Consider the following 57671-nt stretch of genomic DNA (forward strand, 5'->3'; position numbering starts at 1 on the left):
TTTTCTGCTCTGCAAGGTTGTTTTGTTAGGGATTACCTATTAAAAGAGTTTAAAGTTGCAAATAGAAAAAATATTTCAGACCATTTATTTATCTCTATTGTTCACAACCTCAACAATATCAATATTTTTATATTTTGGCACCAGTTCTAGATAATCTATAGCTAGTCTCGCTTTTTGTCTTTCAAGCTTACCTTGCACAAAAGAACGCTGTAAAATATCTTCTATTAAAAAATCAATCGCTTCACTTTCAGGATGGTATTCACTTTTAAGTGATAATTTAAACAACCCCGCCGTGGTATTGTACCAAAAAGCTTTCCAACCACTACGGTATTCTTTTATCAATTCAAAAGTGGTCAATCCAGTCTGCCGGTGTATCAATTTTATTAATATTCTACCCTCGGTTCGGGTCATTTTTTTTAATTTATCCGTAAACTCATCTTCCATAAACTTTTGCATCTTTTTAATATGCTTTTTACGTTTTCTGGTCGATTTTATTTTCTCTAATTGTGCATTGAGCTGTAATAATCTTTCCGCTGCCAATTTCGCAAACGGGTAGGCATTGTGCACCTTTTTCCAATACCAGTAATAATAACGCTGTTCTTTGGTAGAGTTGAACTTTAATTTGCTCAGTACCATCACATCGTCCAATGTAAACATGATGGAGTCTCCCTCTATCAATATTTTATCGTCAATAATGGTATCCTTTTTTACGATTTGTGCTATTGTAAAAAACGATGAACATAAAAATAATATAATCAAAATTTTCTTCATATAAATACCTGTACTAAAATCGTTCCAAAATTACTAGATTCTATTCATAGCGTTTAAAATATAAACGTTAATTTTGAGATAAATTATTAAACTTAACTTAAGATTATGTCGAAAAACAGTATCCTCACAAAAAAATCAATTACATTTTTAGAAAAATATTTAAACAATGCATCACCCACAGGTTATGAATGGGACGGGCAAAAAATATGGATGGAATACCTAAAACCTTATGTGGACGAATTTATTACGGACACTTACGGAACCGCAGTTGGCGTTATCAATCCAAAAGCAAAATATAAAGTAGTTATTGAGGGTCATGCCGATGAAATTTCGTGGTACGTAAATTATATATCTGATAATGGGTTGATTTATGTAGTTAGAAATGGCGGTTCAGACCATCAAATTGCTCCAAGTAAAATCGTAAATATACACACCAAAAAAGGTATAGTTAAGGGTGTTTTTGGTTGGCCGGCAATACACACACGCAATAAATCGAAAGAAGAAGCACCTAAACCTGATAATATTTTTATTGACTGTGGCTGCAAAACCAAAGATGAAGTTGAAAAATTAGGTGTTCATGTGGGCTGTGTAATTACCTATCCAGATGAATTTCACATCCTAAATAAAGACAATTTTGTATGTAGGGCTTTAGACAACCGAATGGGCGGATTTATGATTGCCGAAGTTGCCAGATTGTTAAAAGAGAACAAAAAGAAATTACCTTTTGGATTGTACATAGTAAATTCCGTTCAGGAAGAAATTGGATTACGCGGTGCACAGATGATAGCAGAACGAATTCAGCCCAACGCAGCTATTGTTACCGATGTAACCCATGACACTACTACGCCAATGATCGAGAAAAAGAAACAGGGGCATTGTGAAACTGGTAAGGGACCAGTTGTGGCTTATGCACCTGCGGTTCAGCAAAAATTACGAGATTTGATTACCGAAACCGCCGAAAAACAAAAAATTCCTTTTCAACGAGCCGCGTTATCTCGTGCCACGGGAACAGATACAGATGCCTTTGCTTATAGCAACAGTGGTGTAGCAAGTGCATTGATTTCCTTACCGTTACGTTACATGCACACCACTGTTGAAATGGTACATAAAGACGATGTTGAAAACGTAATCAGATTGATTTACGAATCGTTATTGCAAATTAAAGACGGTGAGACTTTTAGTTATTTCGATTAAAAGAAGGGCCAATCCTAAATTTTAAACAACTGAATGAAGAATTCCATTGCCGAAAGGGTCAAAGATTTTATCAAAAAGTTTCCGCCGTTTGATTTGTTAAATGATGAAAAATTAAAAACAATTTCGGAAGAGGTTAAGATAATATATCTAGAAAAAGGAAAAACTGTTTTTAGCGAAAACGAAAAATATCACGAGGACTTTTACATCGTCAGAAATGGTGCTGTTGGATTGTATAGAAAAAAATCGGGGCAAAAAGAAATGGTCGATATTTGCGATGGCGGAGATATATTCGGTTTGCGAGCTTTGTTGGCAGAGGAAAATTACACCCTAGAGGCCACCGCCAATGAAGAGTCCATTATTTATGCTATCCCTATAGCTATTTTTCAACGTGTTTCGGATAACGATAAAAAAATAAATAAATATCTAATTACTACATTTGCATCTAACGCCTTTGACCCCTACACGCAAGAACAAAGTGTTGAAATATTTCAAGACTATATACCTTCGAACAATGAAGACATTTCAAATTTACAGTCTGTAAAATACACCAAGAAACCAATTAAGTGCAAACGAGATACAACTGTAAAGGAAGCTGCAATAAAAATGAGCCAACATAATATTGGTTGTATTGTCGTGGTCAATTCTAAAAGCAATCCCGTTGGTATTGTTACCAATAGTGATTTAAAGCACAACGTTGCCACCGGTAAGTTCCCTATCGATACCGAGGTAAAAAATATTATGTCCAGCCCCGTAAAAACATGTAAAAAGAACATTACCATTGCCGAAGCTCAACTGCAAATGATAAAGTACAATATAGATCATTTGTGCGTAACCAAAGACGGAACAAGCCATTCCGCTTTAATCGGTATTCTAACCCAACATGATATTTTAATATCCTTAGGTAATAGCCCTTCGGCACTTTTAAAAGAAATAAAAAGGGCTCAAAGCACCAAACGATTGAGAAGTGTTAGAAGCAAAACACACTATTTGTTGCAGTCGTATTTAGATCAAAATATTCCGATAAGACATATTACTAAAATAATTTCGGGAATTAACGATGCTATCACCTATCGTGTTATAGAAAACGCTTTAAGAAAAATGGACACTTCTCCTCCAGTCCAATTTATTTGGCTCGCATTGGGCAGCCAAGGCAGAAGTGAACAATTGTTATATACAGATCAAGACAGTGCTTTGGTTTTTGAAAACGTTCCTAAAAATAAATATGAAGAAACACAAGCGTATTTTTTAAAACTTTCGGGGCATATCACAAAGTCATTGCACAAAATAGGATATGAATATTGTCCAGCGGAAATGATGGCAAGCAATCCGCAATGGTGCATGTCCTTAACAGCTTGGAAAAATCAATTTGAAAGTTGGATTTTAAGGCCCAACGAAAAAGCTATTCTTTTATCCTCCATATTTTTTGATTACAATATTATTTATGGTAATAAATTGATGATCGAAAGTTTAACGGATAGTATTTTTAAAGCTTTAGATCAATCTTCAAATCTATTAACACAGCTGGCAAAAGATATTTTAATAAGTCCGCCCCCGCTAGGTTTTTTTAGACAATTGGTACTGGAAAAAAATGGTGAGTATGAAGATTTTTTCAATATAAAAGTTAGAGCTTTAATGCCTTTGATAGATGCCGCTCGTTTGTTGATTTTATCGCATAGAATAAAAAACATAAACAATACAGCCCTCCGATACGAAACATTAGCGGAATTAGAACCCGAGAACAAGGAATTATATGATTCTTGCTCTTATGCTTTTAAAGCATTGTTAAAATTCAAGACCAAACAAGGTCTGGCAAATAACGATTCCGGAAAATTTATAAATTTAGAAACTTTAAGCAAGGAAGAAAAATTAAAACTAAAACGCTGTTTTAAACCCATTAGAGAAATTCAGGAATTATTAAAATTTCGTTTTAGAATAACAAACTAATTTAGTACAATTTATAATGTTTGGCATTGGTAGCTTATTTAAAAAAAAGAACTATCCCGATTCGTACAAAACGTATTTAGAGGGTTTTAAAAAAGATGAAAAAAAATTATTGTCAGAAACTCGCTTTGTAGTTTTTGATACCGAAACTACAGGTCTCAATGTTGTAAAAGACAGAGTTTTATCTATTGGGGCTATTTCCGTTTTAGACAATACCATTAATGTTAACGACACTTTTGAGGTGTATGTTCAACAAGAGGTTTTTAAATCTGAATCGGTCGAAATTCATGAAATCCTAAAAAACAATCCCAATCAGAGTAAAGTAACGGAAATTGAAGCCATCAAACAATTTTTAAGTTATGTGAAAAATGATATTTTAGTAGGGCACCATGTGGGTTTTGACATTGAAATGATGAACCGTATGCTACTGAGAAATAATTTAGGAAAGCTTAGAAATCAATATCTGGATACAGGTGTGCTTTTCAAAAAATCGAAACACTTGGTATATCAAGAAAATCTAAAAAATTACAGCTTGGACGATCTTTGCGAAGAATTGAAAATTGAAAAAACTGACCGCCATACCGCTACTGGAGACGCACTGATAACCGCCATTGCATTTCAAAAGATTTTGGCTAGATTGGACAAAAACGGTAATTTAAAATTAAAAGATTTATTTTAGTAGCAAGAATTAAAATAATCTGAAACGCCTAACAATTTTAAAATGAGCAACGAGTATAAAGTTAAAGTGAATCAAACTTTTGAATTTGATATTTCGGATGATGAAATCTCTTCACTAGACGCCGTTTCAATTTCAGAAAACAAATTTCACTTGCTCCAAAAAAACAAATCTTATACCGCTGAAATTACAAGCTCTAATTTTAACCAAAAACAATATGTCATAAAAGTTAACAATACTATTTATGAAGTATCTATTTCAAGTCCTTTAGACAATTTGATTAATGAAATGGGCTTTGCCTTGGCATCAACAAAAAATGTTAATACTATCAAAGCTCCAATGCCCGGTTTGATTTTAGATATCAATGTAAAAGTAGGACAAGAAGTAAAAGAAGATGAGACATTATTAATACTTGAGGCCATGAAAATGGAAAATGTAATTACCTCTCCACGCGATGGAGTTATAAAATCTATAACTGCCATTAAAGGAAACACAGTAGAGAAAGGAACATTATTGATTGAGTTTGAATCGTAAGATATGAAGATAAATAAAATACTAATAGCCAACAGAGGGGAAATTGCTATCAGAGTAATGAAAACGGCAAAAAAAATGGGTATCAAAACTGTTGCCGTTTATTCATCGGCGGATAGAAATACACCACATGTTAAATTTGCAGATGAAGCTGTTTGTATTGGAGAACCACCATCTAGCGAATCCTATTTACGTGGTGATAAAATTATTGAAGTTGCCAAAAAATTGAATGTGGATGCAATCCATCCGGGATATGGTTTTTTAAGCGAAAATGCCGAATTTGCCGAATTTTGCGAAAAAAACAATATTATTTTTATCGGTCCAAAATCAAAGGCCATTAAAATGATGGGGGATAAATTAGAAGCAAAAGAGGCTGTTAAAAATTATGATATTCCTATGGTTCCCGGTATTGATAGAGCCGTAACCGACACGAAAGAAGCAATTCAAATTGCCAAAGAAATTGGCTTTCCAATTTTGATCAAAGCAGCTGCCGGTGGTGGTGGTAAAGGTATGCGAGTGGTAGAAAAAGAAAAAGATGTTGAAGAACAAATGAATCGTGCCATTAGTGAAGCTACTTCCGCATTTGGTAATGGTGCTGTGTTCATAGAAAAATATGTGGCTTCTCCAAGGCATATTGAAATTCAAATTATGGCAGACAACCATGGTAATATTGTGCATTTATTTGAGAGGGAATGCAGTATACAACGTCGCCATCAAAAAGTGGTGGAAGAAGCCCCGTCTTCGGTTTTAACACCTGAACTAAGAGAAAAAATGGGGGAAGCGGCCATTAACGTTGCAAGAGCGTGTGATTATTTAGGGGCGGGAACGGTGGAATTTCTTTTGGACGCCGACCATAACTTCTATTTTTTGGAAATGAATACCAGATTACAAGTTGAACATCCTGTTACAGAATTGATTACTGGTGTGGATTTGGTTGAACTTCAAATTCGTGTAGCCCGTGGGGAGGAATTACCAATCAATCAGAATGACTTAAAAATTAATGGTCACGCTTTAGAATTAAGAGTTTACGCCGAAGATCCGTTGAATAATTTTTTGCCAAGTGTAGGTAAATTAGAAATCTATAAAATACCTATCGGAGAAAATATCCGAGTTGACAATGGCTTTGAAGAAGGTATGGATGTCCCCATATACTACGACCCAATGTTGGCAAAGTTAATTACCTATGGCAACACACGTGAAGAGGCTATTGAATTAATGATTAAAGCCATAACAGACTATCAAATAAAAGGTATTGAGACCACGTTATTCTTTGGAAAATTTGTTTGCGAACATGAAGCTTTTCGTACAGGGAATTTTGATACGCATTTTGTTAAAAATTACTACTCGCCAGAAGCAATTAAGAAAGACACAGAACAAGAAGCTAAAATTGCTTCACTTATCGCAATAAAAAAATATCTGGAAGACAAAAAAACACTACAATTGCCAAACTAATTAACTATGGATCCCAAAGAAAAGAAATTAGAAGAAAAAATTGCAGAAGCTAAATTAGGTGGTGGTCAAAAACGAATTGATAAACAACACCATAAGAAAAAACTAACCGCCAGAGAGCGAATCGATTATTTGCTCGATGAAGGATCTTTTGAAGAAATGGGAATGCTTGTTACACACAGAACAACCGATTTCGGTATGGAGAAACAGCAATTTTTAGGTGATGGTGTTGTTACTGGCTACGGTACAATAATTGGTCGTTTGATTTATATTTTTGCTCAAGATTTTACCGTTTTTGGTGGGGCTTTATCTGAGACCCATGCCGAAAAAATTTGTAAAATTATGGATGCCGCTTTAAAAGTAGGTGCTCCACTAATCGGATTAAACGATTCTGGTGGTGCTAGAATTCAAGAAGGTGTAAAATCGTTAGGAGGATATGCCGATATTTTTTATAGAAATGTACAATCTTCAGGTGTAATTCCACAAATTTCAGCCATTATGGGACCTTGTGCCGGTGGGGCAGTTTATTCTCCTGCCATGACAGATTTTACAATTATGGTAGAAAACACCAGTTATATGTTTGTTACTGGCCCCAATGTGGTAAAAACCGTAACCAACGAGGAAGTGACCAGTGAAGAACTGGGCGGTGCAACGGCACATTCCATAAAATCTGGTGTGGCACATATTACCTCCGCAAATGATGTAGCTTGTCTAGAGGATATTAAAAAATTATTGAGTTATTTACCGCAGAATAATAAACAAACCGCTAAAAATTTACCCTTTAACTTAAAAGATGAAGTAAGGGAAATACTGGGAAGCATTGTGCCTGATAATGCCAATAAACCTTACGATATGCACGAGGTTATTAAAGGTATTATTGATGAAGATTCTTTTTTTGAAATCCATAAAGATTATGCAGAGAATATAATTGTAGGATTTGCTAGATTGGGTGGAAGGAGTATCGGCATTATTGCTAACCAACCTATGTTTTTGGCGGGAGTCTTGGATGTAAACAGCTCGAAGAAAGCTGCACGTTTTACCCGTTTTTGCGATTGTTTTAATATTCCTTTATTGGTATTGGTTGATGTTCCAGGGTTTTTACCGGGTACAGATCAAGAATGGAACGGTATTATTGTTAACGGTGCAAAATTGTTATATGCTTTAAGCGAGGCTACCGTACCCAGGGTTACCGTAATTACCAGAAAAGCTTACGGTGGTGCTTATGACGTGATGAACTCAAAACATATTGGAGCAGACATGAATTTTGCATGGCCAAGTGCCGAAATTGCTGTTATGGGAGCCAAAGGTGCAAGTGAAATTATTTTCAAAAGGGAAATTCAAGCATCTGATGACCCAGCAGCAAAACTGGCAGAAAAAGAAGCGGAATATGCCGAAAAATTTGCCAATCCTTACCGAGCAGCTAAACGTGGATTTATAGATGAAGTTATTCTTCCAAAAAGTACCCGTAGAAAATTACTAAAGGCGTTTAGTATGCTAGAAAATAAAGAAGTTGTAAAACCAAACAGGAAACATGGAAATATTCCGTTGTAAAAAGTAAATTTAATTCTTTCTTTTTAGCAGGATTATATCTTTAGATTCCAAAATATAATAGAGGCCTATCATTACTAGAGCGATCCATTCCGCCCAAAACAGGTTGAAAAAATTCTCACTTCCAAATACACACAATCCCAGTCCAAATAGTGATATTATTGCCAAAATTCTACTGATAAGCATGTGCTTGGGGTTCTGAAAAAGAAACATAACCACAGCACTTCCCGCAAAGAAAACAATAGTAAAAAAATAATGCAACAAGGATAGTTTCCCATTGTATGGAAATAAAGTAACTCCCATTAGAGCTACGCCTAAAATAATATTATACCACTTGCCCCTATTCTTTTTATAATTCATATTGGGTTTTGGGGTGGTTTTAAAATACAAGGCTCCGTTAAAAATAAATAACATGGCGGCTATTCCTAATAAAAGCCCATAAATATAGCTATTGTCCATATCTACATAAGCACTTATGCTACCTCTAACCGTATTATTATCAGCCAGATATAAAAACAGAGGAATGAATATACAAATAATAGCAATGAGTTGTTCTACCACTAAAAAAGTAGTATCATCCGTAGTATATTTATTTTTTATTTGAAGTTTCATCAGATATAAATGTACAAAATTTATGTACTTAACCACAAAGGACACAAATGCAGTTCACTAGGGTCACAAAGAAATTGTGATTTTATTTTTATTTCTTAGTGAAATCTTTTTTCTTAAGATATTGTAATTTATGGAAAATTTATAACCATCAAGTACCAAACTCCCTTTCCTTTGGAAAGGGCGGGGGATAGGCTACTACCCTTCCAACACCTCATGTAAATTTTCCCATTCTTGCATTAAGGTATTAATTTTATCTTTTTTAGCTTGGTAATTTTTAAAGAAATCAGGTTTAGCGGTTACTTTTTCGTATTGGCTTTCGTCCGATAGCTTTTTGTCTATTTGAGCAACCTCTTTCTCTAAATCAGCTATTTGCGTTTCTATATTAGAAAGTTTATTCTGTGCTTTTTTGACTTCCTTCTCTTTTTCATAATCGTTTTTAGCGTCATTTTTTGGAGTTGAAGCCACTTTCGTCACTTTGGTTCGCTTTTCTACTTCACGCAAATTTTCCAAATTATGTTCTTCCAAGTAATAATCGATATCACCCAAATATTCTTTGATGCGGCTATCTTTAAATTCGTACACCGTTTTGGTCAACCCCTGTAAAAAATCCCTATCGTGAGAAACTAAAATCAAAGTACCTTCAAAATTATGAAGTGCTTGTTTCAATACATTTTTTGAGGCAATATCCAAGTGGTTCGTTGGCTCATCCATCACCAACACATTAAAAGGGGAAAGTAACATTTTACATAACGCCAATCGGTTCCGCTCACCACCAGAAAGTACTTTTACTTTCTTTTCCACATCGTCACCACCAAATAAAAAACCACCCAACATGTCGCGAACTTTAACGCGATTTCCGTCATTGGAAGCATCTTCCATGGTTTGTAATACGGTCTTCTCTCCATCAAGATATTCTGCCTGGTTTTGAGCAAAATATCCTATTTGCACATTATGTCCAAGTTTTAAATTGCCGTCGTAAGGAATTTCGCCAACAATCATTTTCGCTAATGTGGATTTCCCTTGTCCGTTTTGACCTACGAAAGCTATTTTGCTATTCCGCTCAATCAATAAATTTACATTCTTCAGTACTTGGTTGTCTCCATAATTTTTAGCCAAATTTTTTGCTTCAACAACTACCTTTCCAGGTTGTACGGACATAGGAAAACGTACTTTCATTACCGAATTATCTTCCGCATCAACTTCAATTCGCTCAACTTTGTTCAGTTTTTTAATCAGCGATTGTGCCATCGTTGCTTTACTGGCTTTCGCCCTGAACTTTTCAATAAGTTGTTCTGTACGTTGTATTTCTTTTTCCTGATTTTTTTGAGTCTGCAGTTGTTTTTCCTTCAATTCTTTTCGTTGCACTAAATATTTGGAATATGGATATTTATAATCGTAAATTTTACCAAGGGAAATTTCTATGGTACGGTTGGTTACATTATCCAAAAACATCTTATCATGCGAAACCAGCATAATTGCCCCTGGATAGCTTTTCAAAAACTCTTCCAACCAAATAATGGATTCAATATCCAAGTGATTGGTAGGTTCATCCAGCAGTAAAATGTCATTATTCTGAAGAAGGAGCTTCGCGAGTTCTATACGCATACGCCATCCACCAGAAAAAGTATCGGTCAATTTATCAAAATCTTCGCGTTTAAAACCCAGACCCTGTAAAATTTTCTCGGTATCGCCTTGATAATTGTAACCACCAATCAATTCAAAACGATGGGTCAGATCACTTAAATCTACCATTAATTGATGATAGCCTTCACTTTCATAATCGGTACGCTCAACTAAAGCAACATTTACTTCTTCCAACTTCTTTTCTACCTCTTTTATCTCTGTAAAGGCTTGATAGGCTTCTTCCAATACCGTTCTACCAAATACGAAGTCAATATCTTGTTTTAAAAACCCAATTCTGAGGTTTTTTTCTAACGCCAATGTACCTTTGTCGTATTCTTGTTCTTTGGCAATAATCTTCAACAAGGTTGATTTTCCAGCTCCGTTTTTACCAACTAACCCTACTCTATCTCCACCTACCAATTTAAAGGTGATTCCAGAAAACAAATCTTCTCCAGCAAATGAAACCGTTATGTTATGTGCGTTAAGCATCTTTTGTTACAATTATGAATTAAATAAAAAATTTCTATAAATCGAAAAATCCCGACACTAAATAATAGACGTATTCTAACCAATTTCTTTTTATTATGGTCAATAAAAATGAAATTTTATATTTTACCTCACCCTAAACTGCTAAAAAAAGCAGTTTCGACCTCTCCAAAGCCCGCCTGCCGGACGGGCAGGGAGAGGTAAATCGGAAACCTAGAGACAATGCTCTAGGAATTCTTTTGATTAAATTTTACCTTTGCAAAAGTATCATTTATTTTAACACTAACTATGTTTAAAAAAGGCAGTAAAATTTATAGTATTATTTTTAATAAATGCCCGAAATGCCATGAAGGCTCCTTTTTTGAGGATAACAACCCGTTACATTTAAAAAAAGTGCTAAAGATGAAACCAAATTGCCCAAACTGCAATTTTAAATATGAAATTGAGCCTTCTTTTTTCTATGGAGCTATGTATGTATCTTATGGATTGACCGTAGGGATGTCAATAATTACTTTTATTGTTTTATATCTATTTGGGGTGGACCTACTCACTATTTTTATTAGCATTTTTGTGTTATTAGTAGTTTTTACACCTCTCACTTTACGTTTAGCAAGGTTGATTTATGCTAATATGTTTGTTCATTATAATGATAAGTTGAAAAATTGATGTTTTTTTTAAGAGTCATGTCTAGAATTTTCATTAACCGCAAAACCCCTCCGCCCTTAAAAATTCTCTAAAATATTAAATGTCCCTTGGGCACCTCCCCTTGAAAAAAGGGGAGGACTTTCGTTATCTCTTTTTTAATCAATATAAACAGTTGCATCTTAAACGATTGTAACCGCAGGATCAATAAAATACTATCTATACCCATCTAATAAATTTTAATCTCATTCAACTGTTTTTTGTATGCTTCTAAATTTTCCAGAGCTTCTAACATTTCCAAAGGTTCGTTATTCTCAACCCAATGCCTTAATTTATCAGTTCCATTAATAATATCAATTGGTTTTCGTGTATAATCATATTCGTAAGGAGGTTTTTTCCATTCAAAATCATCCCCTAAATGATGGTACAGTTCTCGCATTAAAAACTGACCAACTCGCCAAGGTTGAAAAGTTTTTTTATCGGTAATGTGAATTTGAAAACCGCCACAAACCTGATTTGCTTGTTTTTGAAATGTGGGTAAAAATGTTATTGGTCTAATTGCTACACCTTTTAACTTAGATTTTTTTAGGCTATCCTGAAGGTGGTTTTTATAAAAGGAATAGGGCTCAATTTTCGGATGCCCTACTATTTCCAAAGATTGGGTTGTGCCTCTGCCCTCACTTAAAGTTGTGCCTTCAAAAATAACCGTTGACGGAAAAGTACAAGCACTTTCAGAACGTGCCAAATTTGGTGAAGGTAACAACCATGGTAATTTAGTATCGTCATAAAACATTTCGCGTTTCCAATGTTGCATTTTTATCACTTCCAAATTAATCTTTTTCTCCGCCCAAAACTTTTGGTGCATCAGAGCCACTTCACCAATTGTCATTGCATGCCTTACTGGAATAGGATGCCTCCCGATAAACGACTCAAATTCCATATCCAATGTATTTCCTTCCACATCAATTCCATTAATTGGGTTTGGCCTATCCAACACAACAATTTGAATATCTTTATCGGCACATTTTTCCAGAATATAGGTAAGTGTATAAATGTAAGTGTACATTCTACAGCCCACATCTTGAAGGTCAATAAATAAATGATCTATACCCTCAAGCATTTCATCCGTCGGAATACGTGTTTCCGAATACAATGAATACACGGGAATCTTAAAATAAGGGTGGATAAAGTGATCGGTTTCTACCATATTATCCTGAACATCAGTTGAAAATCCATGTTGTGGTCCAAAGAGTTTTATAAATTTAGAGCCAAATATTTCTTGAAACCTAATTGCAGCATGGCTAAATTCTGAATCTATTGAGGCATTATGACATAACAATGCCACATTACCGTTAAACTTTCGTTGAAGGGATTTATCGTTGACTAAGACATCTAGGCCGGTTCGTACTTTCATTGTAATTTTTTGATTAGGGAATAAATTAATATAATTATAAAGCGTATTTAAAGATAATAACTTATACTTTAAATACGCTCATAACTAACTCAAATAATACATTCTAAATAGATGGATCAGGTGGTGTGTTTGGATTGTTTTCTCTTTCAATCGTTGGATAGGGATAGAAATTCCTGTTCCTTTCATTAGTGGTGTTCGCTTCCTGTGGAACCGCAAAATTTGGATGAAACCTTCGGCTATCTTCAAGTCTCATACCTGTTAAAAACATTTCAATACCACGATTTTTATAAATTTCCTCTAAAATATCGGTTTGACTTGTTGTGTTACCAGACCATGCCGGAAGATTTGCATTAACACCCAACGGATCATTATTTTTCTGTCTTACTAAATTTAACTGAGTTACGGCATCAGTTAATTGATTCTGTCTTGCATAGGCTTCCGCTTTGTTTAACATCATTTCTCCAGGAAGGTAGATTGGAATGGGTGAAGTACTCGATGCAAAAAATCCGAGCATTTCACTTAACGGCTGTCCACCTGCATCGGCATTGGCATTTCCTGCAGGTGCACCTAAATAAAAATCTGTACGTCCATCTCCTGCTTCTGGGATATATGCCCCTTGTAATCCAAAATTAGATTGTGGATTTAAATCAGCCGAATTTACCGTTCTGTTCCAAATAGGGTTTTGATTATTGGCATCATAAACCCACATTGAATTTATTGAACTACTTGAATTTAAAACGGCATCTGCAGCCGTAATAGCCTCGACATAATTACCAGCTATTAATTGGTATCTCGACAAAAATGCATTGATAGTCTTTTCTAAATCCAAATCTGCCCAAAGCACTTTTGATTTAAAGTCATCAGACATTGGAGTTGCTGCAAGTAAATCGCGAGCCTCTTTTAACAATGCAATACATTCAGCTAAAACAGTTGCTCTATCGCTGAACGGTGCTGCACCATCTGCCGCATTATCTATCGGTACTTGCTCATACATCTGAATCATGTATCCCAAGCACATAGCCTTGAACAAATTACCATAAGCAATAAGTCCACTTCTAGTGCCATTATTGGTAAACTCTACGTTATTAGCACCCTCAATTAACGATTCTGCCATTCCTTTAGCTTTTAAAAGACTTACCCATGGATTAGTAATACCACCACTTTCTCCTGGTAATTCAGCTCCACCTTTTGCCAATTCGTTAATATTCAAAAAAGTATTGGTAACGCCCAATTCTCTTGTCGTAATTCCAGGAGCTTCGATTACTTGCCGCAATGTAGATGTTGAATAATATTGTCTTATACCTATACTTAATGCAAAAAGACCATCTTTTGTACCTAAAACCACTTCCTCGGTAGGGTTATTAGGATTCTCAAATTCAGTTTCGCAACCCGTAAATAGACAACTGACCATCAACAGAATCACTAAAAATTTATATGTTTTTGAATTTTTCATCTTTTTTATATTTTTAAAATTTAAAATGTTGCTGTTACACCTAACTTAATTACTCTAGGTATGGGAGTTAGCCCCATAATACCCCCTCTAGAACCATTACTTTGAGCGTCCATATTCACCTCTGGATCATAACTTGAAAAGTTATCAAAAGACAATAGGTTACGTCCTGTTAAAGTAAATTTAACCTTGTCAACTCCTTTTAAAGGCTCATTTAATGAATAAGAAGCTGATAGTTCACGTAATTTTATAAAAGAGCCATCTTCAATATAAGATTCCGCTATGCCAAATTTAGCTGCTCCTGTTCCTCTGGGCAATTCCCCTCTTAATTCCTTAGCGGTTTCCGGGCCACCACCAAAACGATAGAACATTCTAGTATCCCAGCTTAATATATCAACACCTTGTACAGCATCAAACTGCATCCTGAAAGAAAAGTTTTTATAAGTTACTTCATTAATCAAAGAAGCTATAAAGTCAGGGTTTGGGTCACCAATAACCTTGCTTAAATTCGCTCCACTAGGCTGACCAGATGCATCTCTTTCGGGAACAGGATTACCGTTTGCATCAACAGAGCCTTTTTCCCTTTGTGGAAGACCTGCTGGTGTCAACAACAAGCTTCCATCATCATTTCTTGCATAAAAGCCCTGATAAAATACACCAAGTGATTGGCCATTTTTAGCAACTGAAAATCCGAAATTTCCAATTCCGAATTGTTCTCCTTCTATATTATTCACTTCATTTTTATTGGTCGAGAAAGTACCCGTAACGGACCAGGTAAAATCACCAGATTGAACTGGTGTTGCTGTAACCAATGCTTCAAAACCTTTATTTTTCATGGTACCGATATTTTCGATTCTAGAACCTGCTCCTGTAGAAGGCGACAATGTTCTGGCCAACAAAAGGTCTTCAATATCTTGCGTGTAATAAGTCAGTTCAATACCTAATCTATTTTTAAATAAACTCATGTCCACACCAAACTCCAATTCCGTTTGTCTTTCTGGTTTTAAATCGGGATTTCCCAATCTACTTGGAGCGATTAAACCTGAACTACCGTCAATGCTTGTTGCCGCATAATTTGAAAAGCGGTCAAAAGGACCAATAGCAGTTAGGTTTCCTGCTTGTCCCCAAGCTGCTCTAATTTTAAAGCTATCAAATAGGCTTCCTAAACTATTTTCCCAAAAATCTTCTTGTGAAAGCAAATAGGACATACTCGCTTTTGGGTAAAATTGATTTCTTTCCTCAGCTCCAAATACAGAAGAACCATCTAACCTTATGGCTCCGGTTACAAAAAGTTTACTATCAAAACCGAAGGTTTGTTGTACAAAACCACCCCAAAATGTTCTTTGGCTTCTATCTTCGTTCGTCGATATTGTTGCAGCTCCATCCGTAGTTTTTACGCCTAAGGCCAATCCAGATGCTGAAATAGCTCTTACATCCGTATCATCAGATTGCCAAGAAAAGCCTGCGGTAGTGGTAGATTCAAATTTATCACTAATATCCGTCATAAAAGTCGCATTCAAATCACTGTTGATTTGTTTAGTGCTTATGGTAGAAGTACTGGCACTACCTAGCACTCTCGTGTTCGTTCCGATGGGAACATAAGTCGTACCTGTTGATTCTGAATTATCGTAACCCAAGGTGTAGTTTATATTTAAACCTTCAACTGGTTTTAAATTCAATTGTAAATCACTAATTACCCTATTGTTTTTTTGTTTAAATTCAAAAGTTTCGATATACTCAAAAATATTGGGGTAGAAAGTCATATTTGGATAATTACCATCAGCATCTTTAGAAGGGTCTATTTTATTATTGGTAAATAATATGGTTTGCAGTACACCAAAACCATAACCTCCATTTGGCATATCGTTACTGTTACTTGTTGAAAAATAAGTTCCTATTGAGGCAGAAGCCCAATCGTTAATATCTTGATTAATTCTTATTCTTCCACCAGTTCTTTGAAAGTCCGTGCCTTTCATAATACCATCATTCTGTAAATAAGAAAGCGAAGCGAAGTAATTTGTCTTTTCCATCCCTCCTGCAATAGAAACGTAATTATCAGTACCTACAGAACTTTGAAAAACCATATCTTGATAATCGTATCTGGTTACAGGTTCCTTGGTCAAATCTGTAATATCACTTGAAGTCCAATCAAAAGGTTCTTCGTTAAAATCACGCTTTTTTCTTAATGAATTAAAGTTTACACTGGTTGAAAACGTAACAATTGGTTCGCCGGTTTTTCCTTTTTTAGTAAAAATTTGTACGACACCGTTACTGGCTCTTGAACCATATATCGCGGCAGCTGCCGCACCTTTTATAACCTCGATTCTGTCAATGTCTTGAGGGTTGATATCCGATAATCGATTTTGGACAATACTGGTTACACCAAGTACATTCGTTGAATTGTTATTCACGATTACACCATCTATAATATATAGCGGATCAGAACTACCGTTAACAGTGCTGGCACTTCTTAGACGGACACTGATACCACCCGCTGGATCACCTGAATTCTGGGAAACTTGAATCCCTGCCAGTTTTCCCGAAAGAGCACCGGTTACATCAAGAGCTGCCGATTCGGCAATATCTAAACCACTAACACTCGAAATGGTGTTACCAATTTGTTTTTTTGCCGTTAATGCTCCCACACCCGTAATTACCACCTCGTCCAAGCCTAAAATATCCGCACTCATTTGTGCATCTATTTTTATTTCAGACTGTGATTCGTAATCAAAAGAAATTTCTTTAGTGGTATAACCAACCGACCTGAAAACGAGCGTGTTACTACCTGAATTTACATTTGCTTGAAGGGTATAGTTACCTGAGAAATCGGTAACCGCTCCTTTGTTTGTGTTCTTAATTTGGACGGTTACCCCAGGAATTGTCTCACCAAAGTCATCCGTTACCGTTCCTGAAATAGTTACTGATTGTGCAACCAAAAACTGCACAAAAAATAACATCAGGATAGCTGAAAATAAATTAGAGTTTTTTTTCATTTGAGTTAGAGTTTAATATTAGTATTACCAAATATATAAAACATAATTTAAAAATCTGTTTTATTAACATTAAAAAGCCCGAGCAAATTTGCTCGGGCTTTTAGTGTATTAAAACTCTAAAAATAAATACTTTACAACCCAATAACCAACGTAGCTGTAACTTTTCCATTATCTATATCCAATTCAGCAGGGTTGGAAAACTCTGTAAATCCGTACACACCAGTATTAGTAGATTTTTGATAAGCCAGGTCTAGTTTGATTTTTCTATTAAAATTAAACCCAGTACCTAAAGAAAACCCTTGAACATGGTCGGTGTCTATTGCATCTGCATAAGGGCTTTGCTGATAAAAATAACCACCTCTTAAACTCAATATTTTGCCCACACGCCATTCTCCACCTATTCTTATCTCTGAAGCGTTTTGCAAATCATTTTTAAATGATTCGTTTATATCAACAAAATCGCTGGTAGGCTTTAGTTTGGTTTGAGAATAATTCTTAAAAGTATAATCCAAACTTACCAATCCGCTTTTTCCAAAAAGATAGGCAATACTTGCGGTTGCCTTTGCTGGCGTCACTAAATTATATTCAAAAATATTTACATCAGAAAATTCAGTATAAAGTCTAGAATCATTACTTACTTGTATTTCCAGATCATCACTATATTCTTCTGTTAAATTATACCAAGTTGGGGTTTGAAACGCCAAACCTAAACGTAATTCTTGAACAGGTTTTGCAATAAGACCTACATTTAAACCAACTCCTTGACCATAGGTGCGTAATTCTTGTAAATAAGAGGCATCTAATAAATTACCATTTCCGTCATTATTGGATTCTTCAAACAAGCCCCTCTGAAAATGATCTAATTTGTGTGTTACCAAAGATAGACCCAAACTAAATTTATCGTCGTATTCTCCAGCAAAAGAAATGGTAAACTTGCTGTTTTCACCATCCATATAATTACTGAAAAACTGACCATCAATATTATTGTAAAAAACATCATTACCAGGATCGTTGTCATTATTTAAATATGGATCACCATTATATTCTGACAAGTCTCCAACACCTTCAATAATATATCCATTTTCAAAATCTTTGGCCAAAGAGTAATTAAAACCAAGAGCAAATTTTGTCCAATTAGAATTTCTTGGAGTATTAAAAACCAACACACCACCAGCTTGCATCAAATTCAAAAAACTATCTGAATTACTGGTTGTGGTACCATAATAACTAGTTAAAATATCAGTATTTCTTAGACCCAAAGTTATGGCAGCCTGAGAATTGTTAAAAACCGCTAAACCTGCGGGGTTTATATCTGCGGCCGACATATCTCCACCTAAACTTCCAAAGGCCCCGCCCATGGCGTTGAACCTTGCCGTACCATTAACATCCTCTTGAGAAAACAATACTGCTCCATCAAAATTACTTATAACTTGGGCGTTGATTACTAAGGAGGATAACAATCCTCCTATTAAAAATAGAACTTTTTTCATCTGTTTTTGTTTAATAATTTTTATTGACGTCTTGAGCTGCTTCTTGATGATCTTGAAGATGACGAAGACCTTGAAGGCGAACTGCTACGAGACACACTACTGCTCCTTGAAGGTGAACTGCTTCTGGAAACACTGCTGCTTCTGGAAGGTGCACTTCTTCTAGCAGAACTAGAACTTCTAGATGGACTACTACTTCTAGTTGAAACTCTACTTGGAGATGAGCTTCTAGTTCTTGTAACCGTCCTCGGTGTACTACTTCTATTCGCAGAACTTCTACTTACCGTTCTAACACGTCTCGGTGAAGTTGTGCTTCTATTGGTAGGAGTTGCGGTTCTTCTATTTATTGAAGATGAAGAGCGTCTTACACGGGTGCTTTGACTCCTTACCGCATTAGGAGCATCATCGTTACCTCGCCTTATAGAACTTGAACGACTTCTTGTACTGCTAGAACTTCTTTGAATACCCGAATTATTTCGAGGTGTATGATTTCTTCTTACCGATGAATTATGACTCGGTGTGTTTGACCTTCTTATTGTTGAGCTATTGCTTCTTCTTGTAGTTGACGTATTGCGTCTTACAGTAGAATTTGTTCTAGGACTAGTTGTAGTTCTTCGTACCGACGAATTTCTTCTAGTATCATCAGAATTTCTTCTTACTGTCGAACTTCTTCTACTAACTCCTTCGGCACTTCTAGATGCCACAGATCTTCTTGTATTTGTAGCATTAATTCGTCTTACAGCATCGTTTGTTGTAGAAGATCTTCTACTATAGGCACTTCTATTACCTAATCTGCTTGTATTGTAAGCGTATCTTCTTCCGTAAGTGTAGTTATTTCTGTAATATCTGTTCCCGTAATAATAAGGGTTGTAGTACCCATGACCGTATCCGTAACCATAATATGGTCTATACCTATAAGGATTATAAAATTGGGAATAAAATCCTCCATAACCATATCCATAAAAAGGTCTATAAAATCCACCGTACCAACCGTCATAATAACCAAAGCCTCCATAGCCGTAAAAAGGAGAATAACCAAATCTGTAAGGATTATAAAAACCGCCCCAACCAAATCCATTATGGATATTTACAGTTACATTATCAGTATATTCCCATGGCGAACCGCCTTGCGTATAATTACCATCTTCATAATATTCCAAATCATCTTCATAACCATAATCATCTATGTCCGTAATTATATCTTCTTGATTTATATCGTCATATCTCTCCGCTTCTCTTCTAAAATAATCTTGATATTTATTGCTTTCAGACCGTGCTTCCTCAACCACAACTTGTGTTTGATTGTTATCAGATGCATAAATTCCATCATCGTCATAAGTAGTGCCCTGATATGTGCCACAAGATGTTAAACCTAACAAAATCAATCCCGTTAAGGAGAGAAAGGCTACTTTTTTACTGATATTATATTTATTTTCCATATTGGGTAAATTTAATGATACTAAATTACAAAATAGTTTTAGTTTTGTACTCATTTTATTTTGTGTTAATTATATCACAATATCTATGCCAAAACCTAAGAGATGAGTAAAAACTTAACGAAACGTAGCGAAGATTATTCTAAATGGTATAACGAATTGGTTGTAAAGGCTGATTTAGCGGAAATGTCCGGCGTAAGAGGATGTATGGTTATCAAACCTTATGGCTATGCTATTTGGGAAAAAATGCAGGCCGAACTGGACAGAATGTTTAAAGAAACCGGGCATGAAAATGCCTATTTCCCAATTTTTATACCTAAATCCTACTTTAGCAAAGAGGCTAGTCATGTTGATGGATTTGCCAAAGAATGTGCTGTAGTAACCCATTATAGATTAAAAAATGCAGAGGATGGTAGCGGGATTATAGTTGATGAAGATGCAAAATTAGAAGAGGAACTAATTGTAAGACCAACTTCTGAAACCATTATTTGGGACACTTACAGAAAATGGGTGCAATCTTACAGGGATTTACCTATTTTAGTCAATCAATGGGCAAATGTTGTTAGATGGGAAATGCGTACACGATTATTTTTACGCACCGCGGAATTTTTATGGCAAGAAGGCCATACTGCACATGCTACAAAACAAGAAGCCATTGCAGAAGCCGAACAAATGCAGAAAGTATATGCGGATTTTGCCGAGAATTTTATGGCAATGCCAGTAATAAAAGGAACAAAAACAGAAAGCGAACGTTTCGCTGGTGCATTGGAAACTTACACTATTGAAGCTCTAATGCAGGATGGAAAGGCATTACAAGCAGGTACATCCCACTTTTTAGGACAAAACTTTGCCAAAGCCTTTGATGTGAAATTTACCTCTAAAGAAGGAAAATTAGAGCATGTTTGGGCAACATCTTGGGGCGTTTCCACTAGATTGATGGGTGCTTTGGTTATGACGCATTCTGATGATAACGGATTGGTACTGCCGCCAAATTTAGCTCCTATACAAGTTGTTATTGTGCCTATTTACAGAGGAGAAGAACAGCTTGAAGCCATTTCTGTAAAGGCAAAACAAATTATGGAAGAACTTAAAACCAAAGGTATTTCAGTAAAATTTGACAATAGGGATACGCACAAACCTGGCTGGAAATTTGCTGAATACGAGCTAAAAGGTGTACCATTAAGAATTGCTATGGGCCCGAGGGATATGGAAAACGGCACGGTTGAATTGGCTAGAAGAGACACCTTGACCAAGGAAACGGTAAATCAAGATAATTTAGTGGCTACTATTGAGAATTTACTTGTTAAAATCCAAGAAAGTTTATTTGATAAAGCAAAAGATTATAGAAATAATCATATAACCGAAGTAGATAATTTTGAGGATTTTAAAAGTGTGTTAGATAAAAAAGGAGGTTTTGTCTCTGCCCATTGGGATGGTACTTCAGAGACTGAAAATAAAATAAAAGATTTGACTAAGGCTACTATTCGCTGTATTCCTAACAATGCTACATATGAAGAAGGCATCTGTATTATTAGTGGAAAACAGTCAGCTAGAAGGGTGCTTTTTGCAAAAGCATATTAATTTTTATCACTTTTTTAAAAAAGGACTTGCAGAGTTCAAAAATTGTATTATTTTTGCACTCGCTTTGCAAGATAAAAAAGCATAACGGCCCGTTCGTCTAGGGGTTAGGACGCCAGGTTTTCATCCTGGTAACAGGGGTTCGATTCCCCTACGGGCTACAAGATGTTTAATTATAACAAAAAAGTTATTGATTGAACAATTTATCAGGTTTTGATAAAATAACAATTAAAAAAAGTTAAATGGCAAATCATAAGTCGGCATTAAAGAGAATTAGAAGCAGTGAGACTAAACGCTTAAGAAATAAATTTCAGCACAAAACCACGAGAAATGCTATTAAGGCTTTACGTGAAACTGAAAAGAAAGCGGATGCTCAAAAACAATTGAGTTCTGTAATAGCAATGATAGATAAATTAGCTAAAAAGAATATTATTCACGATAATAAAGCGGCTAATTTAAAATCAAAGCTTACCAAGCACGTAGCTGGTCTATAAATTTTTTGAAAAAATAACAAATAGAAAGAGGCTGTCTGAAGAGACGGTCTTTTTTTGTTTGGATATAAAAATAAACTAATTTTTTCCTAACTTTTTTTTAAAAACCTAACATCTTTCACAAGGTTCAGACACTTACATTTAAATAATAAATAGGAATTTTTAATTCTTAGTTGTTCTATACTAAAGGAAAAGAAATGGAAAAGAACAATAAAGAAGAATTAACCTACGTATTATTTGGAGCAGAAGCTATTCAAATTTATAATATATCTTTAAGTATGTTATTGTCATCGGCACATTTAGTTTATAAAGTTGGTGCATATGATGATGTGAAAGCCTTTGTGGAAGAAAGTAAAAAATGGGATGATTTTATTGAAATCAATAAAAACGATTACGTTACCCTTAAAAAAAAATTAGTAGAAAGACCTTCAACAGATAATCAGAAAAATTTAAAAAAGAACGGTAAATCTTCTTTTTTTAACTTTTTTAAATAAAAGTTTTACCACTCATATGTTCTATCGGCATCAAGCCTAATAAAAATAAAAAGCAAAATAGTAAAGCCCCACAGCGATGAGCCTCCGTAGCTAAAAAAGGGCAAAGGAATACCTATAGTGGGCACCAAGCCAATAACCATACCCACATTTATCATAAAGTGAAAAAAGAATATAGTCGCTACCGAATACCCAAACACTCTACTAAATTTCAACTTTTGTCTTTCCGCGACCCTTATTATCCTTAAAATGAATGCTATAAATATTATTATAACCGCACTCGTACCAATAAACCCCCATTCCTCTCCAACAGTACTAAAAATATAATCTGTATGTTGTTCGGGTACAAAATTACCCTGGGTTCTATCCCCTTCCAAAAAGCCTTTACCAGTTAAGCCTCCAGAACCAATAGTTATCATTGACTGATTTGTATTATAACCTATACCTCTCGAATCAACTTCTTTACCCAAAACTACACCAAATCTATCTCTATGCCTTTGGCTAAAGACATTGTTGTAAATATAATCTACGCTAAACATAAATAAGCCCACGAAAAGGTATAATATAACAACCTTCGGCCATTCCCTATTCAATTGAAATTTTTTGAAATTGAGTAGATATGCAACAAGTAAAGTTAAAATTGAAAAAATGATAATTAAAGAAGTTATAAAACCAAAATATAGGGTCACCAAAAACAAAATCATCAATAAAAAGCCCAGCCCCAAATAAAACCCGGGGAGCCCTTCTCTATACATTACAAAAAACAAAGTAAAATATATCAGTGCTGAACCAGCATCTGGCTGCAATGTAATTAATACTGCCGGCAACAATAAAATTAGAAAAGCTCTAAATTGAGTATTAAAATTGCTAAGATCCCTATTAGGTTCATTCAAAAAGTTGGCCAAAGCTAATATTGTTGCCACCTTTGCAAATTCAGCAGGTTGAAGACTAAATCCCCCAAAATTGTACCATGATGTAGCTCCATTGACCGTGTTTCCAAAGACAAACAACCCAGCGAGACTAATTATTGAAATAATATAAAAAATTCCAGAAAAGCGTTCGTAGAACTTGGCATCAATGGCCATTATTATTATTATTAGAACACCACTTAAACCAATCCAACGTAATTGTTTGCCATGTAGTGTTGCAGCATCAAATATACCTTGACTGGCTTCCGTTACCGAGGCTGCATAAATATTTATCCAACCTAAAAATACTAGCACTATAAAAAATAGTACCAGTACCCAATCTACACCTGCAAATATGTTATTCTGTCTCTGCCTCAAGTTCTTTTCCTAATTGTTCAGCTAAAAGTTGCTTGTCGTATTCATCTCGTAAACTGCCTTCGAACATGCGTTTTTCGTCCCAAGGTCTAGATATTTCTCCTTTAAGGTATTTTTCAATCATTAATGTAGCAATTGGACCAGCCCATCTCGAACCCCAATAACCATTTTCAACGAAAACCGCTATGGCAATTTTTGGATTGTCTTTTGGAGCAAAAGCAATAAAAATGGAATGATCTTGTCCGTGTGGATTTTCTGCAGTACCAGTTTTTCCACAAATTTCTATGCCTTTTACTTTTGACCATCTGGCGGTACCCTTTTCAACTGTATTATACATACCTTCAATTACTGGAACGAAATGCTCAGCATCTATCGTGGTCTTTTTTGGTTGAATAAATTTATCTATTTGGATTGGTTTATTATCAATTTTTTTTATGATGTGAGGTGTAAAATAAAACCCTTTGTTGGCAATTGTGGCCGTCATGTTTGCCAATTGTATGGGTGTCGTTAAAATTTCACCCTGCCCAATGGCATTTGAAATAGTAGTAGAAGCACCCCAATTAAATGTAGGGTAATATCTGTTGTATAATTTGTCATCGGGTACAACCCCCCTACGACCTGTTGACAAATCGTTATGTAAAAAATCGCCCAAGCCAAAACTTTTTACGTGTTCACTCCATTTTTTCATACCCTCCGAAGACGTAGGATATTTTTCAATAATTCTTTTATAAGTGTTTGCAAAATAGGCATTACAAGACTTATAAATTCCCATATCTAACCTTATAGACGATCCATAAACTCCACAATGACAAGCCATAAAAGCTTTTGAACCTCTACCGTACCTAAAACCTCCGTAACAATAAAAATGGGTATCTGTAGTAATTACTTCTTCTTGCAGACCGATCAGAGCATTTAAAACCTTAAACGGGGAACCTGGAGGGTATTGGGCCAGCAACGCTCTATCGTACATTGGTTTTTCATGGATGTCATTATCTAACTTTGAGTAATTTTTAGAACGCTCTCTGCCCACCAATAAATTCGGGTCATAAGTTGGGGTTGAGACCAGAGCTAATATTTCACCACTTGAAGGCTCAATAGCTACAATGCCACCTCTTTTATTTATCATTAAATCTTCAGCATATTTTTGCAGCTTAATATCCAATGTAATATTAACATCTTTACCCACTATTGCCAACGTATCATACGCCCCTCCTTTGTAAGGACCAATTACGTTATTAAATCTATCTTTTTGAATATATTTTACGCCTTTAACACCTCGTAACGCTGCTTCGTATTCTTTTTCAACACCATTCTTACCAATTAGCTCTCCTTGTTGATAGTATTCGTTGTTTTTTAAATCTGTAGTGGTTACCTCAGATATATAACCCAATACATTCGCTGCCGATTTTATAGGGTACTGTCTCAACGATCGTTTTTGAATGTAAAAACCCTTGTATTTGAACATTTTCTCTTGGAGGTAAGCGTAATCACTTTTTGATAGTTGAGCTACAAATACCGAGGGTAATCTAGGAGAGTAATTTTTTGCTTTATTATATTTCTTAATAAATTCTTCTTTATCAATTTTTAATAAATTACAAAACTCAATTGTATCTAAAGGTTTTACATCACGAGGTACAACCATAACATCATATGATGGTTGGTTAGCCACAATTAAAACACCGTTTCGATCATAAATAAAGCCTCTTTCTGGATAGTCGTATTTCGGCGTTACGGCAGAATTATTTAATGGTGAGCCTTTGTATTTAGAGTCCAACACCTGAATATAGAATAATCTGACAATAAATAATAAGCCCACCAATAATATAGAAAAATATGCAATATATTTTTTCTCCATTACTATTTGTTTTTATTCAATAATAATAAACTAAATATTATCAATATAATTGTAAAAATACTTGTTAAAATTGTTCTGGAAAGGATGGTCAGTATTTCCGCAAATTTAAAATATTCTAAACTAAAGAGTACTAAATGATGTGTTAAAGTTATAATAGCGATAAAACTTAATAGTTTTAAAAAGGGCAGTTTGGTAATTTTAAATACAGGAAAGTCGATTTCAGATTTTCTCGTCAAGGCTTTAATAAGTGGTAGTCTTAAATAAGCAATACAAACTGTAGCTGCTGCATTAACGCCACCAGAGTCTAAAAAAAAATCAATACTTAAACCCAATAAAAAACTTAAAATTAATAATAGACCCCTATCACGTCTAAGTGGAAAAACAATTACAAATAGTATGTATAAAAATGGGTTAATGTAACCTAGAAAGTTAATATTGTTAAGCACAATAACTTGGACTAACAGTAAGCCAATGAACAAGAAGCTGTTTTTTATAATATCATTCATTGCTCAATCCTTGTTCTAAATTCTCAATCTCTTCTTTATCAAAACTTGTAATAACGTTAACAGGCCCTATAGCACTCATATCATTAAACAATTTGATATTTACTTCTCTATATGTGTTATTTTCTTTCCTAAAATCTAGAATCGTACCCACCGGTATTCCTTCAGGAAAAATGGTAGATTTACCACCAGTAATAATGGTATCTCCAACTTTAATATTGGCTTGGATTGCTAAATCGACTAATTGTAAAATATTATAATCCTTCCCATCCCAATCTAAACTACCAAAGTGAAAGCTATTTAATAGTTTTACGTTAATATTTGAGGTTTCATTTAAAATAGACAATACAGTAGCATAATTTTTAGAAGTAGAATTGGTAATACCGATTATTCCCCTACTATTAATAACTCCTTGGTCAGGTTTCACACCATCACTTGAACCAACATTAATAGTGAGAAAATTAAATTTTCTATTGTACTGGTTTCTAATTACCTTGGCGGGGGTATAACTATATTTTTGATGGTAGTTGACGGAATCAACAACTGTTATGGTTTTGGATGTACTGTCTGTGGGTATTTTGGAAAGTAAGTTTTTAAGCCTCACATTTTCTTCCATTAACTGGTCATTAAACTCTTTAAGGCTTGTGTATTCTTTAAAAGCATTTATTTTGTTATAAATACCACCGGTAATTGCATTTGCAGAGTTAACAAATTTACTTTTGTGATAAGAATGGCTTTGCATTGTAAATGTAAAGGCAATAATTTCTAGCAACAAGAAGAGTAAAAAGTACTTGTTCTTTAGTATAAAACTAACAATCTGTTGCATATTATAACGGAGACTTTACTATTTCATCAATACGCTTTGATATTTTTCAAGGTCTTTTAAGGCAATACCAGTACCTCTAACTACCGCTCTTAGCGGGTCTTCTGCTACATAAACAGGTAGGTCGGTTTTTCTGGATAGTCTTTTGTCCAAGCCCCTGAGCATAGATCCACCTCCTGCTAAATATATACCAGTATTATATATATCGGCAGCGAGTTCTGGTGGTGTTTGGGATAATGTTTCCATCACTGCATCCTCAATTCGAAGAATAGATTTATCTAACGCTTTGGCAATTTCCCTATAAGATATTTTTATTTGTTTTGGTTTTCCGCTCAATAAATCTCTCCCTTGCACTAAAATATCTTCAGGTGGATTTTCAAGTTCTTCCGTAGCGGCTCCAACTACAATTTTTATATTTTCGGCAGTGGTTTCTCCAACATATAAATTATGTTGTGTACGCATGTAATACGCAATATCATTGGTAAATACATCACCTGCAACTTTTATTGATTTATCACAAACAATACCACCCAATGCAATTACTGCAATCTCTGTGGTACCTCCACCTATATCAATAATCATATTACCCTTTGGTTGCATAATATCTATACCAATACCAACAGCAGCAGCCATAGGCTCATGTATTAAGTAAATATCTTTGGCATTCATGTGTTCGGCAGAATCGCGAACTGCTCGTTTTTCAACTTCGGTGATACCTGAAGGAATACAAATTACCATTCGTAATGATGGTGGAAAGAAAAAGCGTTTTTTAATTGAAGGAATTTGTTTGATAAATTCTTTTATCATTTGTTCTGAAGCCTCAAAATCGGCTATTACACCATCTTTTAAAGGTCGGATAGTTTTAATATTCTCATGCGTTTTACCTTGCATAAGATTGGCTCTTTTACCTATAGCAATTATTTTACCGGTAGTTCTATCCTTTGCTACAATTGACGGACTATCAATAACCACTTTACCATTATGAATGATAAGTGTATTGGCAGTTCCTAAATCAATCGCAACGTCTTCAGTCAGGAAGTCAAAAAATCCCATAGAGTTATTTAGTTTGGGTTATTTAATTTTTGCGAATTGCCAAAGTTAATAAAATTTAAGGTATATATGAGAATGTTTATTTAAAAAAATATGAAGTATCCGTTAGTGCTTAAAATGACGTGTACCCGTAAATACCATTGGCATATTTTCGCTATTGCAATAATCTATAGATAATTGGTCTTTTATTGAGCCTCCAGGCTGAATAACAGCATTAATTCCTGCATTTTTAGCAATCTCAACACAGTCAGGAAAAGGAAAAAATGCATCACTTGCCATAACCGCATTGTTCAAGTCAAATTTAAAAGCGTTAGCCTTTACAATAGCTTGGTTTAAAGCGTCTACCCTTGAGGTTTGTCCAGTTCCACTGGCACACAATTGCTTATTTTTTACTAAAACTATGGTATTTGACTTGGTATGTTTACAAATTTTAGATGCAAATATTAAATCTTCGATTTCTTCTTCAGTTGGTTTTGCATTGGTGACAATCTCTAAACCATTGGCAGAATCTGTCTTGTTATCCCTGTCTTGAACCAAAACCCCATTTAAACAACTTCTAACTGTGGTTTTAGGCAATTCAATATCTTTTAAAATTAAAAGAATTCTATTTTTCTTTCCTTTTAAAATTTCTAAGGCATCCTCATCAAAGGAAGGAGCGATAACCACTTCGCAAAACAAATTGTGAATTTGCTCTGCCGTTGCTTTATCAATAGCAGTATTTGCAATTAAAATGCCCCCAAAAGCAGAAACCGGATCACCAGCCAAAGCATCTTTATAAGCCTCTGCAAGCGTTGGTCTTTGTGCAAAACCACAGGCATTATTATGCTTTAATATTGCAAAAGTAGGAGCTTCGTTTTTAAACTCGTTCATTAGATTTACAGCAGCATCAACATCCAATAAATTATTATAGCTCAATTCTTTACCATGCAATTTGGTGAACATTTCATCAAAATTACCAAAAAAGAATCCCTTTTGGTGAGGATTTTCACCATAACGCAATATCTGCCCTTTAGTTTCACTGATTTTTAAAACCGCCTCATCATGACTTTTATTAAAATAATTAAAAATGGCAGTATCGTAATGCGAAGAAATATTAAACGATTTTCCAGCGAATTTTTTACGTTGCTCTATGGTAGTTTCGCCGTTTTGAGAAGTGATTATTTCTAAAAACTCATCGTACTGTTCCATAGAAGAAACACAGATCACATCTTTAAAATTTTTTGCAGCCGCCCTAATCAATGAAATGCCTCCAATATCAATCTTTTCGATAATATCTTGTTCTGAAGCACCTGAAGCAACCGTTTTCTCAAAGGGATACAAATCAACAATTACAATATCCAATTCGGGAATTTCAAACTCATCAAGTTGTGCAACATCACCATCATTTTCCCGTCTTGACAAAATTCCACCAAATACTTTTGGATGTAATGTTTTTACACGGCCACCTAGAATTGAAGGGTAAGAGGTTAAATCTTCCACTGGCTCCACTTGAATGCCCAATTCATTAATAAATTTTTCTGTCCCCCCAGTTGAATAAATTGCTACACCTAATTCATTCAATTTTTGAACAATAGGTGCTAATCCGTCTTTATGATATACCGATATTAGTGCTGATTTTGCTTTTTTTGTAGAGCTCATTTTTGCTTATTGTAATTTTTGTCAAAGCTACTAAAACACAACTGCTTATGCACTAAAAACACACACATAAATAATGAACATTTTATTAACATTTATCCAAAAGTCGCCTATGGTAATTGATTTGACCTAAATGATAATTTAAATGACCGTACAAATGGAATAAAAACTGACGTGTAGTCATTCCTTCTTTACGGATGTTTATAGGATAAATTTTATCAAGTTCATTTTCAGAAAGTGCTCCGATTACTTTTATCACCATTTGTTTAGTCTCATCAATCTTCGATAAAATTTGATTTAATGGCACATTTTTATCACTGAATTCTTTATCGCGTTCTCTGATATAATTAGTATTCCCTAAAATAGCTCCCACAAAATGATTTAAATTACCTATGAGGTGTAAACCTAAGTTCCCTCCACTATTTGAAACATTTTGTTCAATTATCCATAAGTTATCATCGCTAGAATAATTTTCAAATTCATTTTTCAATCTATCCAAATCTCTGGCAAACAGTTCTGTTAATTCTTTATTCATCTTAGGTTATTAAATTTAATTTAGATACTTCTTTACATACAAACTCCAACAGCTCTTCATCCTCTTTTGTAAATGGATTTACGGTATGCGAATCAATATCAATCTGACCTATGTTTTCTCCATTGACAAAAATGGGAATTACGATTTCGGACTTTACTTTCCAACCACAGGAAATATAATTGTCTTGTTCAGAAACATCTTGTACTACAAAGTTTTTATTGCTGACCGCAACCTGTCCGCAAATGCCTTTACCAAAAGGAATGATGGTATGTTCTGTGGGTTCACCAGCAAATTGTGCCAGTTTAAGTTCTTCTTTATCTCCGTTTTTAAAATAAAATCCTACCCAATCGTAATAATCTATACTTTCTTTTAAAAAGTCACATATTTCTTGTAATTTTTCAGTGTATGTGGAATTGTTAGTTGTGATGTTGATAATATTTTGTTTGAGCAACTTTATATCCATGGGAATAAATTATATTTGAAAATACAAAAATAAGCCACTTTCATTTGAAAAAGAGAAAAACAATCATAAGATTTTTACTAAAATTTTTTGTTACCTATTTTATACTAGTGGGTATTTATTCAATTTATTTGAAACAAACACAACAGAAAGGTGATGTTTTTTCTTGTGCTCCAATTACTAAAGTAGTTGCCGAGCATTCGCAATGGTTTGGTGAAGTATTTGGCTATAATGTTCATATTGAGCAACATGAATCTGAACTTTCCATGAAATTTTTTGTTAATGGAAACTATATAGCCAGAATCGTAGAAGGTTGCAACTCTATTAGTGTTATTATTCTTTTTATAACCTTTATTATTGCTTTTTCTGGGAGTTTAAAAGCCACTATTATTTTTGGTATTGTTGGTACCGCTTTTATTTACGTAGTTAATATAGCGAGAGTATTTATTTTGAGTATGCTAATGTTTAAATATCCTGAGTATAAGGATGTGTTGCACAACTTGCTGTTTCCCGCTATTATTTATGGTGCCGTTTTTTTATTGTGGATTATCTGGGTAAAACGCTTTTCTTATTTAAAAAAACCTAAAAATGAGTAAAACAGCTAGATGGATTCTTGTTATTTCACTTTTTGTGCTGCTTGTTTTAGTAAGGGCGTTTCAAAATTACTTGTTTTATGATCCTTTTATCAATTATTTTGACAATGATTATTTGGCTAAACCCATACCCGAATACCACACTATAGGGTTATTTGCAAGTTTACTTTTAAGATACTTTATCAATACTGTAATTTCGTTGGCTATAATTTATGTGATTTTCCGAAAAAAAGGATTGGTGAGGTTTTCTATAAAATTCTATATCGCCGCTTTTATTTTTTTGAGTGTTGTCTATTTTATTTTACTAAAAATGGAAATGTTAGATGGCTATTTACTTACTTTTTATGTGCGACGGTTTTTAATTCATCCTGTTTTTGTGCTGATTTTAGTTCCTGCATTTTATTACCAACAAAAGCTGGTCAGACAGACTAAAAAATTGTAATTTTGGCGTTCTTTTCCGACTAATTTATTGAATTAGAATTTACATTTTATGCCTGATTTAAAAACTGTTTTTATTCCTAAAAGTAAACATCCTAGAATTGTAATTATCGGTGCAGGTTTTGCCGGTATTCATCTAGCCAAAGCATTAAAAAACAAACCTTTTCAGATAGTGATGATCGATAAAAATAACTTTCATCAATTCCAACCCTTGTTATATCAAGTAGCTACAAGTGGTTTAGAACCTGATTCCATCGTGTTTCCCATTCGCAAAATATTTAGGGGCTATAAAAATTTCGTGTTTAGAATGACGGATGTACTTAACATCAATTCCAATAATAAAAGTATTGAAACAGACATTGGCACTATCGATTATGACTATCTGGTTTTGGCTACCGGAAGTACTAATAATTTTTATGGTTTAAAAGATGTGGAAACCCATAGTATTGGATTAAAAACCATTCAAGAATCGTTAGATATCAGAAGCAATATTTTACAAAATATAGAAAAAGCGAATCAATCTGACAACGAAGAAACTAGAAAAATTAACACAAATATCGTAATCATTGGTGCAGGGCCAGCCGGTGTGGAAATGGCAGGTGCTTTTGCAGAATTTAAAAAATTTATCTACCCTAAAGATTATCCCGAGCTACGTAATTTTCCTTTACAGATACATGTTGTTGAAGCTGGAAAAGAAGTGCTGTCGGCAATGAGCAATAAATCATCGGCAGACTCTCTAAAGGATTTGCAAAAAATGAAGGTAAATGTGCATTTAGATACCGCAATAAAATCTTATGATGGAAAAACAGTTGTTTTATCGTCTGGAGAAACTATCCTGTCCTCTAGTTTAATTTGGACGGCTGGAGTTAAAGGTCAATTCCCAAATGGGTTAAACTCCAAAAACATAGCTCAAGGTAATCGCATTGCGGTTGACGAATTTAATAGACTTAAAGGTTATAAATCTATTTTTGCTATTGGAGATGTTGCCTTTATGCAAACGGAAAATTATCCAAAAGGACATCCTATGGTGGCTCCGACCGCTATTCAGCAAGGACAACATTTGGCAAAAAATTTACTTTTAGATGAAACAGATTGGAAACCTTTCAAGTATTTTGATAAAGGATCTTTGGCTACTATCGGAAAAAGAAAAGCAGTTGCTGATTTTGGTAAACTACACTTTCGTGGAAGGATTGCTTGGTTAATATGGTCAACCGTGCATCTAATTTCAATTAGTGGATTCAAAAATAAACTGCGTGTGGGTTTAAATTGGATTAACAATTATTTTTCTTATGACAAGGGGAATAGATTGATTATTAGAAAGTACAATCCAAAATAACTTAAAATGGAACATATATATTCAATAAAAGGAATGACGTGCAATGGCTGTCGCACCGAAGTTGAAGACAAATTAAATTCAATTGTAGGTGTTTCTGCAAATGTAAACCTTGAAAAAGAAGAAGCCGTTGTTAAGATGGAAAAACATATTCCGTTGAAGGAATTGCAAAAAGCTCTACCCTCTAAATATACAATTGGTGAAAAATCTAAAACGACACCAACTAACAATTTTGATGGAATTAACAAACAAACCAAATTCCAACAGTTAAAACCGTTGTTTTTAATTTTGTTCTATATTACAGTCGCTTCGGTATTACTTCATTTTAAAAATTGGGATACCACCGAAGCCATGCTCGATTTTATGGGGTTGTTCTACATCGTTTTTAGTTTTTTTAAAATGTTGGATTTAAAAGGTTTTCCTGATTCGTTTAGAATGTACGATCCTTTAGCTAAAAAAGTGCCTGTTTATGCTAAAATTTATCCATTTATTGAAACTGCTTTGGGCTTGGCATTTTTAATTCGATTTGAAACTCAAATTGCATTGATAGCAACAATAATTATTTTGGGAATTACCACCTACGGTGTTACCAAAACCTTGTTGGACAAAAAATCCATACAATGTGCTTGTTTGGGCACGGCTTTAAAATTACCCATGACCGAAGCCACTTTTATAGAGAACGCTATTATGCTGGTAATGGCAATTATTATGCTATTTTAGCATTATTATTAACATAATTTTAAATTAAATGAATTCATTTTTGTAGTACATTTGCATCGTGAAAAAAAGCATACTTAAAATATCAGCGTTTTTAATGGCATCTATCGTGCTATTCTCTACACTATCTTTTACAGTTGAAAAACATATTTGTGCTGGAGAAGTAGCCGATGTTGCTCTATTTGGTGATTTGGAACGTTGTAATATGCCTGATGATAATCACAATAATGATAATTCAGGTTTCACCAAAGAATCTTGTTGCCAGAATGAAACGCATTTTGTTCAAGGTTCAAATGCAGAGTTAAAAATTACTGATAAATCGCATAAGCAAACACAAGTATTTGCCGCTCTGTTCACTTACACTTATCTTAGTCTTTTTGAAAGTTTAGAAAAAGATACCAATTCATTTTTAAGCTATTCCCCACCCATAGTAGTCAAAGACATTCAAGTACTTTACGATACTTTTCTTATTTGATATTTTAGACCTCACCCAAAACTGTTAAACAACAGTTTTGACCTCTCCCAAGGAGAGGTATTCGTTGAAGGAAAACAACATTTATTTAGCAATTTAAATTTTAACAAAAAAATACCCACTAATAATCCTTCTATTAGAAGCGAATATGGGCTAAAAGACATGAAAATCATATTAAAAATTATAATCATACTAATGCCTCTTGTGATGCAATCGCAATCCACCATAAAAGGAATGGCAATGATAAAAAATAGCGAGGGCAAAACAGAAGGATTGCCCGGAGCAACAATTTATTGGTTAGGTACTGATATAGGTACAACCACAAACGACAAAGGTTGGTTTACCCTAAATTACAAGCCCGAATACAAAAAACTGGTTTTTAGTTTTGTAGGTTATAGAACAGATACCGTTACCGTAAACGGACCTAAAGAAATCCATCATTTTATGGTGGAAGAAGGCAATTTAGATGAAGTTGTGATTGAAGCTGAAAAACAAAACACAGCCGTTTCTTATTTGCAATCGGCAAATATTGTTACCATAAATGAAGGTGAACTTTTAAAAGCTGCCTGTTGTAATTTATCGGAAAGTTTTGAAACCAATCCATCCATAGACGTTAATTTTTCTGATGCCTTAACCGGAACAAAACAAATAAGAATGCTGGGGCTGACCAGTCCGTATATTCTCATTGCCCAAGAAAACATCCCTTCGGTTAGAGGAGCTTCTCAAGCCTACGGATTAACATTTACACCTGGAACGTGGATAGAAAGTATTCAAATCACAAAAGGTTCGGGTTCTGTGACAAACGGCTACGAAAGTATTGCGGGACAAATAAATACGGAATTGAGAAAACCGCTTGGCGATGATAAACTTTTTGTAAATGCCTATGGTTCATTGGACGGACGATTAGAGTTGAATACCCATTTTAGCCAAAAAGTATCCGACAAATGGAATACCAGTTTGTTCGTTCACGGAAACTTGCGTGATAAAGAAATGGATAGAAACGATGATAATTTTCTGGATATCCCTTTGGCAAAACAAATCAACGTGATGAACCGTTGGCAATATACCGATGCTGCTAATGGCTTTGTAAGCTTCATCAACTTCAGGTACATGAAAGATGATAAACAAACGGGCGAAGTGGATTTTGATCCGAACATCCATAAATTAACCACTCAAAAATATGGCTCGGAAATTAATACAGAACGTTTTGATGCTTCTGTAAAGTTGGGTTATGTTTTTCCAGAAACTCCATATAATAGTATGGGATTTCAATTGGCATACAGTGGACACCAACAGGATTCATACTTTGGATTGAACCAGTATGATATCAACCACAAAAGTGTATATTCTAATCTGCTTTTCAATTCTATTTTAGGAAGCACCTTACATAAATATAAAACTGGAATTAGTTTTACATATGACAGTTATGATGAATTTGTAAATACTGCCGATTTCGGACGGTCAGAAAATTCGTTTGGCGGCTTTTTTGAATATAGCTACGACAATTTGGATGATTTCAGCTTGATTGCAGGTTTACGTTTAGATTTTCATAATTTATTGGGAACATTTATTACGCCAAGATTGCATGTAAGATATGCTCCTTGGGAAAAAGGTGTGTTACGTGCCTCGGTTGGTCGTGGTAAACGAAGTGCCAATATTTTTGCAGAGAACCAACAATTATTTGGATCATCAAGGGTAATGAATATTTTGAACACCGATGGAAAAATCTATGGTTTAAGCCCCGAAATTGCTTGGAACTATGGATTTAGTTTTTTACAGGGCTTCAATTTATTTGACAGAAAAGCTGATTTTACCATAGATTATTACAGTACACAATTTCAAAACCAAGCGGTAGTTGATGTTGACGAAAGTCCGCAACAAGTTCTGTTTTATAATCTTGAAGGAAATTCACATGCCAATAATTTACAAGTGCAATTCAATTACGAATTGGCTAAAAAATTAGATTTGCGTGTGGCCTATAAAAATTACGATGTAAAAACAGATTACCAAAAAGGAACTTTAGAAAAACCCTTGCAATCAAAGCATATCTTTTTTGCCAATATGGGTTATGAAACGAATCAAAATGCAAAAGGTGCACATTGGCGGTTTGATTATACGTTCAACTGGTTGGGCAAACAGCGTTTGCCATTTACAGGCAGTAACCCTACACAATATCAATTAGATGAATATTCACCAAGTTATAGTTTAATGAATGCACAAATTGCAAAAGTGTTTTCGAAAAACTTTGAGATTTATGTTGGTGGAGAAAATTTAGCAAATTATAAACAAGAAAATCCTATCTTAGCATCTGATAATCCGTTCGGTACGTATTTTGATAGTAGTATTGTGTATGCACCGATTAACGGAAGCATGTATTATGCCGGTTTGCGTTATACATTGAACTAATAAAGAGTAAATAAAAAATTAAAGTAGAATTAAAAAGATTCCCGTTTTCACGGGAATGACATAGTAAAGTATGAAAAAAATAGTAATTGTATTAATAGCATTTGTAGCCATTTCGTTTACATCTGAAGCCCAATCAAAAACCTCTAAAGTAACTTTTGAGGTTGATGGTGTCTGTAAAATGTGCAAAGACAGAATAGAAAAAGCTGCACTTTTAACCAAAGGTGTTAAATTTGCATCTTGGAATATTGATAAAAAAGAATTGTATTGTATTTACAATAATAAGAAAACATCGTTAACAGAAATTAAACAGGCCATGGCAGATGCTGGACATGACACTAAAGAAATCAAGGCAACTGATGAGGCTTATGCTGCTATTGATGAATGTTGTAAATATAGAACAATGGATACGCATTAGAAAGGCCTCTACTGTATCTATTTGAGTTGAAAATATTTTAAAACATTACTTATTATGTTCGTCACCCTGAACTTGTTTCAGGGTCGCAATCAGTTGAAATGTGATGCTGAAACAAGTTCAGCATGATGTCGTTTTACAAGATTAAAATTGAAATAATAAATTATTAACTTTAACTAAAACAGAATAAAATGAAAAAACTAATTTTAATGTTAGCCATTGTAATGGTGGTATGTTTTACTTTTACTTCTTGTAAAAAGGAGAAAAAAGAAGAAGATGTAAAAACTGAGGAAAAAGCCGATATGGCTTCCAATGAAGTATATCAATGCCCTATGGATTGTGAAGACGGAAAAAGTTATACTGAAGCTGGTAGTTGTCCCGTTTGTAAAATGGATCTAAAAGCCAAAACTGTTGATATGGATAGTGATGACCATAAAATGCATGCGGACAATTGCACTTGTAAGTCTGGTGGTGAATGTAAATGTGCCGATGGCGAATGTAAGTGTATGGCAGATAATAGTGCCAAGAACGATAACAAGGATAAAGATACCAAATCTTAAAAATCCTTAAAACAGTATAAAAAACGTCGCTTAACGCGGCGTTTTTTGTTTTACCTACTCCACCATTTTTACAGAATTAATGTTACCATATTCGTCATGCTCCTTAATAGGGTTGGCAGGGTCAATAATCCATTTGCCATCAACAATAAACTTGTAATGGTGTTTACCTCCTGCTAAGGTTAGCGTATATTTCCATTTATCATCAATCTTTTTCATTGGGAAATCTTTACTGTCCCAATCGTTAAATGAACCTGTCAACACAACACTAGAGGCATTTTCATAGCCTTTTAACTCAAAAGTAACTGTTTCCTTTATGGTTAAAATAGAATTAAAAGTATGATGTTCATTGTATTCTTTATGTGCATTGTTCGGGTCTTCCATCCAATTGCCATCGACGATAAATTTATATTGATAAGTGTCCGGTTTCAGATTTAAAGAAATTTTCCATCCGCCTTTCGTCTTCTCCATTTCAAGGTTATGCTCATCCCAACGGTTAAAAGTACCCGATAAGATAGCTTTTTCTGCATCTTCATAACCTTTTAAAAAAAAATGAGCATTGCCATTTTCATCTGAATGTACGGTGAACATCTTTAAATTATACACTTTACGCCAAATAGAGCTCTTTTCAGATTCGGTAATATGGTCAAAACTCTTATCTGGTTCTGCCCAATATTGATTATTGATTAAATATTTAAACTCCCATGAAAATTCACTATCAAAATGGGTTAATTTTTTTTTAAGTTGATAAATATAATCTCCCGTTTTTTGCATCTCCCACCCATCTCTGGACCAATTATTGAACTGACCCGACAAGGTTACTTTTTGTATGTCAAGTTCATCCGCATCAACGCGTCTTGAAGAATTGTCTTTGGTAAATTTTTTATAATCCCTAACATCAAAATTAAAAACAATACTATCTTTTTCAACAATATATGTAGGTGTTTTTTGACCCTTTACAACTGTTGAAAAGCATATAAAAATTAAGAATATGTAAAATTTAAACTTTAACATTTTTATTTGAAGAAAACCGTCTTTATAAAATACAATTGTTTTTTCTTGTAATTTAATATCATTCTTCGTGTGGCAATAAATTCATACCCCAGAACACCATCTAATTTAGTTCCGTATGCAATATCCATAGTTTTCATATTTGTCAAAATAGTTTTCATTGGACCACAATAAACGGCGTTTGACAATTTTACCTTATGCAATTTACCTGCCAAAACGTTATTTTTTTCTTTACCTGCCCCAACTACAACCATTTTCTTGGGGTTTATAAAATTTTTCATCACTTTTTTGGATACCGACCTGTCCAGCAAGTTCATTTCCGCACCGGTATCCAAACCAAACTTTAGCTTTTGGTTGTTGACATAAGAATCTAACACAATGGTGTGTTTTCTTAATGTGAAGTTAATAGTATCAGTTATTTTTTCTAAATAGGGAAGATCGTCAATTTTATTTCCATCATTATCAATTTTAGATAATGTAATCTGCTTTAAATAAAAATCTATAAAAATTTCATAATTTTTGAGCACATTATAACCAACTACTCCAAAAAGGGACATTTTTTTGCTTTTCTCTATATGGGATAAGTCCAATATATGAGATTTAACATTATCAATACTAAAATCTCTAACAAGCATTTTTTTTAACCATTTGATTTTTACTTCATCAATATCACTGCTAATTCCAGAATGTCTCAAATGGCTGGGTTTGTTATTGGTATTTTTGAAATGAACGTTATTTAACAATAATTTTTCAGCTCCGGTATCTATCACAAAATTCCCTTTCTGATTAAAAATCTCAGCTTCTATTACTATTAAATTATCATAAAGTTTAAACGGGATACGGACAGTGTTTTCTCCAATATACTCAGCTTTAGGAAATTGTAATGTATTAACATCAAGTTCGTTGTCATCAGCAAACAAAAAAGTTGAGCAACATAAAAATATACCGATGATATACAATCTGAGAATAGTCATTGAAAAGTAAAGTTACGTAATATTTATAAGACGAAGCTTTTTATTAACTGTTACGCTTTAGCACAAATTCACTTCACTTTAAACCGCAATACCGTTTTTAACTTTTCTGGTGCAACTTTTCTAAAATCAGATAAATAGATTTCTTTATGGACTTTTGAAAGTCTGGTGAGATTGTTTTCTTTGGTAAATGACTCCATTATTTCAAAGGTCTCGGGCTCATCATCATAACTGCCAATATGTAACATTTGAACACATTTACCCTCTTCTATTGTTTCAAATTTTACTTTATCTAAAAGTTTTTTTTGTTTTTTCTTCTTTGTCAATTCAAGTATTTCGTTATAAAAATTATAATCTATAAAATCAGGTTGCCTAATCATCAGTTTAAAAACCAAATCGTTTTTATTGAGTTTGCCATCAAACTTTTTTTTGGCTTCTTCATTAATATCCCAAATACCTTCTAGTGGGTAAACGGTATAATCACGGTATCCTCTAGGTTTGGTTTGTCGTTTTTTAAGAGTCATTTTTATAGGATAAGAAAGTGAGTACAATACAGTAATGTACTCAGAAAAAAATTCATCGTTCGGATTACCTTCCCCTTCAATAGTAAGGAATTTAAACTCCGGCACATTAATTATTTCAGGTTTGTTTTTGGGTAGGTAAATTTCCTTTTCTTTTTTTCTCCACTCGTGTTTCATAGTTAATTTAAATTTTGAATTATCAAGTTTTTGTTAGTTTTATCTTGATGTATTCAATATCTATTTTCGTTTAGTTCGCATTGCTCTTACTTTTCTTATGGAATCATCAATCAAAAATTTTTCATATTCTTGCGTTTCTGCTCCGTACATTGCAATTTTGCCATCTTTGTTACTATGTATGCCCCATCCATATTGTTTAGTAAGTGGCGATGCCCGAAAACAAGGTTGACCTTTTGAAAAGTAATGTTCCCTTTGTTGGTCCAATTCATCTTTAACAAAACCTTTTCTTAAAGCGAATACATCAAATAAAACTTCATCTGAGGTATATTTATACGGATTGCCATATAACATTTCAAACTGTAAGTTGGCAACGGTTTTTTTGTCTCCTTTTACTGGAGGCATTTCGCCTTTTTCATTAGGGCTATCTTCCGCAATTTCAATAAATGTGTTAAAGTAATTCGTCGAGTGCATAAGTATGTTTTTTACAAATTTAAAAAGAGGATATGACAGAGGCTGTCATGGGTTAAATATTTTCTTTGAATTTAGTATAATTACTTATCAATACTCCGCCTTGCCCTTTTAATAATTTTTTCGGTTTCTTTTGTTGGCGATTTTTCCCGCCACTTTTCTGATAGTTCAACTACAAAATCAGGTCTTGTTTTGCTGGCATCGTTTAACCAATTGCCTACACTGTCTTGGACATATTTTGAAGAATCAGATTTTAAAGGCTCAAGAATTGGCAATGCCAATTCAGGATTTTCTTTCAAATTTTCAATATGTTTGCACCAAACGCCTCTCGGTCTAGTGGCTTCTGTGGTAAAACGTCTAATATTTTCATCTTTATCGGAAGTCCATTGTGATAAATATTGAATTGATCTGGAGAGGTTTTTATCAATTTCCGGGCGTAAAGCCATCCAAACTACTTCGCGTATACCAAAATGACTGTCGGCAACCAATGGTTTTGCCATTTCCAATTTTTCTTCGATGCTTAAATTGGTGTTCAACGAAATCAAATAAGGAGCATAGCATCGTAACGTATCTGAAATATGATTGGACAGGGCTTTTAAATTTTGCTCCAATGTGTTATTTTCAACTGAAAAATTATATAGGGTTTCCCCAATAACTTTTATTGAACTCATTGTGGAAGGTTTCTTTAGTTGCCCAATACTTTTTGTAACCTCAACAATGGCTTTTTCTAACCCTATTTCAGGAAAAATAGTATTTACTAACTTTATTTGGTCAACCGCTAACCATTCGGTTAAGTTTACGGTTTGGATTTTACCTTGATTGAGCAAAGTCAAAACTTCAGAGGGAATATCAACTAATTTCCTTGCTCCTTTTCTGTTGGTTATTTCTTTTGATATCATTAAATTCTAATTCAAAATTTATTAAGATATTTTTTTATTGATACCATTCGCTCATGAATTATTCTCTTTACACTTCTCTTATAATAACCAAATATAAATAAAACCAACAAAAAACACCTACAAGGTTTCCCCTCCTTCGCTTAAGCTATGAAGGACGAAGAAAAACCTTGCAGGTGCTTATAAAAATATTAGCTCGTCAGACTCTTGATTACATCATGCCTGGCATTCCACCACCCATTGGAGGCATTCCACCACCAGCAGGAGCATCTTCTTTGATATCAACCAAAGCACATTCGGTAGTTAAGATCATGCCGGCAACCGAAGCTGCATTTTCCAATGCAATACGTGTTACTTTTGTAGGATCTATAATTCCCGCTTTAAGCATATCCACATATTCATCGGTTTTAGCATTAAAACCAAAATCTTTTTTACCATCCAATACCTTTGCGACCACAACAGAACCTTCGCTACCTGCATTTTCTACAATAATTCGTAATGGAGCTTCAATAGCAGTAGCTACAATTTTGATTCCGGTTACTTCATCTAGATTTTCTGTAGTGATTTTTTCAAGTACTTTTTTACTTCTTAACAAAGCAACACCACCACCAGCAACAATACCCTCTTCAACAGCAGCTCTTGTAGCGTGTAATGCATCATCTACTCTATCTTTTTTCTCTTTCATTTCTACTTCAGAAGCAGCACCAACATATAATACGGCAACACCACCAGCTAATTTAGCTAAACGCTCTTGAAGTTTTTCCTTATCGTAATCAGAAGTTGTGGTTTCAATTTGTGATTTAATTTGGTTTACTCTAGCGGTAATATCTTTTTTAGCACCAGCACCATTTACCACCGTAGTATTGTCTTTGTCAATAGTTACTCTTTCAGTAGTCCCCAGCATGTCCAAAGTTGTGTTTTCCAATGTAAACCCTCTTTCTTCAGAGATAACCGTACCACCTGTTAGGATGGCCAAATCTTCTAACATAGCTTTACGTCTGTCACCAAAACCTGGAGCTTTTACCGCTGCGATTTTTAAGGAACCACGTAATTTGTTTACTACCAAAGTAGCTAAGGCTTCACCTTCAACATCTTCAGCAATAATCAATAACGGTTTACCTGATTGAGCTACTGGCTCTAGCACAGGTAATAAATCTTTCATTGAAGATATTTTCTTATCATATAATAAAATGTAAGGGTTCTCCAAATCAGTAATCATTTTTTCGGAATCCGTTACAAAATATGGAGATAAATAACCTCTATCGAACTGCATACCTTCTACAGTATCTACATAAGTGTCAGTTCCTTTGGCTTCTTCAACAGTAATAACACCTTCTTTACCAACTTTTTGAAACGCCTCGGCAATCAAATCACCTATAGTTTCATCGTTATTGGCAGAAATAGATGCTACTTGTTTTATTTTGTCCATTTTGTTGCCAACAACCTGCGATTGTTTTTGCAAATCTTTAACGATGGCTTCAACAGCTTTGTCTATACCTCTTTTCAAATCAAGTGGATTTGCACCTGCTGCTACGTTTTTTAAACCTTCTTTTACAATAGCTTGTGCTAATACGGTTGCTGTTGTAGTACCATCACCAGCTTGATCGTTGGTTTTTGATGCTACTTCTTTTACCATTTGAGCTCCCATATTTTCTAATGGGTTCTCCAATTCAATTTCTTTTGCTACGGTAACACCATCTTTTGTGATTTGTGGTCCACCGAAAGCTTTACCGATTACTACATTACGTCCTTTTGGACCTAAAGTTACTTTTACTGCATTTGCCAATGCGTCAACGCCACGTTTTAATCCGTCACGAGATTGGATGTCAAATTTTATATCTTTTGCCATTTTTATGAATATTTTTTAAAGTTAAAAGCTCCTTTGTCCTTGTGCTTCCGCTAAAGCTTTAGCGACACGCGGTCGGACATTTCCCCTCGGGGGAAACTATCGGAACTCGTATTATTATTTTTTTATATTAATATAATTGCCGTCGCCGGCAGGCGATTATAGAATTGCGAAAATATCGCTCTCTCTCATAATTAAATAGTCACCACCGTCCAGTTTAAGTTCAGTTCCGGCATATTTACCATATAAAACGGTATCGCCAACTTTAACCGTGGTAGGCTCGTCTTTAGTACCTTTACCAACCGCTAAAACTTTGCCTTGTTGTGGTTTTTCTTTTGCAGAATCTGGAATATAAATTCCTGAAGCCGTTTTGGTTTCTGCTTCCATAGGCTCAACTACTACTCTATCCGCAAGAGGTTTGATTTTTATTTTACTCATTTTCTTTATAATTTTTAGTTAATTAAATCGATTGTTGTAATGGCTAAAAATATGCCAATTTTTAAAATATGACAGATAGTCATTTTTAGTTTTTAATTGTTTTCTCAAGACCAAATGTCTAAAAACAAAAAATGCCAACGTGTCATTTTCGTCGGCATTTTTTGTTTAGTATTTTTATGCTTAATTATTCGTTGTATCAATTATCGTTGCTGGTTGCTCCGTAGTTACTGGAGCCGTTTGCTCAACTGGATTTCTATCGTTCAACGTTCCTTCTATTTGAGATTTTGTATCTACCTTATTATGATCAATAGCAAAGTTTGATAATAAGATTAATGCACCTAAAGTTATTGCCAACGTCCAAGTGCTCCTGTCTAAAAAGTTGGTTGTGTTCTGCACACCACCCAAACTTTGAGATCCTTGTCCACCAAAAGAAGAAGACAAGCCCCCACCTTTAGGGTTTTGTACCATAATAATAAGTATAAGCAAGACTGCTACAATAACAATCAAAACTAGAAATATTGGATAAGTCATTTTTTATGAATTATTTTTTTGTAAAAATTTTATTGCTTTAATTCGGTCTGCAAAGAAACTACTTTTTTCTGGATATTTCAAACTTAATATTTTAAAAGCTTGTATGGCTTTATCGTACTTTTTTTGTTCGAGATAAACACGGGCCAACGTCTCTGTCATCAAGGTACCATCTTCAACCACACTTTCAAAAGAAACATCAATGTTTTCAACATTTGTGCTGGTTTCTAACTTAGGTTTAGAAGTAATAAATTGTTCAATAATATCAAACTTTTCTTTATTTTTTGAGGATTGTTTTTCTGTAATTTCAACTTCTGATTCAAGGTCTCTTTTTATTGGTTTTACGTTGGTCAGTTGCAACCACTCGCTAAAAGAGTGCATTTCAGAAAGGTCAAAGACCAAAGGTTTGCCGATTTTTAATTTTTCTTCTGCCTGTTTTACTTCGGACTCTTCTACCGCTAGTGTATGGGTTCTCGCTTTTTCCGATTGCTCTACAATTTCAAAATCAACAACTTCATTGGTATCAATAATTGTTTGTTGTTTTTCTAAAGCGTTTGAATTATCTAAAGTATCCGCAGTAATAAAATCGAACAGCACTGTTCTGTTAGTAGTGTAAGCCGCAGTAGATTTTAATGCCGTATTGTATTTAAAACTATGTTGATTTTTTAATCCTTTTAAATGAATCATCCTTGCCGCCTGGAAATAAGGATAGTTTTCTAAAATATCTTCAATGGCATTGGTTTGCTCAATGGAAATATACTTTTTTGTATCTAATAATGATGTGAATTCCGATATGTTCATATTACCATTTTGCTACAGAGGCGTTATAAATATCTTGTGTTAACCGTTCAAATATTTCCTCAAGAGCAGTCTCTAATACACCACCTGTTAATTGCTGGTCAGCTCCAAAATCCGAATAAAAAGAAAATGTTTTTTCAAAATTATCTTCTTCAACTAATTTATTATAAAACCTTACCCTCACAGTTATTGTCAATCTGTTTTGTGCGGCTCTTTGGTCAGCAGTTGCCGTAATCGGTATTACTTTATAATCGGTTATTTCTCCTTCAAAATGCAAATCGCCCCCTGCTGTAGTTAAACTCAAATTGGTCTGACTTGTAAACAGATCGCGTAAAGCTTCCGTAAATTTTTGACTTACACTGGGCTCTACCAATATTGCATTATTTGGAAAATAATCTATTTGTATGGTTTCTGCATCACCCGTACTTCCTCCTGTAAAAGAATAGATACCACAACTTTGGGTGGTTAAAAGCAATAAGGTAAATGCTAAAATTATTTTTTTCATTTGGTAATTGTGTTCTCGATACATTTTTTTGTTTCATTGCATTGCACAAAAAAACACTCGAACTGACGGTTTGTGAAATCTTATTTAGAATTTGTAAAGATATAAATCTAATAACCAAAATCTAATATCTTAAGTCTAAAATCTAATCCCAATAGCTATCGGGACCACTATAGATCGTACTGTTTTATTTTTCTGTACAAGGTTCTTTCTGAAATGCCCAATTCTTTGGCGGCTAATTTTCGTTTATTTTGATTGCGTTCCAATGCTTTTTTAATCATTTCATATTCCTTTTCTTGTAAGGATAAAGACTCTTCTACCGTTTCTGCATCTTGATAATTGTCATTATATTGATGTGTTTCTTCTTGATAATTTTCTCTTTTTTGAGGGGAAATAATCTCCACTAAATTTTCCTCATTTTCATCGGATGTATCGCCATAAATTTTTTGGATAAGGCGTTGGGTACTCTTCTCTTCTGTAACCGTTTTGTCGCCTTGCATCAATTCCATGGTCAGTTTTTTTAAATCCGTGATGTCATTACGCATATCAAAAAGTACTTTGTACAAAATTTCACGTTCATTGGCAAAATCACTGCCCTGTGATTCTCCATTAATCAATGCCGGAAAATTAGAACTGTAATCAGGCAGATAACTCTTTAAAGTTTGAGCCGACACTTCCCTATTTTGTTCAATTACCGAAATTTGCTCAGTAATATTCCGCAGTTGACGAATGTTACCTTTCCATGAGTAATCTTTTAAAACAATAATGGCATCATCGGTCAATCTAATGGTTGGCATATTGTATTTTTGAGCAAAATCAGATGCAAACTTTCTAAACAACAAATGAATATCATCTTTGCGTTTACGCAACGCAGGCAAATTAATTTCTACTGTGCTTAATCTGTAATATAAATCTTCACGGAATTTGCCTTTTTGAATGCCTTCGATCATGTTCAAGTTGGTGGCAGCAACAATCCTAACATTGGTTTTAATTACTTGTGATGAACCCACTTTTATGAATTCTCCATTTTCCAACACACGTAACAAACGCACTTGAGTGGTTAAAGGTAACTCCCCTACTTCATCTAAAAATATAGTTCCGCCATCAGCGACTTCAAAATAACCACTTCTAGATTGTGTCGCCCCGGTGAAAGAGCCTTTTTCGTGTCCGAACAATTCACTATCAATTGTTCCTTCGGGAATTGCACCACAGTTTACCGCAATATATTTAGCGTGTTTTCTATGAGATAATTGGTGGATTATTTTAGGTATAAATTCTTTACCCACACCGCTCTCACCTGTTACCAATACAGAAATATCAGTCGGTGCTACCCGAATGGCTTTTTCCAATGCACGATTTAACTGCATATCGTTGCCGATAATGCCAAATCGTTGTTTTATGGTTTGTAAGTTTTCCATTAGCCCCTTTTAATTCCCCTCAGGGGAAATTTACTTCTTTATAATTTTAAGTTCAGTTTTTCACAACTCGGTACCCTTCCTGAGTGAAGGGCTAGTCCCGATAGTTATCGGGAGGGCTTTTAATCATTATCAGAATACCCAACGGCTGTACCTATCAAAGTTGCTGATGTACAACTCTCTATTTTTACATTTACAAAATCGCCCATTTTATAATTTTCTTTTGGAAAAACCACTACTGTGTTCTGTGTGTTTCTACCTTTCCATTCGTTTTCGTTCTTTTTGGAAGTGCCTTCGATTAACACTTCCTCAACTTTTCCTAAATGCTGTTTGGTCCTATAATGTGAATGTTCTTGCTGCAAAGCAATTACCTCTGCCAAACGTCTTTTTTTCACATCGAGCGGAATGTCATCTTCAAACTTTTTAGCTGCCAATGTTCCAGGTCTTTCAGAATACGCAAACATAAATCCGAAATCGTATTTTACATATTCCATTAAGGATAATGTATCTTGATGGTCTTCTTCTGTTTCACCACAAAATCCGGTAATCATATCTTGAGACAGCGAGCAGTCTGGCAATATTCTGTGTATATTGTCCACCAACTCTATATACTCTTCACGAGTATGTTGGCGATTCATCCTTTCCAAAATTCTAGTACTTCCAGATTGTACTGGTAAGTGAATATATTTACAGATATTTTTGTGCTTTGCCATGGTATGCAGTACATCCAAACTCATATCTTGTGGATTGGATGTTGAAAATCTAAATCGCATTTTTGGGAATTCAGCAGCACACATATCAAGCAGTTGAGCAAAATCAACCGCAGTACTTTGGGCTATTTCAGAGGCTTTATTAAAATCCTTTTTCAATCCGCCTCCATACCACAAATAGCTATCAACATTTTGTCCAAGCAAAGTAACTTCTTTAAAATTCTTTTGGTTTAAATCTCTAATTTCTTCAATAATACTTTGCGGATCACGACTACGTTCTCTACCTCTAGTAAAGGGTACTACACAGAAGGTACACATGTTGTCGCAACCTCTGGTAATTGAAACAAACGCAGAAACTCCGTTAGATTGCAACCTAACTGGCGAAACATCGGCATAAGTTTCTTCTTTAGAAAGAATAACATTAATAGCGTCCCTACCAGCTTCAACTTCTTCCACTAAATTGGGTAAATCTCTATATGCATCAGGACCAACTACTAAATCAACAATTTTCTCTTCTTCTAAAAATTTCGATTTCAACCGTTCTGCCATACAGCCTAACACCCCCACTTTCATCGATTTATTTCGCTTCTTAACAGAATTGTAATATTGCAAACGTTTTCTAATGGTTTGTTCAGCATTATCTCGAATTGAGCAAGTATTTACCAACACCAAATCAGCTTCTTCCAATTGTTGTGTGGTATTAAACCCTTCTTTCGCTAAGATAGATGCTACAATCTCGCTATCGCTCATATTCATTTGGCAACCATAACTTTCTATAAATAGCTTTTTATGATTGCCTTCAACGATATCGGTAACTAAGGATTGTCCTTGTTTGTTTTCTTCTATAACTTTTTCTGTATGCATTACTCTTAAAAAAATTTCGGATTGCAAATATACAACCAATAACGAAATTATATGCCATTTTGGCAGAAAATTAACAGCTTGGTCATCATTGGTCGTTAATCTTTGGTGGATTACATAAAAATCAACAGAATATGACGATTAATGACTAAAAACACACGCAACCTTTTCAAGAAATCAGCATCTAAATGCAAAATCAAAACCTTATCAAATGAAATCAAAAATCTTTCTGCTAATTGTAACGTCGTTATTTATTTTTAGTTCTTGTAATGAAGATAACGGCGACTATAAAATCGTAAATGTTGCAACCGCAAAGTACATGACCAAAGATGCTTTGAGGAAATCGGTAATAATAACCGCTCCCGCACCGATTGTGGAATCGGGAAAAATCTACGCTTATAAAAATTTGGTTCTGGTCAATGACATTGATAAAGGTATCCATATTATTGACAATAGTGACCCAAAGAATCCCTTTAAAATCGCTTTTATTTCCATTATTGCAAATAAAGACATGGAGGTAAAAGGCGATTACCTTTATGCTGATAGCTTGATGGACCTGTTGGTTTTTGACATTTCCGATTTGAGTAATATTACCGAAGTTACTAGACTTACAGATGTTTTTCCGTCTTATATTCCAATTCCATTTATGGAAGATCTCTACATCGAATATGGCAATCGAAATTATAATAATAATGAACTGATTGTCGGTTGGGACATTACGCAAGAACGGAAATCATTAGCGGAAATTGAAGAAATGAATACAGGTGTGTTTTTTGAAGATGCCGTTTTAATGAATATGGATGCCTCCAGTGGCACAACAGGACAGGGAGGTTCTTTAGCACGATTTAAAATTGTGAATGATTACCTCTATGCGGTTGACAGCCACAATATCAATATATTTAATATCGACAATCTTGAAAAACCTCAACAATTACAATCTGTGTTTGCAGGATTTGATATTGAGACCATATTCAATAAAGAAGACCATCTTTTTTTAGGCAGTATGAGAGGAATGTATGTTTATAATATTAAAGACCCTGCTTCACCACAGTTGATTTCAGAATTTGAACATGGCACAGCTTGTGACCCAGTAGTGGTAGACGACAATTATGCCTATATTACATTACGTGCAGGAAATGGTTGTGGAGCCCTTGACAGTAGTTTACAAATTGTTGACATAACAGATATTGCAAACCCCGAACTCAAAAAATCTTATGAAATGGATAATCCTTATGGTTTGGGTATTATTAGCGATCTACTTTTTATATGTGACGGAACATCAGGATTAAAAGTTTATGACAAAACAGATATCAATAACCTAAAAATGGTCAATCATTATAAGAATATACAAACTTATGACGTAATTCCTTTAGAAGAGCATTTATTAATGATTGGCGATAAAATCTTGTACCAATATAAATATCAAGATGAAGGTATTGCTCTGTTGAGCAAGTTTTCGCTTGATTAGACTTTTGCCGGTGATATTTAGTCTTTGGTGGACTTTATAATTTTCCAAAAACCAACAACTGAATATCACCGCCCACCGACTAATTTATACACTCAATAACCACATTAAAAAAATTCTATATACTTTTGCACTTTCAAAATAGTGTTCAATATGTTGACTACAATCAACCTTGAACCGTGAAAAATTAACTCTGAACCAAAGTATATGGCAAAAAATTTAGTAATTGTTGAGTCACCTGCAAAAGCAAAAACCATTGAAAAATTTTTAGGTAAAGATTTTCAGGTCGAATCTAGTTATGGTCATATAGCCGATTTACCTTCCAAAGAACTAGGTGTTAATGTAGATGGAGATTTTAGTCCAGAATATATTGTATCATCCGACAAGAAAGCTGTAGTAAAAAAATTAAAGGATATTGCCAAAAAAGTTGATACCGTTTGGTTAGCAAGTGATGAAGATCGTGAGGGGGAGGCCATTGCTTGGCATTTATTTGAGCAATTAAAGTTAGATAAAGATAACACGAAACGTATTGTTTTTCACGAAATTACTAAAAATGCCATTCTAAAAGCAGTTGAAAATCCCAGGAGCATCAATTACAATTTAGTAAATGCACAACAAGCACGTAGGGTTTTAGATAGGTTGGTAGGTTATGAACTTTCACCTGTTTTGTGGCGTAAAGTAAAAGGTGGATTATCCGCAGGTAGGGTACAATCCGTTGCTGTACGTTTAATTGTAGAACGTGAACGTGATATTGAAAATTTTAATCCCGTTGCGTCTTATAGAATTGATGCGGAATTTAGCAATGAAGAAGGTAAAACATTTAAAGCTAAACTACCTAAGAATTTTGAAACCAGAGATGAGGCCGAAAAGTTTTTAAACTCTTGTTTGAATGCTCATTTCAAAGTAGCCGACTTACAAACCAAACCAGCGAAAAAATCGCCTGCAGCTCCTTTCACAACCTCAACATTACAACAAGAAGCCTCACGAAAATTATATTTTCCTGTAGCCAAAACAATGATTATGGCCCAACGCTTATATGAAGCGGGATTGATAACGTATATGAGAACGGATAGCGTAAATTTGTCCGAGGATGCTAAAAAAGCAGCTCAAGAAGAAATTATTTCCTCTTACGGGCAAAAATATAGCAAACCTCGAAATTTTAAATCGAAATCAAAAGGTGCTCAAGAAGCTCACGAAGCCATCAGACCAACGGATATGAGCCTTCAAGAAGTTTCTTTAGGAAGGGACGAAGATAGATTATACAGTTTGATTTGGAAAAGGACTTTGGCCTCTCAAATGAGCGAGGCTCAATTGGAACGTACCAATGTAAAAATCAGCAATACAAACAATAAAGAAATTTTAACTGCAAATGGTGAAGTAATTACCTTTGACGGTTTTTTAAAAGTATATTTAGAAGGTACTGATAATGAAGATGAGGAACAAGAAGGCATGTTACCAAAACTATCTGTAAACGAAAAATTAAAAAACAAATATATCACCGCTACGGAGCGTTACACTAGACCTCCTGGGAGATTTACTGAAGCCTCTTTGGTAAAGCAATTGGAAGAATTAGGCATCGGTCGCCCTTCCACTTATGCACCGACAATTTCTACCATACAACGTAGAGAATATGTTGTTAAAGGCACTATTGATGGTGTGGAAAGAAAATATACCGAATTAAAATTAAAATCCGGTAAAGTATCCGAAAAGGAATTGACCGAAAAGGTAGGTTCTGACAAAGGAAAATTAGTACCAACGGATATTGGTAAAATCGTAAACGACTTTTTAGTTGAGCATTTTAAAACCGTATTAGATTTTGGATTTACCGCCAAAGTAGAAGAAGAATTTGATGATATCGCCGCTGGAAAGGAAGATTGGACCTCTATGATCAAAGATTTTTACACCAAGTTCCACCCTATAGTTGAAGATGTTTCCGAAAATGCCGAAAGAGCCAAAGGAGAACGTTTGTTAGGGGTTGACCCAGAATCTGGCAAAAACGTATATGCTCGTTTAGGGCGTTTTGGGGCTATGGTGCAAATTGGCGAAGTTACCGATGAAGAGAAACCTAAGTTTGCTGGTTTGCAAAACGATCAAACAATTGAAACCGTAACCTATGAGGAAGCTATGGATCTTTTTAAATTACCTAAAACAATAGGTAATTACGAAGGTGAAGAGGTCATCGTAAATAATGGTCGATTTGGACCTTATGTAAAATTTGGTAAAAAGTTTATTTCTCTTGATAAAGGTGAAAATCCAATGTCCGTAGATATGGACAGAGCTAAAGAATTGATTATAGCCAAACAAGAGGCCGATGCACCGATAGCTCATTATAAAAAATTGCCCGTTCAAAAAGGGGTGGGCAGGTTTGGTCCCTTTATCAAATATGATGGTATGTTTATCAACGTAAACAAAAAATACGATTTTGATAATTTGTCGCAATCAGATATTGAAGAATTGATTGAGGATAAAATCAGAAAAGAAAAAGAAAAATTGATCCACCATTGGGAAGCAGAAGGAATTAAAGTTGAAAAAGCACGTTGGGGCAGGTTTAACATTATAAAAGGTAAAATAAAAATTGAACTACCTAAAACCACCAAAGTAGAAAAATTGACTTTGGAAGAAGTACAAGAAATAATTGAAAAGAAAACGCCAAAGAAAAAAACTAGAAAAAAGACAGTTAAAAAGAAAAAATAGTATAATTCTTAAACTCTCATTCCGATTCCAATCCAAATAACCAATTATTAAACAATGAGCTTTGAATTCTTAAATCCTGTTGAAGACGCTGTGGTTGCACATGCAGCTTTATTATCTAATCAGAGTTTAGGGAAAAAAATCCATATCCATTCAAAACAAAACGGACTTCCGGAATTAGACGGTATACATATCGCCATTATTGGGGTTAATGAAGGTAGAAGATCAGAAGACAATCGCGGGGCAGGAAAAGATTTCAGCATCATCCGCAAATATTTATATCAATTATTCCCAGGCAATTGGTTTTCCAATATTGTTGACTTAGGTAACATTCCACAAGGCGAAGAAGAAGAAGATTCGTACTTCGCCTTACAAGAAATAATATTATATTTAGTTAAAAATAATATTATACCTATTATTATAGGTGGCGGTCAAGATTTGACTTATGCCAATTACCGAGCTTATGATAACTTGGAACAAATGGTTAACTTAACAACCGTTGATACCAAATTTGATCTTGGCCATATTGAAGATGAAATATCTTCCACTTCTTTTTTGAATAAGATAATCTTAGACAAACCGAACAATTTGTTTAATTATAGCAATATTGGTTACCAGACCTATTTTAACTCACAAGAAGAAATAGATCTGTTGGAAAAATTGTATTTCGATATTTACAGATTGGGAGAAATTGCGAATGATGTAAAACTTGTTGAGCCTGTATTACGTGATACCGATGTGGTGAGTATAGATATTGGTGCTGTTCGAAGAGCTGAAGCTCCTGCGAACAATAACGCAGTTCCTAACGGATTTTATGGGGAAACCATTTGTGCCATTTCTAGATATGCCGGCATAAGCGATAAAGTTTCTTCTTTTGGTATATATGAATACAATGCCAAGCTGGACGAAAAAGACCAAACCGCACATTTAATTGCACAAATGATATGGTATTTTATAGAAGGTTATAATTTCAGAACCAATGAATATCCTTTTACTTCAAAAAAAGATTACAAAAAATACATAGTACCTATTGAAGATACTACTATTAATTTCTTCAAAAGTAATAAAAGTGATAGATGGTGGATGGAAGTTGAACATCCGAATAATAAAACTACGAAGCATACGTTAATACCATGTACGTATCAAGATTATTTAAGAGCAGGAAATCAAGTTATTCCCGAAAGATGGTGGAAAACTTTTAGAAAATTAAATTAGTTACACACTAAAAATATTTTTTCTGCGTTCTTAAAGTGATTCTACGAAATCAAAAAATTGTTTTTTATCAAAATAGTTTTAATAAAACAAATAGTATTTTTCCCCTTAAAGGGATACTAAATTTACATTTATGAAAAAAGTAACCGTTTATTTTTTACTTGCTGTATTTGCTTTAGCAACCAGTTGTGGATCTAGCGACAGAGGAGAGTTAACAGGTGTTAGGTCTAAAAAGAAATTTTTCCCGGAAAAACCATTAGGAATGACATTGATTCCAGGTGGTGCTTTTACCATGGGTAAAACCGATGAGGACATTGCTGGTGCATTAAATACACCATCTAGAACAGTAACCGTTAGACCATTTTATATGGACGAAACCGAAATTACAAACGCAGAGTATAGAGAGTTTGTAGTTTGGGTAAGAGATTCTATCGTAAGAACGCAATTAGCAATTCTTGCAGAAGAGCAAGGTTTTGGTGCTGCTAGTGCCGATTTAGATGCCGGCCCATCTACGGGTAATGGAGATGGAATTCAAAAATATAAATTTGCCGAACCAGATACCACAGCCAATGTATATTACAAATATATGATGGATAACTATGGTAGTTTGGGCGATTTGAATTCTCCTACAGAAGGTAAGGCCCTAAACTGGGAACCAGAATTGGTTTGGAACGTAGCTGAATATCCTGATGCAAGTTATGCAGAAGCGATGGACAGTTTATACTTACCAATAACCGAGGTTTTTGATGGTAGAAGAATTATCAACACTAAAAAATTATCTTATTTATATTATACTTTTGATAGAGAAGGTGCTGCTAGAAATAGCAGTAACAGAAAAGATTTTATCAAGAAAAATACAGTAGAAATATATCCTGATACAACGGTATGGGTAAGAGATTTCAATTACTCTTACAATGACCCGATGCACCAAGATTATTTTTGGCATCAGGCATACAATGACTACCCTGTTGTTGGTGTTACATGGCAACAAGCCAAAGCTTTTTGCGATTTTAGAACACAAAAGAAAAACAGATATTTATCTAATAAAAAAGGTGGTGGTAAAGTTCCTAACTTTAGATTACCTACTGAGACCGAATGGGAGTTCGCTGCTCGTGGAGGTTTGGAATACGCAAAATATCCTTGGGGTGGTCCTTACACGGTAACAGACAGAGGTTGTTTTATGGCAAACTTTAAACCACAAAGGGGCGATTATGCTGCAGATGGTGCACTTTACACTATGGAAGCTAAATCTTTTACACCTAATGATTATGGATTGTACAACATGGCAGGTAATGTTTCTGAATGGACAGATACCGCTTACGACCCTGCATCTTATTACTTAGGTTCTACAATGAACCCGAATGTTAACGATAGCGGTAACAAAAGAAAAGTAATTAGAGGTGGATCATGGAAAGATGTAGCTTATTTCTTAGAAGTAAGTACGAGAGACTATGAATATGGAGATTCGGCAAGAAGCTACATAGGCTTTAGAACCGTACAAGATTATATGGGTGTTAAATAATAGAAAAACAGTTAACAACTATTTAATAACAATTAAAAATATCCTATAATAATTATCAATAAACAACGTTAAAATAAACCAACTAAAAATTATTAATTAAAATTAACCCGAAAAAAGAAAAATTATGGCACAATCACTTAAAAAGAAAAAATTTATGAACATGGCCTACGGCCTAGGAGCTTCTGTTGTATTAATTGGAGCATTATTCAAAATCTTACACTTTAGCATCGGACCACTTACCGGTGGTGTAATGTTAACTATTGGTCTGGTAACGGAAGCACTTATTTTCTTCCTATCCGCTTTTGAACCAGTAGATGAAGATTTAGACTGGTCTTTAGTATATCCTGAATTAGCAGGTGGCGAAGGTTCAGATCGTATTGCTGGTAAAGGAGATGCTGAAAGCATGTTATCTGATAAGTTAGATACAATGTTAGCTGAAGCAAATCTAGATGCTGAAAAAATGAATAGATTATCTACAAGCATCCAAAACTTTGCAGGTGCTGCCGAAAACATTGCACCCGCTGCAAACTCAGTTGCCGCAACTAGTAAATACAGCGAGCAATTAACATTGGCTGCTTCTAACATGGAATCTTTAAACAGCTTGTATAAAGTACAATATGAAAGTGCTGCAAAACAATCTGAATTAAGTGAAGCTGTTGCTGAAAACACAGTTAAACTGAAAGATCAAATGGAATCTTTAGCTACAAACTTATCATCATTAAATGGTGTATATGGAGGTATGCTATCTGCTATGTCAAACAGAAACTAATTAGTAGATTAAAAAGTAATTTAACCCAACTATTAACTAAAACTAATTAGAAAAAATGGCAGGAGGCAAACTATCACCAAGGCAGAAAATGATTAACTTAATGTATTTGGTATTCATCGCGATGTTAGCAATGAATATGTCAAAACAAGTTTTATCCGCCTTTGGTTTCATGAACGAAAAACTGACAGCATCCAACGTGTCAGCGGAACAACAAAATGCAGCAACTTATGCTAATTTGGCTACGAAAGCAGCCGATCAGCCCGAGAAGTATGCAGAACACAATACCAATGCTCAAAAAGTGCAAGCTTTATCGTTAGACTTTAACGCTCATCTTGAAAAGATGAAAGAAGAGTTGACCAAAGGTGTTGAAGACCCAACAGCTTATGAGTCTATGGATAGCGAAGATGCAGGTAACACCTTCTTCTTTAAAGGAGAAAAACCGAGCGAGCAAGGTCAAGCATTTTTAGATAAAATGAACCAATACCGTACCGAGGTAACCGCTCTTTTAGGAGATAAATACGAAAGTATTGCAGCTAAAGTAAATACACGTTTTGACACCTCTGAGCAAAAAACAGAAGATGGTACGCAACCATGGTTAAATAACCGTTACGAAGGTTTTCCTTTAATTACGACAATTACCAACTTATCTCAAATTCAAGCAGATATAAAAACTACTGAAAACGAGATGTTAATGGCAATGGTTCAAGGTCAATTAGAGAGTGATGTTTCTATGAGAAACTATACTACGATTTTAGTACCTGAAAATCCTGCAACTTTGCAAGGTGCGAACTTTAAAGGTAAAATTGTATTGGGTAAATACGATGCTACTTTAAAACCGACCAAAGTAATTGTAAATGGTAAAGAAATTACAAATATTGAAGGTGGTGGTGCTGTTTTAGACTTCCCTTCAGGTAATGTTGGTGAAAACGAAATTAAAGGAGAGTTTGTATTTAAAGAAGGTGACTCTTTAGTTAGGTTACCAATT

At 34.5% G+C, this 57671-nt stretch carries 52 protein-coding genes and 1 tRNA gene (1 of these 53 cut by a window edge); 25 read left to right on the forward strand and 28 right to left on the reverse strand.

The window, feature by feature from the left end:
• Positions 1-84: 84 nt before the first annotated feature.
• Positions 85-771, reverse strand: a complete 687-nt coding sequence (locus UMM65_RS08610) for a DUF4294 domain-containing protein (protein WP_321976098.1) — start codon at positions 769-771, stop codon at positions 85-87.
• 105 nt (positions 772-876) lie between these two features.
• Between UMM65_RS08610 and UMM65_RS08615 the strand changes: the two genes are divergently transcribed.
• Genes UMM65_RS08615 through UMM65_RS08640 form a run of 6 tightly spaced genes read left to right on the forward strand, consistent with a single transcriptional unit; the run spans position 877 to position 8113 of the window.
• Positions 877-1965: a M42 family metallopeptidase gene (locus UMM65_RS08615; RefSeq protein WP_321976099.1), complete on the forward strand. Its 1089-nt coding sequence runs from the start codon at positions 877-879 to the stop codon at positions 1963-1965.
• Positions 1966-1998: 33 nt separating this feature from the next.
• Positions 1999-3909 (forward strand): DUF294 nucleotidyltransferase-like domain-containing protein, encoded by a 1911-nt coding sequence (locus UMM65_RS08620; protein WP_321976100.1) that lies wholly within the window; start codon positions 1999-2001, stop codon positions 3907-3909.
• 16 nt (positions 3910-3925) lie between these two features.
• Positions 3926-4585: a 3'-5' exonuclease gene (locus tag UMM65_RS08625; protein ID WP_321976101.1), complete on the forward strand. Its 660-nt coding sequence runs from the start codon at positions 3926-3928 to the stop codon at positions 4583-4585.
• 42 nt (positions 4586-4627) lie between these two features.
• Entirely contained in the window at positions 4628-5116 is a 489-nt protein-coding gene (locus UMM65_RS08630) for an acyl-CoA carboxylase biotin carboxyl carrier protein subunit (RefSeq protein ID WP_321976102.1), read from the forward strand.
• A 9-nt stretch (positions 5117-5125) separates the two neighbouring features.
• Complete coding sequence (accC, locus tag UMM65_RS08635; protein WP_321976158.1) at positions 5126-6565, forward strand: acetyl-CoA carboxylase biotin carboxylase subunit; 1440 nt, start codon at positions 5126-5128, stop codon at positions 6563-6565.
• A 6-nt stretch (positions 6566-6571) separates the two neighbouring features.
• Entirely contained in the window at positions 6572-8113 is a 1542-nt protein-coding gene (locus UMM65_RS08640; protein WP_321976103.1) for an acyl-CoA carboxylase subunit beta, read from the forward strand.
• Between the two features lie 9 nt (positions 8114-8122).
• On the opposite strand, the gene UMM65_RS08645 is transcribed toward UMM65_RS08640, so the two are convergent.
• The gene (locus tag UMM65_RS08645; RefSeq protein ID WP_321976104.1) at positions 8123-8722 is read right to left on the reverse strand and encodes a DUF7103 family protein; all 600 of its coding nucleotides are present in this window, start codon (positions 8720-8722) and stop codon (positions 8123-8125) included.
• 195 nt (positions 8723-8917) lie between these two features.
• Entirely contained in the window at positions 8918-10834 is a 1917-nt protein-coding gene (locus tag UMM65_RS08650) for an ABC-F family ATP-binding cassette domain-containing protein (RefSeq protein ID WP_321976105.1), read from the reverse strand.
• Between the two features lie 285 nt (positions 10835-11119).
• Between UMM65_RS08650 and UMM65_RS08655 the strand changes: the two genes are divergently transcribed.
• Entirely contained in the window at positions 11120-11497 is a 378-nt protein-coding gene (locus UMM65_RS08655) for a DUF983 domain-containing protein (RefSeq protein WP_321976106.1), read from the forward strand.
• A gap of 205 nt (positions 11498-11702) precedes the next feature.
• On the opposite strand, the gene UMM65_RS08660 is transcribed toward UMM65_RS08655, so the two are convergent.
• From UMM65_RS08660 to UMM65_RS08680, 5 genes are all read right to left on the reverse strand, one after another.
• Entirely contained in the window at positions 11703-12887 is a 1185-nt protein-coding gene (locus tag UMM65_RS08660) for an exo-beta-N-acetylmuramidase NamZ family protein (RefSeq protein ID WP_321976107.1), read from the reverse strand.
• 103 nt (positions 12888-12990) lie between these two features.
• Positions 12991-14340: a RagB/SusD family nutrient uptake outer membrane protein gene (locus tag UMM65_RS08665; protein ID WP_321976108.1), complete on the reverse strand. Its 1350-nt coding sequence runs from the start codon at positions 14338-14340 to the stop codon at positions 12991-12993.
• A gap of 20 nt (positions 14341-14360) precedes the next feature.
• The gene (locus UMM65_RS08670; RefSeq protein WP_321976109.1) at positions 14361-17330 is read right to left on the reverse strand and encodes a SusC/RagA family TonB-linked outer membrane protein; all 2970 of its coding nucleotides are present in this window, start codon (positions 17328-17330) and stop codon (positions 14361-14363) included.
• 131 nt (positions 17331-17461) lie between these two features.
• Entirely contained in the window at positions 17462-18820 is a 1359-nt protein-coding gene (locus UMM65_RS08675) for an OmpP1/FadL family transporter (protein WP_321976110.1), read from the reverse strand.
• A 20-nt stretch (positions 18821-18840) separates the two neighbouring features.
• A complete protein-coding gene (locus UMM65_RS08680) occupies positions 18841-20310 on the reverse strand; it encodes a hypothetical protein (RefSeq protein ID WP_321976111.1) in 1470 nt (489 codons plus the stop codon).
• 48 nt (positions 20311-20358) lie between these two features.
• Here UMM65_RS08680 and proS point away from each other — a divergent pair, with 48 nt between their 5' ends.
• The 4 genes from proS to UMM65_RS08700 all read left to right on the forward strand — a co-directional run bounded on the left by proS (position 20359) and on the right by UMM65_RS08700 (position 22816).
• Positions 20359-21834, forward strand: coding sequence for a proline--tRNA ligase (proS, locus tag UMM65_RS08685; protein ID WP_321976112.1), 1476 nt, complete (start codon positions 20359-20361; stop codon positions 21832-21834).
• 86 nt (positions 21835-21920) lie between these two features.
• Positions 21921-21992 (forward strand) — tRNA-Glu (locus UMM65_RS08690).
• Between the two features lie 81 nt (positions 21993-22073).
• Positions 22074-22325 (forward strand): 30S ribosomal protein S20, encoded by a 252-nt coding sequence (rpsT, locus tag UMM65_RS08695; RefSeq protein WP_321976113.1) that lies wholly within the window; start codon positions 22074-22076, stop codon positions 22323-22325.
• Between the two features lie 194 nt (positions 22326-22519).
• Positions 22520-22816, forward strand: a complete 297-nt coding sequence (locus tag UMM65_RS08700) for a hypothetical protein (RefSeq protein WP_321976114.1) — start codon at positions 22520-22522, stop codon at positions 22814-22816.
• Between the two features lie 5 nt (positions 22817-22821).
• On the opposite strand, the gene rodA is transcribed toward UMM65_RS08700, so the two are convergent.
• The 8 genes from rodA to UMM65_RS08740 all read right to left on the reverse strand — a co-directional run bounded on the left by rodA (position 22822) and on the right by UMM65_RS08740 (position 30960).
• The gene (gene rodA, locus UMM65_RS08705; protein ID WP_321976115.1) at positions 22822-24099 is read right to left on the reverse strand and encodes a rod shape-determining protein RodA; all 1278 of its coding nucleotides are present in this window, start codon (positions 24097-24099) and stop codon (positions 22822-22824) included.
• Positions 24080-25951, reverse strand: a complete 1872-nt coding sequence (gene mrdA, locus UMM65_RS08710; protein WP_321976116.1) for a penicillin-binding protein 2 — start codon at positions 25949-25951, stop codon at positions 24080-24082. The genes rodA and mrdA overlap by 20 nt, the downstream gene beginning before the upstream one ends.
• Positions 25952-25953: 2 nt before the next feature.
• Entirely contained in the window at positions 25954-26457 is a 504-nt protein-coding gene (mreD, locus tag UMM65_RS08715) for a rod shape-determining protein MreD (protein ID WP_321976117.1), read from the reverse strand.
• Entirely contained in the window at positions 26450-27280 is an 831-nt protein-coding gene (gene mreC / locus UMM65_RS08720) for a rod shape-determining protein MreC (RefSeq protein WP_321976118.1), read from the reverse strand. Before mreC ends, mreD begins: the two co-directional genes overlap by 8 nt.
• Before the next feature lie 18 nt (positions 27281-27298).
• Complete coding sequence (locus UMM65_RS08725; protein ID WP_321976119.1) at positions 27299-28330, reverse strand: rod shape-determining protein; 1032 nt, start codon at positions 28328-28330, stop codon at positions 27299-27301.
• 102 nt (positions 28331-28432) lie between these two features.
• Positions 28433-29965, reverse strand: coding sequence for a bifunctional phosphoribosylaminoimidazolecarboxamide formyltransferase/IMP cyclohydrolase (purH, locus tag UMM65_RS08730; protein WP_321976120.1), 1533 nt, complete (start codon positions 29963-29965; stop codon positions 28433-28435).
• A gap of 85 nt (positions 29966-30050) precedes the next feature.
• Positions 30051-30497, reverse strand: coding sequence for a DinB family protein (locus UMM65_RS08735; protein ID WP_321976121.1), 447 nt, complete (start codon positions 30495-30497; stop codon positions 30051-30053).
• Between the two features lies 1 nt (position 30498).
• Positions 30499-30960 carry a GAF domain-containing protein gene (locus tag UMM65_RS08740; RefSeq protein ID WP_321976122.1) on the reverse strand — a complete coding sequence of 154 codons (462 nt, stop codon included), beginning with the start codon at positions 30958-30960 and terminating at the stop codon, positions 30499-30501.
• 44 nt (positions 30961-31004) lie between these two features.
• Here UMM65_RS08740 and xrtF point away from each other — a divergent pair, with 44 nt between their 5' ends.
• The 8 genes from xrtF (at position 31005) to UMM65_RS08780 (ending at position 37888) form a co-directional block, all read left to right on the forward strand.
• Entirely contained in the window at positions 31005-31553 is a 549-nt protein-coding gene (gene xrtF, locus UMM65_RS08745; protein WP_321976123.1) for an exosortase family protein XrtF, read from the forward strand.
• The gene (locus tag UMM65_RS08750) at positions 31546-31992 is read left to right on the forward strand and encodes an exosortase F system-associated membrane protein (RefSeq protein WP_321976124.1); all 447 of its coding nucleotides are present in this window, start codon (positions 31546-31548) and stop codon (positions 31990-31992) included. The genes xrtF and UMM65_RS08750 overlap by 8 nt, the downstream gene beginning before the upstream one ends.
• A 48-nt stretch (positions 31993-32040) precedes the next feature.
• Positions 32041-33324, forward strand: coding sequence for an NAD(P)/FAD-dependent oxidoreductase (locus UMM65_RS08755; protein WP_321976125.1), 1284 nt, complete (start codon positions 32041-32043; stop codon positions 33322-33324).
• A 6-nt stretch (positions 33325-33330) separates the two neighbouring features.
• Entirely contained in the window at positions 33331-34041 is a 711-nt protein-coding gene (locus UMM65_RS08760) for a heavy-metal-associated domain-containing protein (protein WP_321976126.1), read from the forward strand.
• A gap of 58 nt (positions 34042-34099) precedes the next feature.
• Positions 34100-34513, forward strand: a complete 414-nt coding sequence (locus tag UMM65_RS08765; protein WP_321976127.1) for an HYC_CC_PP family protein — start codon at positions 34100-34102, stop codon at positions 34511-34513.
• Positions 34514-34672: 159 nt separating this feature from the next.
• On the forward strand, positions 34673-36916 hold the full coding sequence (locus UMM65_RS08770; protein ID WP_321976128.1) for a TonB-dependent receptor: 2244 nt from the start codon (positions 34673-34675) through the stop codon (positions 36914-36916).
• Positions 36917-36986: 70 nt separating this feature from the next.
• Positions 36987-37331: a heavy-metal-associated domain-containing protein gene (locus tag UMM65_RS08775; RefSeq protein ID WP_321976129.1), complete on the forward strand. Its 345-nt coding sequence runs from the start codon at positions 36987-36989 to the stop codon at positions 37329-37331.
• A 188-nt stretch (positions 37332-37519) separates the two neighbouring features.
• Positions 37520-37888 carry a heavy metal-binding domain-containing protein gene (locus tag UMM65_RS08780; protein ID WP_321976130.1) on the forward strand — a complete coding sequence of 123 codons (369 nt, stop codon included), beginning with the start codon at positions 37520-37522 and terminating at the stop codon, positions 37886-37888.
• Positions 37889-37942: 54 nt separating this feature from the next.
• On the opposite strand, the gene UMM65_RS08785 is transcribed toward UMM65_RS08780, so the two are convergent.
• The 12 genes from UMM65_RS08785 to miaB all read right to left on the reverse strand — a co-directional run bounded on the left by UMM65_RS08785 (position 37943) and on the right by miaB (position 49030).
• On the reverse strand, positions 37943-38899 hold the full coding sequence (locus UMM65_RS08785; RefSeq protein WP_321976131.1) for an early set domain-containing protein: 957 nt from the start codon (positions 38897-38899) through the stop codon (positions 37943-37945).
• A gap of 2 nt (positions 38900-38901) precedes the next feature.
• Positions 38902-39870, reverse strand: coding sequence for a pepsin/retropepsin-like aspartic protease family protein (locus UMM65_RS08790; protein ID WP_321976132.1), 969 nt, complete (start codon positions 39868-39870; stop codon positions 38902-38904).
• A 68-nt stretch (positions 39871-39938) separates the two neighbouring features.
• Complete coding sequence (locus UMM65_RS08795) at positions 39939-40565, reverse strand: GyrI-like domain-containing protein (RefSeq protein WP_321976133.1); 627 nt, start codon at positions 40563-40565, stop codon at positions 39939-39941.
• Positions 40566-40625: 60 nt separating this feature from the next.
• Positions 40626-41036 (reverse strand): DUF6157 family protein, encoded by a 411-nt coding sequence (locus UMM65_RS08800; protein ID WP_321976134.1) that lies wholly within the window; start codon positions 41034-41036, stop codon positions 40626-40628.
• An 80-nt stretch (positions 41037-41116) separates the two neighbouring features.
• Positions 41117-41932, reverse strand: coding sequence for a DNA alkylation repair protein (locus UMM65_RS08805; protein WP_321976135.1), 816 nt, complete (start codon positions 41930-41932; stop codon positions 41117-41119).
• A 208-nt stretch (positions 41933-42140) separates the two neighbouring features.
• Positions 42141-43778 (reverse strand): chaperonin GroEL, encoded by a 1638-nt coding sequence (gene groL, locus UMM65_RS08810; protein WP_321976136.1) that lies wholly within the window; start codon positions 43776-43778, stop codon positions 42141-42143.
• A gap of 156 nt (positions 43779-43934) precedes the next feature.
• Positions 43935-44213: a co-chaperone GroES gene (locus tag UMM65_RS08815; protein WP_321976137.1), complete on the reverse strand. Its 279-nt coding sequence runs from the start codon at positions 44211-44213 to the stop codon at positions 43935-43937.
• Between the two features lie 180 nt (positions 44214-44393).
• Positions 44394-44744 carry a preprotein translocase subunit SecG gene (gene secG / locus UMM65_RS08820; RefSeq protein WP_321976138.1) on the reverse strand — a complete coding sequence of 117 codons (351 nt, stop codon included), beginning with the start codon at positions 44742-44744 and terminating at the stop codon, positions 44394-44396.
• 3 nt (positions 44745-44747) lie between these two features.
• Positions 44748-45542 carry a hypothetical protein gene (locus tag UMM65_RS08825; protein ID WP_321976139.1) on the reverse strand — a complete coding sequence of 265 codons (795 nt, stop codon included), beginning with the start codon at positions 45540-45542 and terminating at the stop codon, positions 44748-44750.
• Between the two features lies 1 nt (position 45543).
• Positions 45544-46044, reverse strand: a complete 501-nt coding sequence (locus UMM65_RS08830) for an LptE family protein (RefSeq protein ID WP_321976140.1) — start codon at positions 46042-46044, stop codon at positions 45544-45546.
• 167 nt (positions 46045-46211) lie between these two features.
• A complete protein-coding gene (locus UMM65_RS08835; RefSeq protein ID WP_321976141.1) occupies positions 46212-47459 on the reverse strand; it encodes a sigma-54 interaction domain-containing protein in 1248 nt (415 codons plus the stop codon).
• A gap of 119 nt (positions 47460-47578) precedes the next feature.
• Positions 47579-49030, reverse strand: a complete 1452-nt coding sequence (miaB, locus tag UMM65_RS08840; RefSeq protein WP_321976142.1) for a tRNA (N6-isopentenyl adenosine(37)-C2)-methylthiotransferase MiaB — start codon at positions 49028-49030, stop codon at positions 47579-47581.
• 208 nt (positions 49031-49238) lie between these two features.
• On the opposite strand from miaB, the gene UMM65_RS08845 reads away from it, so the two are divergent.
• The 6 genes from UMM65_RS08845 to porM form a co-directional block, all read left to right on the forward strand.
• Positions 49239-50495 (forward strand): LVIVD repeat-containing protein, encoded by a 1257-nt coding sequence (locus tag UMM65_RS08845; protein ID WP_321976143.1) that lies wholly within the window; start codon positions 49239-49241, stop codon positions 50493-50495.
• Between the two features lie 204 nt (positions 50496-50699).
• Positions 50700-53186, forward strand: a complete 2487-nt coding sequence (gene topA / locus UMM65_RS08850) for a type I DNA topoisomerase (protein WP_321976144.1) — start codon at positions 50700-50702, stop codon at positions 53184-53186.
• A gap of 54 nt (positions 53187-53240) precedes the next feature.
• Positions 53241-54398: a formimidoylglutamase gene (locus tag UMM65_RS08855; protein WP_321976145.1), complete on the forward strand. Its 1158-nt coding sequence runs from the start codon at positions 53241-53243 to the stop codon at positions 54396-54398.
• A gap of 130 nt (positions 54399-54528) precedes the next feature.
• The gene (gene porK / locus UMM65_RS08860; RefSeq protein WP_321976146.1) at positions 54529-55917 is read left to right on the forward strand and encodes a T9SS ring complex lipoprotein PorK/GldK; all 1389 of its coding nucleotides are present in this window, start codon (positions 54529-54531) and stop codon (positions 55915-55917) included.
• A gap of 124 nt (positions 55918-56041) precedes the next feature.
• The gene (porL, locus tag UMM65_RS08865) at positions 56042-56686 is read left to right on the forward strand and encodes a type IX secretion system motor protein PorL/GldL (RefSeq protein ID WP_321976147.1); all 645 of its coding nucleotides are present in this window, start codon (positions 56042-56044) and stop codon (positions 56684-56686) included.
• Between the two features lie 55 nt (positions 56687-56741).
• A protein-coding gene (gene porM / locus UMM65_RS08870; protein ID WP_321976148.1) for a type IX secretion system motor protein PorM/GldM crosses the window boundary here: on the forward strand, positions 56742-57671 show its 5' portion. The gene runs 609 nt beyond the window's last position; 930 of the gene's 1539 nt are visible here — the first part of the coding sequence; it begins with the start codon at positions 56742-56744; its stop codon lies off the right edge, out of view.

Source organism: Aureibaculum koreense, from assembly GCF_034296135.1.
Lineage (GTDB): Bacteria > Bacteroidota > Bacteroidia > Flavobacteriales > Flavobacteriaceae > Aureibaculum.

Coding starts and splice junctions, on each gene's coding strand:
- UMM65_RS08610 (WP_321976098.1), bottom strand. CDS start 771: ATGAAGAAAATTTTGATTATATTATTTTTATGTTCATCGTTTTTTACA.
- UMM65_RS08815 (WP_321976137.1), bottom strand. CDS start 44,213: ATGAGTAAAATAAAAATCAAACCTCTTGCGGATAGAGTAGTAGTTGAG.
- rpsT (WP_321976113.1), top strand. CDS start 22,074: ATGGCAAATCATAAGTCGGCATTAAAGAGAATTAGAAGCAGTGAGACT.
- UMM65_RS08800 (WP_321976134.1), bottom strand. CDS start 41,036: ATGCACTCGACGAATTACTTTAACACATTTATTGAAATTGCGGAAGAT.
- UMM65_RS08700 (WP_321976114.1), top strand. CDS start 22,520: ATGGAAAAGAACAATAAAGAAGAATTAACCTACGTATTATTTGGAGCA.
- UMM65_RS08805 (WP_321976135.1), bottom strand. CDS start 41,932: ATGATATCAAAAGAAATAACCAACAGAAAAGGAGCAAGGAAATTAGTT.
- UMM65_RS08835 (WP_321976141.1), bottom strand. CDS start 47,459: ATGGAAAACTTACAAACCATAAAACAACGATTTGGCATTATCGGCAAC.
- UMM65_RS08665 (WP_321976108.1), bottom strand. CDS start 14,340: ATGAAAAATTCAAAAACATATAAATTTTTAGTGATTCTGTTGATGGTC.
- mreD (WP_321976117.1), bottom strand. CDS start 26,457: ATGAATGATATTATAAAAAACAGCTTCTTGTTCATTGGCTTACTGTTA.
- porK (WP_321976146.1), top strand. CDS start 54,529: ATGAAAAAAGTAACCGTTTATTTTTTACTTGCTGTATTTGCTTTAGCA.
- UMM65_RS08755 (WP_321976125.1), top strand. CDS start 32,041: ATGCCTGATTTAAAAACTGTTTTTATTCCTAAAAGTAAACATCCTAGA.
- UMM65_RS08795 (WP_321976133.1), bottom strand. CDS start 40,565: ATGAAACACGAGTGGAGAAAAAAAGAAAAGGAAATTTACCTACCCAAA.
- UMM65_RS08785 (WP_321976131.1), bottom strand. CDS start 38,899: ATGTTAAAGTTTAAATTTTACATATTCTTAATTTTTATATGCTTTTCA.
- UMM65_RS08855 (WP_321976145.1), top strand. CDS start 53,241: ATGAGCTTTGAATTCTTAAATCCTGTTGAAGACGCTGTGGTTGCACAT.
- UMM65_RS08775 (WP_321976129.1), top strand. CDS start 36,987: ATGAAAAAAATAGTAATTGTATTAATAGCATTTGTAGCCATTTCGTTT.
- UMM65_RS08645 (WP_321976104.1), bottom strand. CDS start 8,722: ATGAAACTTCAAATAAAAAATAAATATACTACGGATGATACTACTTTT.
- topA (WP_321976144.1), top strand. CDS start 50,700: ATGGCAAAAAATTTAGTAATTGTTGAGTCACCTGCAAAAGCAAAAACC.
- mrdA (WP_321976116.1), bottom strand. CDS start 25,951: ATGGAGAAAAAATATATTGCATATTTTTCTATATTATTGGTGGGCTTA.
- UMM65_RS08735 (WP_321976121.1), bottom strand. CDS start 30,497: ATGAATAAAGAATTAACAGAACTGTTTGCCAGAGATTTGGATAGATTG.
- UMM65_RS08830 (WP_321976140.1), bottom strand. CDS start 46,044: ATGAAAAAAATAATTTTAGCATTTACCTTATTGCTTTTAACCACCCAA.
- UMM65_RS08770 (WP_321976128.1), top strand. CDS start 34,673: ATGAAAATCATATTAAAAATTATAATCATACTAATGCCTCTTGTGATG.
- UMM65_RS08825 (WP_321976139.1), bottom strand. CDS start 45,542: ATGAACATATCGGAATTCACATCATTATTAGATACAAAAAAGTATATT.
- UMM65_RS08725 (WP_321976119.1), bottom strand. CDS start 28,330: ATGGGATTTTTTGACTTCCTGACTGAAGACGTTGCGATTGATTTAGGA.
- UMM65_RS08675 (WP_321976110.1), bottom strand. CDS start 18,820: ATGAAAAAAGTTCTATTTTTAATAGGAGGATTGTTATCCTCCTTAGTA.
- UMM65_RS08845 (WP_321976143.1), top strand. CDS start 49,239: ATGAAATCAAAAATCTTTCTGCTAATTGTAACGTCGTTATTTATTTTT.
- UMM65_RS08620 (WP_321976100.1), top strand. CDS start 1,999: ATGAAGAATTCCATTGCCGAAAGGGTCAAAGATTTTATCAAAAAGTTT.
- UMM65_RS08655 (WP_321976106.1), top strand. CDS start 11,120: ATGTTTAAAAAAGGCAGTAAAATTTATAGTATTATTTTTAATAAATGC.
- UMM65_RS08780 (WP_321976130.1), top strand. CDS start 37,520: ATGAAAAAACTAATTTTAATGTTAGCCATTGTAATGGTGGTATGTTTT.
- UMM65_RS08615 (WP_321976099.1), top strand. CDS start 877: ATGTCGAAAAACAGTATCCTCACAAAAAAATCAATTACATTTTTAGAA.
- UMM65_RS08660 (WP_321976107.1), bottom strand. CDS start 12,887: ATGAAAGTACGAACCGGCCTAGATGTCTTAGTCAACGATAAATCCCTT.
- UMM65_RS08750 (WP_321976124.1), top strand. CDS start 31,546: ATGAGTAAAACAGCTAGATGGATTCTTGTTATTTCACTTTTTGTGCTG.
- UMM65_RS08650 (WP_321976105.1), bottom strand. CDS start 10,834: ATGCTTAACGCACATAACATAACGGTTTCATTTGCTGGAGAAGATTTG.
- secG (WP_321976138.1), bottom strand. CDS start 44,744: ATGACTTATCCAATATTTCTAGTTTTGATTGTTATTGTAGCAGTCTTG.
- UMM65_RS08630 (WP_321976102.1), top strand. CDS start 4,628: ATGAGCAACGAGTATAAAGTTAAAGTGAATCAAACTTTTGAATTTGAT.
- UMM65_RS08625 (WP_321976101.1), top strand. CDS start 3,926: ATGTTTGGCATTGGTAGCTTATTTAAAAAAAAGAACTATCCCGATTCG.
- UMM65_RS08640 (WP_321976103.1), top strand. CDS start 6,572: ATGGATCCCAAAGAAAAGAAATTAGAAGAAAAAATTGCAGAAGCTAAA.
- UMM65_RS08740 (WP_321976122.1), bottom strand. CDS start 30,960: ATGGATATAAAGTTGCTCAAACAAAATATTATCAACATCACAACTAAC.
- UMM65_RS08790 (WP_321976132.1), bottom strand. CDS start 39,870: ATGACTATTCTCAGATTGTATATCATCGGTATATTTTTATGTTGCTCA.
- groL (WP_321976136.1), bottom strand. CDS start 43,778: ATGGCAAAAGATATAAAATTTGACATCCAATCTCGTGACGGATTAAAA.
- porL (WP_321976147.1), top strand. CDS start 56,042: ATGGCACAATCACTTAAAAAGAAAAAATTTATGAACATGGCCTACGGC.
- UMM65_RS08680 (WP_321976111.1), bottom strand. CDS start 20,310: ATGAGTACAAAACTAAAACTATTTTGTAATTTAGTATCATTAAATTTA.
- purH (WP_321976120.1), bottom strand. CDS start 29,965: ATGAGCTCTACAAAAAAAGCAAAATCAGCACTAATATCGGTATATCAT.
- miaB (WP_321976142.1), bottom strand. CDS start 49,030: ATGCATACAGAAAAAGTTATAGAAGAAAACAAACAAGGACAATCCTTA.
- UMM65_RS08670 (WP_321976109.1), bottom strand. CDS start 17,330: ATGAAAAAAAACTCTAATTTATTTTCAGCTATCCTGATGTTATTTTTT.
- UMM65_RS08760 (WP_321976126.1), top strand. CDS start 33,331: ATGGAACATATATATTCAATAAAAGGAATGACGTGCAATGGCTGTCGC.
- proS (WP_321976112.1), top strand. CDS start 20,359: ATGAGTAAAAACTTAACGAAACGTAGCGAAGATTATTCTAAATGGTAT.
- mreC (WP_321976118.1), bottom strand. CDS start 27,280: ATGCAACAGATTGTTAGTTTTATACTAAAGAACAAGTACTTTTTACTC.